Genomic DNA, 53,572 nt, shown 5'->3' on the forward strand with positions numbered 1-53,572 from the left:
GCGGCAAACTCTCCGTTCAAACAGAAGCCCGGAAATCAGTGCACAGTCGCAGCGCTCGATACGCGCTACGCGCTCTCGTAGCACTGCTTCGCCGCCGGGAACAGCCTTCCAGCCGAGGCCCCTTCATGCGGGACGGCACCGCGCACCGCCTGGCGCGACGTGCAACGCTGCCGGGTGGGCCCTCGTGCCCACCCATACGGAAGCCCTGGATCCCCGCCTGCGCGGGGATGACGGGTGAAGTTCAGGCCCGCCGCTTCAGCGCCACCGCCTCCGCCGCCATCCGCGTGATGCGCGGCCAGTCCTGCCGCTCCATCGCATCGGCCGGCGTGAGCCACGAGCCGCCCACGCAGGCCACGTTCGGCAGCGCCAGCAGTTCCGGTGCATTGGCGAGCGTCACGCCGCCGGTGGGGCAGAAGCGCACGTCGTTGAACGGCCCGTGCCAGGCCTTGAGCATGGCCACGCCGCCGGCCTGCATGGCCGGGAAGAATTTCAGCGCCGTGTAGCCGTCTTCCTGCGCCATCATGATCTCGCTGCCCGTCGCAACGCCCGGCAGCAGCGCGATGCCGAGGTCGTGGCAGGCCTTGCCCACCGCAGGCGTGTAGCCCGGGCTGACCGCGAACCGCGCACCGGCCATCGCGGCCGCCTGCGCGTCGGCCGCGCTGCGGACGGTGCCGGCGCCGATCACGGCCTCCGGCACCTCCTTGGCGATCGCCTCGATGCAGGCCAGCGCCACCGGCGTGCGCAGCGTGACTTCCAGCATGCGGATGCCCCCGGCGAGCAGCGCGCGCGCCAGCGGCACGGCATGCGCGGTGTCCTGCAGCACGATCACGGGGATCACCGCCGCGTCCTGCATCACTTCCAGCGCGCCCGGGCGCGCCGCCATCGGTTTCACAGCCATGTGCAGGCCCCCTCCTCCGCCGCCGTCGCATTGCGCCGCATGCCGGCGAACAGCTCGCGGCCCACGCCGAAGCCGTTGTCCTGCGCCTGCCGCGCGTCCATCTTCGCCGGTCCGCGCCGGTCCCATTCCTGCGGGTCGACCCGCGCTTCCAGCGTGCCGGCCACGCCGTCGAGCCGCACGACGTCGCCATCGCGCAGCTTCGCGAGCGGCCCGCCCGCCGCCGCTTCCGGCGACACGTGGATCGCCGCCGGCACCTTGCCCGAGGCCCCGCTCATGCGGCCGTCGGTGACCAGCGCCACGCGGAAGCCCTTGCCCTGCAGCACCGCCAGCGGCGGCGTCAGCTTGTGCAGTTCCGGCATGCCGTTGGCCTGCGGGCCCTGCCAGCGCACGACGCAGACCACGTCGCGGTCCAGTTCGCCCGCCTTGAAGGCCGACTGCAGCGCCTCCTGGCTGTCGAAGATGCGCGCCGGCGCCTCGATCACGTGACGGTCCTCGGGCACGGCCGATACCTTGATCACGCTGCGCCCCAGGTTGCCCTGCAGCAGCCTCAGGCCGCCGGTGGCGCTGAAGGGTTCGCGCGCCGGCCGCACCACGGTGTCGTCCCGCGATGCGCCGACGTCCGTCCACTTCAGCCCCGCCTTGCCCGGGCCTTCGGCCCAGTCGGGCACGCGCGTGTACTCGCGGATGCCGCCCTCGCGCACCGTGAGCACGTCCTCGTGCATCAGGCCCGCATCCAGCAGTTCACGGATCACGTAGCCCGGGCCGCCGGCTTCCTGGAAGGCGTTCACGTCGGCACTGCCGTTCGGGTACACGCGCGACAACAGCGGCACCGCACCGGAGAGCCGGTCGAAGTCGTCCCAGTCGATCACGATGCCGGCCGCGCGCGCGACCGCGACCCAGTGGATCAGGTGGTTGGTCGAGCCGCCGGTGGCCAGCAGCGCCGCCATCGCGTTGGCGATGCAGCGCTCGTCCACGATGCGGCCGATCGGCGCGAATCGCCGCGCCTTGACGATACCCAGCGCCGTGCGCACCGCCTCGCGCGTGAGCTCCTCGCGCAGCTGCTGCTGGGGCTGGATGAAGGCGGTGCCGGGCACGTGCAGGCCCATCGCCTCCATCAGCATCTGGTTGCTGTTGGCCGTGCCGTAGAAGGTGCAGGTGCCCTGCGTGTGGTACGCCTTCGATTCCGCTTCCAGCAGCTCGGCGCGGCCGACCAGGCCCTGCGCCGCCTGCTCGCGCACCTTGGCCTTTTCATTGTTGGACAGGCCGCTGGGCATCGGGCCACCGGGGACGAACACCGTCGGCAGGTGGCCGAAATGCAGGGCGCCGATCAGCAGTCCCGGCACGATCTTGTCGCAGATGCCCAGCATCAGCGCCGCATCGAACACGTCATGGCTCAGCCCCACGGCCGTGGCCATGGCGATCACGTCGCGCGAGAACAGGCTGAGCTCCATGCCGGCCGTGCCCTGCGTCACGCCGTCGCACATCGCCGGCACGCCGGAGGCCACCTGCGCGGTGGCGCCGAGCTTGCGCGCCTCGTCCTTGATGATGTGCGGGAAGCTGCCCAGCGGCGCGTGGGCCGAGAGCATGTCGTTGTACGAATTGACGATGCCGATGTTCGGCGCGCGTTCGGCGACGACGCGGAACTTGTCGTTGTCCGGCAGCGCGGCGAAAGCATGGGCCACGTTGGCGCAGCCCATGCGGTCGGCGCCGCGGTCGCGCGAGGCGGCCGCTTCGATGCGGGCGAGGTAGGCGGAGCGGGTGGGCGCGCTGCGTTCGCGGATGCGCGCGGTCACCGCTTCCAGCACGGGGTGGAGTTTCATGGCGGGCCGGTCACGGGGATGGCTTGATCCTACCCCGTGGGCCGGGTGCGCGGGGGCGCCGCGGTTACGAACGGGTTACCAGCCGGCAGCGTCGCGCGCAGTCCGCTAGAGTTGCACCGTGAGCGATCTGACGAAGCCGGTGCGCGATGCGGGCGCCATGCTGGAACGGGCCATGGCCGAATGGGGCGGGGAAGAGGACCTCTGGGTCTTCGGCTACGGCTCGCTCATCTGGCGGCCCGAGTTCGACTTCGCCGAACGCCGGCCGGCCCGCGTGCATGGCTGGCACCGCGCGCTGAAGATGTGGAGTCGCATCAACCGCGGCACGCCCGAACGGCCGGGCCTGGTGTTCGGCCTGCTCACCGGCGGCTGTTGCCGCGGCGTGGTCTTCCGCATCCCCCGCGAGCACGGCGCCGACACGCTCGCCAGGCTCTGGTCGCGCGAGATGTCCATGGCGGTGTACGACCCGCGCTGGCTCACCGCGCACACGCCCGAAGGCCCGGTGCGCGCCCTCGCCTTCACCCTCTCGCGCAAGAGCCCCAGCCACACCGGGGAACTGACCGAAGAGGAGTACCGCGCGATCTTCGCGTTCGCGAGCGGCATCTACGGCACGACGCTCGACTACGCCCATCGCACGCTGGAAGAGCTGCAACGGCATAACATCCGGGATCGGAACCTGGAACGGCTGCTGCGGCTCATCCAGCGTTCGCATGCCGAACCGCAGTTGGAAACCACCAAGGACAAGCCATGAGACAAGCCCTCTTCCTGTTCGCCGCCACCGCCGTGCTCGCCGGCTGCGCCAGCTTCGCCAGCGGCCCCAGCGCCACCGCCACGCTCGCGCCCACCGCCGGCAGCAGCACCGCGGGCACCGTGCAGTTCGCCCAGCAGGGCGAGCGCGTGAAGGTCTCGGGCGAGATCCGCGGACTGCGGCCGAACGCGGAGCACGGCTTCCACGTGCACGAGAAGGGCGACTGCTCCAGCCCGGACGGCACCAGCGCCGGTGGCCACTACAACCCGTCGTCGCGTCCGCACGGCCGCCATGGCGCGGGCGCGCACCACGTCGGCGACCTGCCGTCGCTGCGCGCGGACGCCGCCGGGGTGGCGCGCTTCAGCTTCGAATCCACCAGCATCAGCGTCGGCGCGGGCGCGGGCGACATCACGGGCCGCGGCCTGATCGTGCACCGCGACCCGGACGACTACACCACGCAACCGACCGGCAACGCCGGCGCGCGCCTGGCCTGCGCGGTGATCGTGCGGCATTGAGCGGCGTTCCTTCCACGCCGGCCGCGGGCGGCTGGTACTTCGGCTGGAACATCGTGGCGGCGGCGGCACTGCTGACGCTGCTGTCGGTCGGCATGCGGCTCGGCATCGGGCCGTTCTTCCTGCCCATCACGTCCGACCTCGGCTTCAGCCGCAGCCTGCTGTCGTCCATCATCGCCGTGGGCATGCTGTGCTACGGCCTCGCCATGCCGCTGGCCGGCTGGCTGGTGGCGCGGCGGGGCACGCGCTTCGTGCTGCTGTCCGGCGCGGCGCTGGTGGTGCTGTCCACGGTGTGGGCGGTGCTCGCACGGGATGCGTTCAGCTTCATGCTGTCGTTCGGCGTGCTGATGTCCGTGGGACTTTCCTTCACCAGCCCGGTGGCGCTCACGCCCGTCATCAGCCACTGGTTCACGCGCCAGCGCGGCATGGCGCTGTTCTTCCTCTCCACCGGCTCCATGGCGGGCATGGCGGTGATGACGCCGGTGCTGGCCTGGGGCATCGAGGGCATGGGCTGGCGCTGGACGCTGCTGGCCTATGCCGGCGCCTTCACCGCGTTCGTGCTGCCTGTGGCCCTGTTCGTCATGCGCGACCAGGCGCCGCAGCACACCGACCTGGCGCCGGAGGAGATCGCCGCGCAGCAGGCCCGTCCCAGCGCGCCGGCGCAGAGCCTGAAAGTGGCCGAGGTGCTGCGCACCTTGCCCTTCTGGCAGGTGTTCCTGGGCCTGTTCGCCTGCGGCTACAGCATGAACCTGCTGGGCACGCACGGCATGCCGATGCTGATGGACCACGGCTTCGATGCGATTTCCAGTTCGTTCGGCATCGGGCTGATCGGCTTCGTGGCGATCTTCGGCACCGTGGTGCTGGGCCGCATGGCCGACCGCCTGCCCCGCCGCAACATCCTGGCCGTGATCTACGGCATCCGCGGGCTGGGCTTCTTCGCGCTGGTGGCGGTCGGCACGCATTTCGAGCTGTACCTGGCCGCCACCATCGGCGGGCTGGTGTGGGCGGGAAGCATCGCGCTGTCGTCGGCCATCCTGGCGGACATCTACGGCGTGCGGCTGGTCGGCGTGCTCTACGGCATCGCCTACGTCGGCCACCAGCTGGGCGGGATGATCAGTTCCTGGCTCGGCGGCTGGGGCTACGAGACCTTCGGCACGCACTGGCTCGCCTTCGGCAGCGCCGGCGTGCTGCTCGTCGCCGCGGCCGCCCTGTCGCTGCGGCTGCCGCCGCGCGGCTTCACGCTGATGGCCCCGCGCGTGCAAACCTGAAGGACGACGACATGAACGGCGCGAGAAGCCTGGTCGAGACGCTGCTGCGCTCGGGCGTGGACACCTGCTTCGCCAACCCCGGCACGAGCGAGATGCACTTCGTCGCCGCGCTCGACCAGGTGCCCGGCATGCATTGCGTGCTGGGCCTGCAGGAGAACGTGGTCACGGGCATGGCCGACGGCTACTGGCGCATCGCGCGCAAGCCGGCCTGCACGCTGCTGCACTGCGGGCCCGGCCTCGGCAACGGCTGGACCAACCTGCACAACGCGCGCCGCGCGCGCAGCGGCATCGTCAACATCGTCGGCGACCAGGCCACCTACCACCGGCCGCACGATCCGCCGCTGACGGCCGACACCGAGGCCCTCGCGCGCGCGGTGTCCGGCTGGGTGCGCACGACCACGCGCGCGCAGGACGTGGGACGCGACGCGGCGGAGGCGGTGCGCGCGGCGCGCAGCCATCCCGGGCAGGTGGCGACGCTGGTCCTGCCTTCGGATGCGTCCTGGGACGAAGGCGGCGTGGTGGCCGATGCGCTGCCGCTCGTGGTGCCGGCCGCCGTGGACGGCCACGCCGTCGAACGCGCGGCCCGCGCGCTGCGCAGCGGCGAACCCACCCTGGTGCTGCTCGGCGGCCACGCGGCGCTGGCGGAGGGACAGGCCCTGGCCTGGCGCGTCGCGCAGGCCACCGGCGCCGGCCTTTTCGCCGAGTTCGGCACGGCGCACCTCGCGCGCGGCCGCGGCCACCTGCAGATCGAACGGGTTCCCTACAAGACGGACCTGGCGATCGAGGCGCTCGCGCGCTACCGCCACATCGTGCTGGTCAACGCCAAGCCGCCGGTGGGCTTCTTCGCCTATCCGGGCAAGCCTTCGACGCAGTACGCGCCCGACGCGCAGCTGCACGTGCTGTCGCGCCCCGAGCAGGAAGCCGTGGCCGCGCTGCGCGCTTTGGCCGAAGCGCTGGTCGCACCGCCAGTGGAGATGCCCGACCCCGGGCCGCGGCCCGAGGCAGCCAGTGGCGCGCCCAGCCCCGACAAGGTGGCGCAGACGGTCGCCGCGCTGATGCCGGACCACGCCATCGTCTCCGACGAAAGCGTGTCCTACGGCCGCGGCTTCTACAAGAACACGCATGCGGCGCCGCCGCACGACTGGCTGCACCTCGCCGGCGGCGCCATCGGCGACGGGCTGCCGGTGGCGACCGGCGCGGCGATCGCGGCCCGGGGCCAGCGGCGCGTGGTCAGCCTGCAGGCCGATGGCTCGGCGATGTATTCGCTGCAATCCCTTTGGACGCAGGCCCGCGAACGCCTGCCCTGCACGACCATCCTGCTGGCCAACGGCCGCTACGACATCCTGGTCGGCGAGTACAAGGGGGTGGGCGCGACGCCCGGGCCCACGGCGATGAACATGCTGGACCTGGGCAACCCCGGCCTGGACTGGGTGCACCTGGCCAACGGCATGGGCGTCGAAGCCGCACGGGCGGCGACGATGGAGGAATGCGCGGACCTCCTGCGCGGAAGCTTCGCGCGCAGCGGCCCTTTCCTGATCGAGCTGCGGATCTAGCGGGTGGCCAGCAGGCGCTCGGCGCGCGCCAGGTCTTCGACCGTGTCGATGTCCGTCACGATGCCGGGGTCGTCGAGCTCCAGCCGCAACGCGAGGCTGCCGCGCACGATGGCCGCGGCGCCGTCGGCACCGGCCAGCGCCTGCAAGGCGTCGCCGTGTTCCCGCGCGAAGGCGACCGGATGGCCGCGGGTGCCCCGGTAGACCGGCACGACCACGGACGCGCGTTCCAGCGCTTCGGCCACCGCCCGCAGGGATTCGGGCCGCACCAGCGGCAGGTCCGCCGGCAGCACGAGCCAGCCGCCGGCGTCCGGTGTCGCCTGCACGGCGGCCGCGATCGAATCGCCCATGCCGGGATGGCCCCCATCCTCGACATGGAACGGCAGGCCGCTGGCCTGCACCGCCGCGAGCGTGTGCTCGATCACCGTGCGGCCCGCGAGCGGCGCGTGCAGCTTGGAGCCCTGCCCGCCGGACGCGCGGAAGCGCTCGCCCCGGCCCGAGGCGAGCACCAGGACCACGGGGATGGACGAGTGCACGGGCGGTACGGTAGCACCGATGCGAGAATCCGCGCATGAGCAGCACCTCCGACCGCATCGCCGCCCTGCGCAAGAGCTACGAGCGCGCCGAACTGAGCGAGGACGCCTCGCACGCCGACCCGCTGCAGCAGTTCGACCAGTGGATCACCGAGGCGATCGCCTCCGAGATCCCGGAACCGAACGCGATGACGCTGGCGACGGTCGGCAGCGACCTGCGCCCCAGCACGCGGCCGGTGCTGGTGAAGGGCTACGACGCCCGCGGCATCGTCTGGTACACCAACTACGACAGCCGCAAGGGCCAGGAGCTCGCCGGCAACCCCTACGCCGCGTTGCAGTTCCACTGGGTGGAGCTGGAGCGGGTGGTGCGCATCGAGGGCCGCGTGGAGAAGGTCGACGCGCAGGAGAGCGACGCCTACTACGCCAGCCGTCCGCTCGATTCGCGCATCGGTGCCTGGGCCAGCCCGCAAAGCCAGGTGATCGCCGGGCGCAGCGTGCTGGTGGCGAACGCCGCGAAGTTCGGTGCGCAGTTCATGCTGTCGCCGCCGCGGCCGCCGCACTGGGGCGGCTACCGCCTGGTGCCGGACGGCTGGCAGTTCTGGCAGGGGCGCAAGAGCCGGCTGCACGACCGCCTGCGCTATCGCCTGGCCGAAGGCGGATGGATCCGCGAGCGGCTCGCGCCCTGAACCTTCAGGCGTGCGTGAGCTTCAGCCCCACGATGCCCGCCAGGATCAGCCCCACGCACACCAGCCGCGCGACGGTCGCCGGCTCCTGGAACAGCACGATGCCGAGGATCACGGTGCCGATGGCGCCGATGCCCGTCCAGACCGCATAGGCCGTGCCCACGGGCAGCGTGCGCATCGCCCAGCCGAGCAGCACGACGCTCACCACCATGGCCGTGATCGTGCCCACCGAGGGCCAGAGGCGAGAGAAACCTTCCGTGTACTTCAGGCCGATCGCCCAACCCACCTCGAAGAGGCCGGCGATCACCAGCACCACCCAAGCCATGCGGGTCCTTCCTAACGGCGGGTGAGTTCCGCGAAGGTCTTGCGGAACTTGGCGACCTTGGGCGCGGCGACGGCCATGCAGTAGCCCTGCGTCGGGTTCTTCTCGAAGAAGTCCTGGTGGTAGGGCTCCGCCGGCCAGTAGTTCGCCATCGCCACCACCTCGGTGACGATCGGACGGCCGAACAGCTTGTCCTGGCCCATCTCGCGGATCATGTCGTCGGCCACCTGCTTCTGCTCCGGCGTCGTGTAGTAGATGCCGCTGCGGTACTGGGTGCCGATGTCGTTGCCCTGGCCGTTCAGCTGGGTGGGGTCGTGCACGACGAAGAACACCTCCAGCAGCTGGCGCAGGCTCACCTGCGCGGGGTCGTACGTGAGCTTGACGACTTCGTTGTGCCCCGTGCGGCCGGTGCACACCTGTTCATAGCTCGGGCGCTCGGTCTCCCCGTTGCTGTAGCCCGACTCCACGTCGGTCACGCCGCGCACTTCCTTGAAGACCGCTTCGGTGCACCAGAAGCAGCCGCCGCCGAGGACGATGGTTTGCAGGTTGCTCATGCCGTTCTCCTGAAGCCGCGACTGTAGTCGCTGCGGGCTGCCGTACCATCGCGGCCCATGCACGACCCCAGCGCCCGCCATGGAACCCGGTGAGCTCAAGCCCATCCTCACCGCACTCGTGCTACCGCCGACGGGGCCGCTGCTGCTCGCGCTGTGCGGCGTCCTGCTGGCCACCCGCCGGCGGCGCCCGGGACTGGTCCTGGCCGCCACCGGCCTCGTGCTCGCCTACTTCCTGAGCACCAACGGCTTCGCGCTGGTGCTGGCCCGGCACCTGTTGCCCCCGCTGGCGGCCGCGCAGCCGCAGGACCTGCAGTCGGCCCAGGCCATCGTGATCCTCGGCGGCGGCGTCCAGCCGCAGGCGCCGGAATACGGTGTCGCCCAACCGGGCGACCACACCCTCCAGCGCCTGCGTTACGGCGCCTGGCTGGCGCGCCGGACCGGCAAGCCGCTGGCTTTCGCCGGGGGCATGGGCTGGGGCGCCGCGGCCGAACAGAAGGACACGGAAGGCGCCGTGGCGCGCCGCGTCCTGCAGGAGGACTACGGCCTGGCGGTCCGCTGGCTCGACGACCAGTCCCGCGACACGGCGGAGAACGCGGCCCGGACCGCCGAACTGCTGCGGCGCGACCGCGTGCAGCGCATCGTTCTCGTCACCGACTTCACGCACATCCCGCGGGCCGCCGCTGCCTTCCGGGCGCAGGGCCTGGACGTGATCCCCGCGCCCACCGGCTTCCCGGTGCCACGGACCCGCCCGCTCCTGGAGTGGATGCCGTCCTCCCACGGCGCCGCCCTGACCCGCAGCATCGTGCGGGAGTGGCTCGCCCGCGGGGTTGCGGCGGCCCGGTAGCCCACTTCACCGCAGCTTTGCGCGATCCATGGATGGGTTGCCTTGACGGCAGGCCGGCCGGCTGGCTACATTACTAACCAGTCAGTCAGTAAGAGCCGGGATCCGCCTGCAGCTTTGCCGCCGGCCCGGCCCTCCGCCCTTCCTACCTCGCTATGTCCCTCAGCAAGCTCGCCGCCGCCCGCGGCGAAGACCCCGCGGCCAAGCGCGAGCGCCGCAAGGAGGCGCGCCCCGGCGAACTGCTGGACGCCGCCCTGGACCTGTTCGTCGAGAAGGGTTTCGCCGCCACCCGCTCCGAGGAAGTCGCGGCGCGCGCCGGCGTGTCCAAGGGCACCCTGTTCCTCTACTTCCCGAGCAAGGAGGAACTGTTCAAGGCCGTGGTGCGCGAGAACATGTCGGGCCGGTTCGCGGAATGGGCCGAGGAGTTCGAGAAGTTCGAAGGCTCGACGGCGGAGATGGTCCGCTACTGCATGAACATCTGGTGGGAGCGCATCGGCGCGACCCGTGCGTCGGGCATCACCAAGCTGATCATCAGCGAGGCCCGCAACTTTCCCGAGCTCGCGGCGTTCTACCAGCAGGAGGTGATCCGGCCGGGGACGGAACTGGTGCGCCGCATGCTGCAGCGCGGCGTCGACAGCGGCGAGTTCCGCGAGCTGGACATCGAATACGCGGTCTTCAACATCACGGCGCCGATGATCTTCCTGATCATGATGAAGCACTCCCTGGGCGCCTGCGTGCCTCAGGACTACCCGCTCGACCCGCAACGCTACCTGCAGGCACAGGTCGACGTGCTGCTCAACGGCCTGTGCAAGCCGCGCGACGCCGCCCAGGAGGCCCGGCCATGAAGAAGTGGAAATGGTTTCTTGCGGCTTTCGTGGTCGCCCTGGTGGTGCTGGGCGCCTGGCGCCTGCAGGCCCGCCGCGCGGTGCAGGTGGCCGAGGCGCAGAAGGTGGCGCAGCCCGCCCAGGCGGCCGTGGAACTGGCGGCCAGCGACGTCGTGCGCGCCGAGCCGCGCGAGCTGCAGCGCGGCCTGCCGGTGTCGGGTTCGCTCAAGGCCGTCAACTCCGCGTTCGTGAAGGCGCGCGTCGCCGGCGAGCTGCAGGGACTGGCGCTGCGCGAAGGCGATGCGGTGCGCGCCGGCCAGGTGGTCGCGCGGGTGGACGCCACCGAAGGACGCGCGCGCCTGAAGCAGGCGCAGGACCAGGCCGAGTCCGCGAAGGCCCAGATCGACATCGCCGAGAGGCAGTACAACAACAACAAGGCGCTGGTCGACCAGGGCTTCATCTCGCGCAGCGCGCTGGACACTTCGGCCAACAACCTGAGCGCGGCGCGCGCCAACCACCAGGCCGCGCTGGCCGCCGTGGACCTGGCGCGCAAGAGCGTGGAGGACACGGTCCTGCGGGCGCCGATCTCCGGCATCGTCGCCCAGCGCCTGGCCCAGCCGGGCGAGCGCATCTCCATCGACGGCCGCGTGGTCGAGATCGTCGACCTGTCGCGGCTGGAGCTGGAGGCCACGCTGGGCGCCGCGGATTCGGTCGACGTGCGCGTCGGCCAGGAAGCGACGCTGCAGGTGGAAGGCAGCCCGCGCGCCATCGCGGCCCGCGTGGCGCGCATCAACCCCAGCGCGCAGGCGGGCAGCCGCAGCGTGCTGGCGTACCTGGTGCTGGCGGACACCAGCGGCCTGCGGCAGGGCCTGTTCGCGCAAGGCACGCTGGCGGTCGGCCGCACGACCGGCCTGGCCGTGCCCCTCTCCGCGGTGCGCACCGACAAGCCGGCCCCCTACGTGCAGGTCGTGGAGAACAACAAGGTCGCCCACAAGGCCGTGCAGCCGGGTGCGCGCGGCGAGGCCGAGCGCGACACCTGGGTGGCCGTGGGCGGGCTGGCGGACGCCGCGGTCGTGATCCGCGGCCACGTCGGGCCGCTGCGCGAGGGCACGCCGGTGAAGTTCACCGGCACCCCTACCCCGGCCCTCCCCCAGCGGGGGAGGGAGCAGAGCCCCTGACATGTGGTTCACCCGCGTCAGCCTGAAGAACCCCGTGTTCGCCACGATGGTGATGCTCGCCATCGTGGTGCTGGGACTCTTCTCCTACCAGCGGCTGAAGGTCGACCAGTTCCCGAACATCGACTTCCCGGTGGTGGTGGTGCAGGCCGACTACCCCGGCGCCTCGCCCGAGATCGTCGAGACCGAGGTCAGCAAGAAGATCGAAGAGGCGGTGAATTCCATCGCCGGCATCAACGCCCTCACTTCGCGCAGCTACGAAGGCTCCGCCGTCGTCATCATCGAGTTCCAGCTGCACATCGACGGCCGCAAGGCGGCGGAGGACGTGCGCGAGAAGATCGCGGCGATCCGCCCGCTGTTCCGCGACGAGGTGAAGGAGCCGCGGGTGCTGCGCTTCGACCCGGCCAGCCGGCCGGTCTGGTCGCTGGCCGTGCTGCCGGACGGCACGCGCGGCGGCCGCGCCATGACGCCGGTGGAGCTGACCAACTGGGCCGACCAGGTGCTGAAGAAGCGGCTGGAGAACGTGCGGGGCGTCGGCTCCGTGGCGCTGGTGGGCGGCACGCGGCGCGAGATCAACATCTACCTGGACCCGCCCGCGATGGAAGCGCTGGGCATCAGCGCCGACCAGGTGGTGGCCGCGGTGCGCAGCGAGAACCAGGACCTGCCGGTCGGCGCGATCCGCTCGCAGGCGCAGGAACGCGTGGTGCAGGTCGACGCCCGCATGCAGCGGCCGGAAGACTTCGGCAACATCATCGTCGCGCGCAAGGGGGGCGGGCCGGTGCGCCTGCACCAGGTGGCGCGCGTCGCCGACGGCGCGCAGGAAGTCGAGAGCCTGGCCCTGTACAACGGCCAGCGCACGCTGCTGCTGCAGGTGCTGAAGTCGCAGGACGAGAACACCATCGCCGTCGTCGACGGCCTGCGCAGGACGGTGCAGGAGATGCAGGCCCAGTTGCCGCCCGGCGTGAAGCTGGAGCCGGTGAGCGACGCCTCCCGGCCCATCCGCGTGTCGGTCGAGAACGTGCGGCAGACGCTGATCGAAGGCGCGCTGCTGACGGTGCTGATCGTCTTCCTGTTCCTGAATTCCTGGCGGTCCACGGTCATCACGGGCCTGACGCTGCCGATCGCGCTGATCGGCACCTTCCTCTTCATGTACGCCTTCGGCTTCACGATCAACATGATCACGCTGATGGCGCTGTCGCTGTGCGTCGGCCTGCTGATCGACGACGCGATCGTGGTGCGCGAGAACATCGTGCGCCACGTGCAGATGGGCAAGACACCCTATCAAGCCGCTTTGGAGGGCACGCAGGAGATCGGCCTCGCCGTCCTGGCCACCACCTTCTCGATCGTCGCCGTGTTCCTGCCGATCGGCTTCATGGGCGGCATCATCGGCAAGTTCTTCCACGAGTTCGGCGTGACCATCGTGGCGGCGGTGCTGATCTCCATGTTCGTCAGCTTCACGCTGGACCCGATGCTGTCGTCGGTCTGGCACGACCCCGAGGTCGAGGCGCACGGCAAGCCCAAGGCGAACCCCACGTTCTACGACCGCACGATCGGCCGCGTCACGGGCTGGTTCGACCGCGCCACGGAATCGCTGGCCGACGGCTACCAGAAGATCCTGCGCTGGGCGCTGGACCACAAGGTGCCCACGGTGCTCGGCTCCATCGCCATCTTCGTCACCAGCCTGTTCATGGTGCCGCTGCTCGGCACCGAGTTCGTGCCCAAGGCGGACTACTCGGAAACGACGCTCAGCTTCCACACGCCGGTGGGCTCCTCGCTGGAACTCACCGAAGCCAAGACGAAGCAGGTCGAAGCGATCATCCGCGAGTTCCCCGAGGTGCGCTACACGGTGGGCACCATCAACACCGGCGCCGCCCAGGGCAAGATCTACGCGTCGGTCTACGTGCGGATGGTGGACCGCAAGGAGCGCACGCGCAGCGTCGACGAGATGGCGGGCATCCTGCGCGACCGCCTGAAGCAGGTGCCGGGCATCACGGTCACGCACGCCGGCCTGGTCGACGCCGTGGGCGGCAACAAGCAGATCGAGTTCTCGCTGCAGGGCCCGGACCTGAAGGAGCTGGAGCGCCTCTCGCGCCTGGTCACCGAGCGCATCCGCCCCATCCCCGGGCTGGTCGACCTGGACTCCAGCGTCAAGCCGGACAAGCCGACGGTGGCGATCCAGGTCAAGCGCGAAGCGGCCTCCGACCTGGGCCTCTCGGTGTCGCAGATCGCCGGCGCACTGCGCACGCTGGTCGCCGGCCAGACGGTCGGCAACTGGCGTGCCCCCGACGACCAGACCTACGACGTCAACGTGCGCCTGGCGCCCGATGCGCGCACGGCGCCCGCGGACCTGGAGCGCCTGCCCTTCACCACCGGCACCCACGCCGACGGCAGCTCGCGCATCGTCCGCCTGAACCAGGTGGCGACCGTGCGCGAATCGACCGGGCCGAACCAGGTGAACCGCCGCGACCTGACGCGCGAGGTGGCCATCAACGGCAACGCCTTCGGCCGCGCCGCAGGCGAAGTGTCGGCGGACATCCGCAAGCAGCTCGAGGCCATCGCCTTCCCGCCCGGCTACCGCTTCCAGTTCGGCGGCTCCACCAAGAACATGCAGGAGAGCTTCGGCTATGCCGTCTCCGCGCTGGCAATGGCCGTGGTCTTCATCTACATGATCCTGGCCAGCCAGTTCAAGAGCTTCCTGCAGCCGCTGGCGCTGATGACGTCGCTGCCCCTGACGCTGATCGGGGTGGTGCTGGCGCTCATGATGTTCGGCTCCACGCTCTCGATCTTCTCGGTCATCGGCATCGTGATGCTGATGGGCCTGGTGACCAAGAACGCGATCCTGCTGGTCGATTTCGCCATCCGCATGCGCGAGCAGGGCATGGAGCGCTCGCAGGCGCTGCTGCACGCCGCGCGCGTGCGGCTGCGGCCGATCCTGATGACGACGCTGGCGATGATCTTCGGCATGGTGCCGCTCGCCTTCGCGCTGTCCGAGGGCTCGGAACAGCGCGCGCCGATGGGCCAGGCGGTGATCGGCGGGGTGATCACCTCCTCGCTGCTGACCCTGGTGGTGGTGCCGGTCGTGTACTGCTACCTCGACGACCTGGCCCGCTGGCTGACGCGCGGACGCCGCACCGCCGCCGGTGGAACGGGCGCCCAGCCCCTGCCGGCTTCTAAAATGGACGGTTTGTCCTGACCGCACGAGAAACCATGACCGCCCCGTACGACATCGAACGCGCCCGCTTCAACATGATCGAGCAGCAGATCCGCCCCTGGGACGTGCTGGACCTGGACGTGCTGGCGCTGCTGTCGCACGTGAAGCGCGAGGACTTCGTGCCGCTCGCCCACAAGGCGATGGCCTTCACCGACGTGATGATCCCGCTGGTCGGGCCCACGGATGAAGCGATGCGCAACGGCTGGTGCATGCTGGAACCCAAGATGGAAGCCCGGCTGCTCCAGGACGTGGCGCCCAGGCCGCACGAGAAGGTGCTGGAGGTGGGCGCCGGCTCCGGCTACATGGCCGCCCTGCTGGGCAGCCGCGCGCAGCGCGTGATCACGCTGGAACTGCACCCCGAACTCGCCCGCCTGGCCCGCGAGAACCTGCAGCGCGCCGGACTGCGCAACGTGGAGGTCCGCGAAGGCGACGGCGCCAAGGGCCTGGCTGCGGAAGGCCCCTTCGACGCGATCGTGCTGTCCGGTTCGGTGCACGAGGTGCCGCAGGCCCTGCTGGCGCAGCTGAAGGTGGGCGGCCGCCTGGCCGCCATCGTCGGCGACGAGCCCGTGATGCGCGCGACCTTCATCACCCGCACCGGCGAAGCCTCGTACGAGACCCGGCAACCCTGGGACACGCTGGCGCCGCGCCTGGCCCGCTTCCCCGAGCCCTCGCGCTTCCACTTCTGATCCGCCCATGATCCCGCAGGTCCGCCCTTCCGAATTCAACGCCTGGCTGCAGCAGCAGCCGGGCCGGCCCATGGTCCTGGACGTGCGCGAGCCCTGGGAGGTGCAGGTGGCGAGCGTGACGCCGGATGCCTTCGATGTGGTGGCGATCCCGATGAACCAGATCCCCGCGCGCCTCGCGGAACTGCCGCAGGACCGGCCCATCGCCTGCCTGTGCCACCACGGCGCGCGCAGCCAGCGCGTGGCCATGTTCCTGGAGCAGCAGGGCTACACGGACGTGGCCAACATCGCCGGCGGCATCGACGCCTGGGCGCGCGAGCGCGATCCGGGCGTGCCTCTCTACTGAGGCGCGGCGGCGGCGGACGAACAGAACGAGCGAGCAAAGAGAAGGACGGAAGAATGAAACGGATGCGGCTTCTCCCCCTGGCGGCGGCGCTCGCCCTTGCGGCGGCCGGCACGGCGCGCGCCGAGGGCCTGCTCGAGCTCTACGAAGCCGCGCGCGCGTACGACGCCGTGTGGCAGTCGGCGCGGGCGCAGTACGACGCCACGCGCTTCCGTTCCGACCAGGCCATCGCCGGCATCCTGCCGCAGGCCGGGCTGGCCGCGGGCGTGACCCGCAGCGCCTTCGAGAACGACGTCCCGGCCGCGGACCGCAACTACACCACGCAGCAGGCCACGATCAGCGCTTCGCAGCCCCTGTACCGCCCGGCCAACCTGGCGACCTATCGCCAGGGCCAGCGGCAGGCGGAACTGGCCGAGTACCAGCTGCAGCAGGCGGGCCAGGACCTCATGATCCGCGTGAGCCAGGCCTACTTCGACGTGCTGGCGGCGCAGGACACCCTGGCCTTCGTGCGCGCGCAGAAGACGGCCGTGGCCGAGCAGCTGGCCTCGGCGCGCCGCAACTTCGAAGTGGGCACCTCCACCATCACGGACACGCGCGAGGCACAGGCACGCTACGACCTCGTGCTGGCGCAGGAGATCGCGGCCGAGAACGACCTGCGCGTGCGCCGGCTGGCGCTCGACACGCTGGTCGGCAAGACCAACACGCAGCCCAACCCGCTGGCCACGCCGCTGGTGGTGCCGCCGCCCCAGCCCGCCGACCCGGAAGCCTGGGTGGCCGTCTCCGAGAGCGCCAGCCCCGCCATCCAGCAGGCCCGCAAGGCGGTCGAGATCGCCGAACTGGAAACCGACAAGGCCAAGGCCGGCCACAAGCCGACGCTGGACCTCACCACCAGCTACGGCGTGACGAAGAACGTGGGCGGCAACGCCGCCTCGCCGCTGGATTCGCGTCCGCGCAGCGGCAACGTGGGCCTGGCCTTCAACCTGCCGCTGTTCGCCGGCTTCGCCACGCAGAACCGCATCCGCGAGACGCTGTCGCTGGAGGAGCGCGCCCGGGCCGACCTCGAGGCCGCGCGCCGCCAGGTCGCACAGGCCGTGCGCACCGCCTACTTCGGCGTGGTGTCGGGTCAGAACCAGGTCCGCGCCCTGGAGTCGGCCGAAGCCTCCAGCCAGAGCGCGCTGGAAGCCAACCGCCTGGGCTACCAGGTCGGCGTGCGCATCAACATCGACGTGCTCAACGCCCAGAGCCAGCTGTTCCAGACCAAGCGCGACCTCGCGCAGGCCCGCTACAACGTGCTGCTGGGGCACCTGCGGCTGCGGCAGGCGAACGGCACGCTGACACCCGAAGACCTGGCGCGGCTGAACACGCTGCTGGCACGGTAGCAGTCGAAGACGACAGTCGCCGCAGGCCTTGCGCGGCGCACTCCGAACACGGAAAGCCCTGGATTCCCGCCTGCGCGGGAATGACGGCATGCGCCTCAGCGATCGAGCATCCGCAGGATGGCGTCGGCCGTGCGTTGCGCCGCGCCGCGGTGCTCCGCCGCGAAGCGCTCGCCCGCCGCCGCGGCCTGCTGCAGGGCGGCACGATCGCGCGCCAGCTCCACCGCGACGCGCACGCCTTCCTCGATGCCGGCCACGCGCCGTGCGGCCCCTGCGGCGAGCGACAGCTCCGCGGCTTCGCCGAAGTTGAAGGTGTGCGGGCCCATCACGACGGGGCAGCCGCACGCCGCGGCCTCGATCAGGTTCTGCCCACCCAGGGGCGCGAAGCTGCCCCCCAGCAGGGCGACGTCCGCCAGCGCGTAGTACATCGCCATCTCGCCGAGCGAGTCGCCGATCCACACGGCCGCCGGCGCCGGCGAGTCGCCCCAGGCACTGCGGCGCGAGACGGTGAAGCCGGCCTGCACGACCTGCGCGGCGACTTCGTCGAAGCGCTGCGGATGGCGCGGCACCAGCAGCCACTGCACGTCCGGGTGCGCCGCGACGGCGCGCAGGAAGCCGGCCTCTTCACCCTCGCGCGAACTGGCGAACATCACCACCGGCCGCGGCGAAGTGCTGCGCCAGTCGCGGCCCTCCGCCAGTTGCGCGGCATCCGGCGTCGCGTCGTACTTCAGGTTGCCGTAGACGCCCTTGACCGTGGCGCCGGCCTCCGCCAGGCGGCGCGCGTCGGGTTCCGTCTGGGCCCACACGGCATCGAGCGCGCCGTAAGCGGGTCGTGACAGGCGCGACAGGCGCCGCGCCTGCGACAGCGACTTGTCGGAGAGCCGGGCGTTCGCCAGTGCCAGGGGAATGCCCCGCGCCTTGCAGTGCGCGGTGAGGTTGGGCCACACCTCGGTTTCCATCAGCACGCCCGCGCTCGGGCGGAAGTGGTCCAGGAAGCCGCGCACGGCGCGCGGCGTGTCCCAGGGCAGCCAGGCCTGGGCATCGCCTTCGCGCAGCAGCCGCTGCCCTTCGGCGCGGCCGGTGGCCGTCCCGTGCGTGAGCAGGATCCGGAGATCGGGCCGGGCGTCCCGCAGGACGCCCAGCAGGATGGCGGCGGCGCGCGTCTCGCCCAGCGACACCGCGTGGATCCACAGGCGACCCGGTTCCGTCGCCGCGGGATAGCGGCCGAAGCGCTCGTCGACGTGTTCGAGGTAGCCGGGTTCGGCCACCCCGCGCCGCCGCAGCTTGCGCCGCAGCAGCGGCTGCGCGCCCATCAGCACCAGCGAATAGAGCGGCCGGATCATCCGGGGACCGTGACGGCCTGCCACGCCTGCCAGACGCTGTCGACGCCGGGTGCCGGGGCGGCGTACACGCTGCGCTGGCGCGGGTGGCCGATGGGGCCGGTGCGCCACGCCGTGTCGAAGTTGTAGACCTGCACGTGGGGCAGGTCGAGCGCGACGGCGATGTGGCTCAGCCCGCTGTCCACGCCGATGGCCCCGTAGCACGTGGCCATGCGCGCGGTGAGCGCGTCCAGCGACAGGCGCGGCCAGGCCTGCGCGCGCGGGCCGAGCGCGGCGGCGATCCGTTCGCTGCGCGCGCGTTCGTCGTCGCTGCCGTGGGGCAGGCCGATGCCGTGTCCCTGCGCGACCAGGCGCCGGCCGAGTTCCACCCAGTGGGCCTCGGGCCAGCACTTGTCGGCGCGCGAGGTCCCATGCACCAGCACGACGGTGTCCTCGCGCGTCGCGGCGGCCCGGCCGAGCCCGTAGCGCAGCGAGGCGGCGGGCACGTAGCCGAAGGCCTGCGCGCACACGTCGCGCGAGCGCTGCACCGCATGGGAGCGCGGTTCGACGGGCACGGCGACGTCCGCCACCCAGCGCGTGGGGGCCTCGTAGCTCGAGCCTTCGGTGCGGTTCGCCATCGCGTACCGCTTGCCGCCCGGTGCCAGCCGCGCCATGCGCGCCACCAACGCGGACTTCATCAGGCCCTGCAGGTCGATCACGGCGTCGTAGTGCTCGCGGTGCAACTCGCTGCGGAACGCCCGCCACTCGGCACGCGTGTCGCGCGCGAGCGGCGCCTTGCGCCACTTGCGCAGCTCGCAGGGGACCACCCGGCGCACCCCTTCGCAGCGCTGCGCCAGCGGCGCGAAGCCGCGCTCCACGACCCAGTCGATGCGCGCCTGCGGCAGGGCCGCGCGCAGGTCCTGCACGGCCGGCATGGCGTGCACGACGTCGCCCAGGGAGGAGAGCTTGACGATGAGGATGTTCAAGGCAGGCGGATTGTGCCCTGCCCGGCCGCGGCCCTAGTGCGCCGCCTCGCCGATCTTCGCGTCCGGCTTCACCGAGCGCAGCAGCCCCAGCATCTCGCCCTCGATGCGGTGCAGGGCCTCCTGGGTCTGGCCCTCGAAGCGCAGCACCAGCACCGGCGTCGTGTTCGACGCGCGCAGCAGGCCGAAGCCGTCCGGCCAGTCGACGCGCACGCCGTCGATGGTGGAGACCTTCGCGTCCGGGAAGTTCGCCTTCTTCACAAGCTCCGCGACCACGCGGTGCGGTTCGCCTTCTTCGCACTTCACGTTCAGTTCGGGCGTCGAGAAGCTGGTGGGCAGGCCGTCCAGCACGGCGCTCGGGTCGGGGTGGCGCGACAGGATCTCGAGCAGGCGGCAGCCGGCATAGGTGCCGTCGTCGAAGCCGTACCAGCGTTCCTTGAAGAAGATGTGCCCGCTCATCTCGCCGCCGAGCGGTGCGTTCACCTCGCGCATCTTGGCCTTGATCAGCGAGTGCCCGGTCTTGAACATCATCGGCTGGCCGCCGGCCGCGGCGATGGCCGGGCCGAGGCGCTGCGTGCACTTCACGTCGAACAGGATGGGCGCGCCGGGCACGCGCGAGAGCACGTCCTGCGCGAACAGCATCATCTGCCGGTCCGGGTAAATGTTGTTGCCGCCCTTCGTGATGATGCCCAGGCGGTCGCCGTCGCCGTCGAAGGCCAGCCCGAGGTCGGCACCGGTCTCCTTCAGCTTGGCGATCAGGTCGCGCAGGTTCTCGGGCTTGCTCGGGTCGGGATGGTGGTTGGGGAAGTTGCCGTCGACCTCGGAGAACAGCTCGATCACCTCGCAGCCGATGGCGCGGAAGATGCCCGGCGCCGAGGCACCGGCGATGCCGTTGCCGCTGTCCACCACGATCTTCAGCGGCCGCGCCAGCTTTATGTCGCCGACGATGCGGTCGCGGTACGGCGCCAGGATGTTGACGTTGCGCACCGTGCCGGGCTGGGCGGCGCGTTCGCCGCCGCCTGCTTCCATGGTCTTGCGCAGGGCCTGGATCTCGTCGCCGTAGATGGCGCGGCCGGCCAGCACCATCTTGAAGCCGTTGTAGTCCTTCGGGTTGTGGCTGCCGGTCACCTGGATGCCGCTGCTGGCGAGCGTGCTGGCGGCGAAGTAGAGCATCGGCGTCGTCACCATGCCGACGTCGATCACGTCGACGCCGCTGGCGACCAGGCCGCGCACGAGCGCCGCGCTGAGCGCAGGGCCGCTGAGGCGGCCGTCGCGGCCGACGGCGACGGTGGTCTCGCCCTCCTTGCGGGCGGCGAGGCCGAAGGCGCGGCCGAGCGCTTCGGCGACTTCCTCGTCGAGGGTGGCGGGCACGATGCCGCGGACATCGTAGGCCTTGAAGATCGTGGGGCTGAGCTGCATGGTCGTGTTCTTTTGATGCCTGGGTGCCCGATCGATTCTAGGGCGCGGTGCGCGAGGAACATGTCCGAAAACGGCTAGTCCTGCATGGGTCGCTGCGTATCATGGCCGCATGAGTCCTGCTGATCCGCCGCTGAGCCCCGACGCGTGCTACCTCGCGCTGAAAGCGCGGGACGCCCGTTTCGACGGCAGCTTCTTCACCGGCGTGACCAGCACCGGCATCTACTGCCGGCCGGTCTGCAAGGTGCGCACGCCGCGGCGCGAGAACTGCCGCTTCTTCGCCCACGCGGCGCAGGCCGAAGGCGCGGGCTTCCGTCCGTGCCTGCGCTGCCGTCCCGAGCTGGCGCCCCAGGCGTTGCGCTGGTCGCTGCAGGACGCCAGCGCGGTGCTGGCCCAGCAGGCGGCCCGCATGCTCGACGAGCCCGAGGCCTGGGGTGACGCGGCGCCTTCCGTGGACCTGCTGGCGCAGCGCCTCGGCGTGAGCGACCGCCACCTGCGCCGCATCTTCGAAGCGCAGCTGGGCGTGTCGCCGCTGCAGTACCTGCAGACGCGCCGGCTCCTGAGCGCCAAGCAACTGCTGGCCGACACGCAGCTGCCGGTGACCGAGATCGCCCTGGCCAGCGGCTTCGGCAGCGTGCGCCGCTTCAACGCGGCCTTCACCGCGCACTACGGCCTGAGCCCCAGTGCCTTGCGCCGCGCGGGGCGCGGTACCGACGGCGGCTGCGAAGTGCGGCTGGGCTGGCGGCCGCCGTATGACGTCGCGGCGATGCTCGGCTTCTTCCGCACCCGCGCGATCGAAGGACTCGAAGCCGTCGGTGACCACCAGCTGGCACGCACCCTGGCGATCGACACCGGCGGCACCCGGCATGCGGGTTGGCTCACGGCCCGCTTCGACGAGGCGCAATGCCAGGTGGTGCTGCACGTCAGCGATTCGCTGCACGGCGTGCTGCCGCTGGTGATCCGGCGCGTGCGCGCCGCCTTCGACCTCGACGCCGATCCGCATGCGATCAACGCACGGCTGCACGGCAGCTTCCCGCTGGGCGACGGCCTGCGCGTGCCGGGCGCGCTGAGCGGCTACGAGCTCGCGGTGCGGGCGGTGCTCGGCCAGCAGATCACCGTGGCCGCGGCCCGCACGCTGGCGCAGCGGCTGGTGCACCGCTTCGGCGAACCCCTGGCGACGCCCGACCCGGCGCTGCGTTTCCTGTTCCCGGCCCCCGAGGTGCTGGCCGCGGCGGAAGGCGATGCGCTGGGCCAGCTGGGCATCGTGCGCCAGCGGCAGGCCGCGATCGTCGCCATCGCCCGCGCCGTGTCCGAAGGCCGCATCGGGCTGCATCCTGGCGCCGACGTCGTCGCCACGACGGACGCGCTCAAGGAACTGCCCGGCATCGGCGACTGGACGGCGCAATACATCGCGATGCGCGCCCTGCGCTGGCCCGATGCCTTTCCCGCCGGCGACGTCGCCCTGCACAAGGCGATGGGCGTGCAGCAAAGCCGGCAGCCCGCGCGCGAAGCCGAGGCGGCCTCGCAGGCCTGGAAACCCTGGCGCTCCTACGCGGTCATCCGCGCATGGAGCGCCCTCTCCCAAGGAGGATGAAATGAACCGCAACGCCGTGCGTGCATGCACGCACTACGAGAGCCCGCTCGGGCGGATGCTGCTGGCCGCGACCGACCGCGGGCTGGCCGGCCTCTGGTTCGTCGGCCAGCGCCATGGGCCCGACGCGAGCGCATGGCCCGAGGACGCCCGCCACCCTCTGCTGCAGCAAGGCATCGCGCAGCTCGAGGAGTACTTCGCCGGCCGGCGCACGCGCTTCGACCTGCCGCTGGACCTGCAGGGCACGCCCTTCCAGCAAAGCGTCTGGACGGCGCTGCTCGCGATCCCGCCGGGCGGGACCACCAGCTATGCCCAACTGGGCCGGCAGCTCGGACGCCCGCAGGCCGCCCGTGCCATCGGCGCGGCGGTCGGCCGCAACCCGGTGAGCATCGTCGTGCCTTGCCACCGCGTGCTGGGCACGGGCGGCGGGCTCACGGGTTACGCCGGCGGGCTGGAGCGCAAGACGGCGCTGCTGCGGCTGGAAGGCGCATTGATGTGAAGCCGGCATCAATCCGGCCCCTAACTTTCATCGGCAGCGAAATGGCGCGCCCGCGTTTCCCTGCACACTAGCCGCGCCATGCCCTTCGCCTCCATCGTCGACTTCATCGCGCTCGCCGCCATCTGGGGCGCGTCCTTCATGTTCATGCGCTTCGCGGTGGGGGACTTCGGCGTGCTCGGCACCGCCGCCGCTCGCGTCGCGGTCGCCTCCGCCTTCCTGCTGCCGCTGATGCTGGTGAAGGGCCACGCGGCCACCTTCCGCCGCGAATGGTGGAAGGTGATGGGGGTCGGCCTGCTGAATTCGGCGCTGCCCTTCCTGCTGTTCGCCTTCGCCGTGGTGTCGATCACGACGGGCCTCGCCTCCATCCTGAACGCGACCGCGCCCCTGTTCGGCGCGCTCGTCGCCTGGATCTGGCTGAAGGACCGCCCGACCGGCTCCCGCGTGCTGGGCCTGTTCGTCGGCTTCGCCGGCGTCGCGATGCTGGCATGGGACAAGGCGACCTTCCGCCCGGACGCCAGCGGCGTCGCACCCGCGTGGGCGATCCTTGCCTGCCTGCTGGCCTGCGTCTGCTACGGGCTCGCCGCCAGCGCGACCAAGCGCTACCTCACCGGCCTGCCCCCGCTGGTGACGGCCAGCGGCAGCCAGGCCGGCGCCACCGTCGGCCTGGGGCTGCTGATGCCGTGGTTCCTGCCGCAGCAGATGCCGGGCACGCAGGCCTGGGCCGCCGCGATCGTGCTGGGCGTGCTGTGCACCGGCGTCGCCTACATCCTGTACTTCCGCTTGATCGAGAACGCCGGCCCCGCGCGGGCGCTGGCCGTCACCTTCGTGATCCCGGTGTTCGCGGTGCTGTACGGGGTGCTGTTCCTCGGCGAACGCGTCACCGCGTGGATGGTGCTGTGCGGCGCGGTGATCGTGCTCGGCACGGCCCTGTCGACGGGCCTGCTGAAGCTGCCGGCGCGCAGGGCGCCGGCATGAACTCGGCGCGCAAGATCAAGCTGCGGGTCACCGCGCCCAAGCCCCGCAATCCGCTCGTGGCGGCCGCCGCGCAGCGCAAGGCGGGCTCGCATCGCAAGTCGCGCGCGTCCGAACGGCAGCAGGAAAAGGCGCTGCTGAAGAAGCAGCTGAAGGAGATCTAGAAGCGCGGCAGGTCGCTCAGGCGCCGGCCGGGCCTTTCCTCGGCGAGGGCGAGCGTCTCGCTGCCTTCCGGCAGCACGTCGACCTGCACCTGCGGCCCCCTCTCCAGGGTGCCGCGTTCGGTCTGGAAGAGCGTGACCACGGTGTCGCCCTCGACCAGGCGGTCCACCACTTCGACCAGGCGCGTGGGCGCCGGCCGCAGGTCCCAGTGCTGCAGGCCCGGATCGACCATGCCCATCATCACCTCGGTGACCTGGTGGCCTTCCATGCGCACGGCGGTGATGCCATAGAGCACGGCCGGCAACGGCGCATGCGCGAGGGCGGCGAGCTGCGCGGACGTGCGCGTGGACTCCATCGATTTCTCAACCATGCGGCACATTGTGTGCACCCACTCATTCCCGGCGATAAGGAGACTGCGTGTCCGGGCGTGGGAGAGTGCCTACCGTCGCGCCGTACACTGGCGCCTTCCCGATGCCAGCCGCCATCCCCACCACCCCATTCGGCCCCCTGCTCACGCGGGCCCACGCCCGGCGCCTGCGCGACATCTACCGGTCCGCCGGCTGGCCCAGCCAGGACCCGCTGGAGATCGACCTGGTCGCCGCCGGCCTGCTGGAGCGGGTGCGGTCGCCCCTCGGGCACGAGACCCTGCGCGTCACCGACCCGGGCGTGCAGTGGCTCGCCACCGTGCTCGCACGCAACCGCGCGGCGCTCTCCGCCCACGAGGCGCTGGTGCAGCGGGTGGCGCAGGAGATGGCGCGCGGCGGGCGGCTGGCGTGGACCGGCCTGAGCCTGCGCGCACAGGTGCCCACGGGCGAATCCGCGAAGCCGCTGCGCTGGTGCATCGCGCGTCCGGACGTCTTCTCGATCCGCCACACCTCGGTGGAAAGCTACGTCGAGCCGATCGTCCACGAGATCAAGGTGCGGCGCGCCGACCTGCTGGCCGACCTGCGGCAGGAAGCCAAGCGCGCCGCCTACCGCGATCTCGGCGAGTGCTGGTACGTGCTGGGGACCGATGCACGGGGACGCGAGATCGCCGCACCGGACGAGGTGCCGGGCGAATGCGGGGTGCTGGTGGCGCAGAAGGAAGGCCGCCTCTCGGTGGCCCGGCCCGCGGTGCGTCCGGCGCGCGCCGGGCTGCCGTTCGGCGTCTGGATGGCTCTCGCCAAGGCGACCCCGGTGCCGAGCGCGGACGACGACGCGCAAGGCCTGCTGGACGCCGCGAACTAGGCGCCCGCGCGCCGCAGGCGTGTGTTCATTGCCGGGGATGCTCCGGCTCGCCCTGCTCCGGATCCTTCACGCGACCCTTTTCGGGGTCGGTCGCCGGCGCGGCCGGTTCCGGATTCGCCGGCTTGGGGTCCGCCGGCGCCGGGCTGGGTGCCGGTGCGGTCCCGCTCATTCGCGCTCGGGGCTGCGGGCCGGCCGCTCTTCGCGCGCTGGGACGCGTTCGTTGTTGCGGGCGTTGCCGCGGGCTTCGGTGGGGATGTCGTCCTCCGGCACGAAGGTCGGCTCCTCCCGTTCGAGGCCGGGCGTGGGCGGCGTGATGCCGCGCGGGGTGCGGATGAAGGGCATGGGGATTCCTGGGATATCGGTCCGGTTCAGATCGCCGGGCGTGGCACGCCGGGATCCTCGGGTTCCGCCTGCGGCAAGGCCTGGCCGAACTCCGGCTCGATCGGCAACTGCGTCGGGTTGGGCGCGGGCGTGTCCGTGCCGGGCGGGAAAGGTTCGGGTTCGACCGGCTGGTGACCCGGCGTGTGGGCGGTGTTCATCTCAGAAGGGGCTCTTGGCGCCCAGGGAGGGTTCGACCGGCCGCGCCCGCGCAGGCTGTGGCTGCACCGGCGCCGTGGCCTGGGCGGGCGGGGAGAAGCCGTCGTCCAGGCTGTCGAGCAGCGGCTCGGATGGACGCAGGCTGGGATCGATGTCGTCTGGGTGCATGGGCGGCCTCCGTAGGCTGGATCGTGCCGCGCCGCACGGCCGCCGGGACCCGGCGGGCAGACCCTGCGGCTGTAGTCGCAGGGCTCGCGCAGGGTCAGTGCTTTTCCTCGGCCTGGCGTTGCAGCTCGCGCCGGGCGACGCTGCTCGGCTCGTGCGTGAAGGGCAGCCGCGGCAGGCCGATCAGCGCCTGCAGGCGCGCATGGGCGCGGTCCATGTCGGCGCCGATCATGGCCAGGCCGACCTCGTTGGAGGGCTCGTTCTGCGCCACGTCCAGGTAGGCATTGCGCAGGCGCTGGTAGTCCGCGTCGGCGCGGGCCACCTCTTCCTGCAGCGCGAGCACCTTGGCGTACTCGGCCCGGCTGTAGCGCGCGCTCGTACCCGCCGTCGCCGGACCGCGGCTGGGCGCTGCGGACTTCTCCATTGCGTTCGCCCGTGCGTGCGGGCCGTTCCTGGTGCTCATGCGGGCCATGCTAGGAATTAGCGCACGGTAAAGCTGTAGGACGGGACGCCACGCGCCCGCAGTCCACGGGACGGCACGTGCGGTTTTCCCGCACTGCCGCCAATGGCGATCAGGCGGGCAGGTCCTTCTTCTCGCCCAGCACTTCGCGCTCGTACGCGTGCAGCGAGGGCAGGCCGCCCGTGTGCAGGAACAGCACGTTCTCGTCGCCGCGGAAGAAGCCGTCGCGCGCCAGGCCGATCAGGCCGGCCATGATCTTGCCGGTGTAGACCGGGTCGAGCGGGATGCCCTCGGTGCGGGCCAGCATCTGCACGGCTTCCACCATGCGCTGGTTCGGCACCGAATACTTGGGCTGCCAGTAGCCGCCCACGCACTCCACGTCCTCCGGCTTCACCCGGACGGCGACGCCCAACAGGTCCAGCACGGCCTGCGCTTCCTTCAGCACCAGCGGCTGCTGGTCCGCCGGGTCGCGGCTCACGCCGATGCCGGTGATGGGGATGCGGATGTTGTTGCCCAGGAAGCCCGCCACCAGGCCGCCGTGCGTGCCGGAGCTGCCGGAGCCGACGACGAGGCGGTCGATGCGCACGCCCTGCTCGAACATCTGCTGCTGCAATTCCTGCGCGCAGGACACGTAGCCGAGGCCGCCGATGGCGTTGGAGCCGCCGCCGGGGATGATGTAGGCCTTGCGGCCCGCGCGGGCGACCTCTTCGGCCACCTTCTGCATCTCGGCGGCCATGTTGCTGCCGCCGGGCACGACCGTGATCGCCTCGACGCCCAGCAGGCGGAACATGAAGTTGTTGCCGCTGGCCTGCTCGTCGTAGCTGTCGGGCACGCGCTCCTCGATGACAAAGCGGCACTTCAGCCCCTCCTTCACCGCGGCGGCCAGCGTGATGCGGCAGTGGTTCGACTGCGGCGCGCCGCAGGTCACCAGCGTGTCGGCGCCCTGGGCCAGCGCGTCGGCCACGAGGAATTCGAGCTTGCGCGTCTTGTTGCCGCCGGGGAACAGGCCCAGCATGTCGTCGCGCTTGATCCAGATGCGCGGTGCCTTGCCAGCCGGGCAGGTGGCGGCCAGTGCCTCGGTGAAGCGGGGCAGGAATTCGAGCGGCGTGTCGAAGCCGGTGTAGCGGCGGCGGGGAAAGCGGGAAAGGTCCATGGGTCGTGTCTCTCTGCGAAGCGGCCATCGTATGCCAAACCGGACTGCGCGCCTTTTTCCTGATCCATCGGCAGGATCCGTCTGCTTTTTAATTAAGGTTCGCGCAGCTAAGCTTGCGCGCGTACCTGGTCCTACCCTCAAGGAGACTCACCCATGAAGAAATCCATCGGCCTCATGGCCCTGGTGCTGGCCATCGGCCTCGGCAGCGCCTTCGACGCCGACGCCGCGCGCCGCCTTGGCGGCGGCAAGTCCGCCGGCATGCAGCGGCAGAACGTCACCACCCCGGCGCAGACGCCGCCGGCCGGCAGCCCGTCGGCGGTGCCCGGCCAGGCCGCACCGGCCGCCGGCGCGGCTACGGCGGGTGCGGCCGCCAAGGCCGCTCCGTCGCGCAGCTGGATGGGCCCGATCGCCGGGCTGGCCGCCGGCATCGGCCTGATGGCCCTGGCTTCGCACCTGGGCTTCGGCGCGGCGATGGCCAACATGATGATGATCGGCCTGCTGGTGATGGTGGTGCTGGCAGTGGTCGCCTTCGTGATGCGCAGGAAGATGGCGGCCGGCGCCCCTGGCCTGGCCTCCGCCGGCGCGCCGATCGCGCGGACCTCCGCGCCGTCTTCGCCCACGCCCTTCGGCGGCGGCAGCGGCTCGCTGATCGGCTCGCGCCTGGGCAGCGCGCCGGACGCGCAGCCCGCGACCATCCCGGCCGGCTTCGACACGGCGGCCTTCGAGCGCAACGCCAAGGCGCAGTTCATGGCGCTGCAGGAAGCCAACGACGCCGCCGACCTGGCGCGCCTGCGCGGCTACCTCACGCCGGAGATGTTCGACATCATCTCCGCGGACCTCGCCGGGCGTGGCAACGCGCCGCAGAAGACCGAGGTGTTCGGCCTCGAAGCCCGCGTGCTGCAGGTCGCGGAAGAGACCACGCAGTACGTCGTGAGCGTGCGCTTCACCGGCAGCGTGCGTGACGAGCCGGGTGCCACGCCCGAAGACCTGGACGAAGTGTGGCACTTGGCCAAGCCGCGCTTCGGCGACGGCGGCTGGGTGATCGCCGGCATCCAGCAGGTGGGCTGAAGCCCCGCCGCCGGCCGCGCACGGGTCAACCCGGCGCGCGGCCGGCCGGCAGCAGTTTCTGCACCAGCGGGTGGTGCACGCGGCGCTCGGCGGAGATCAGGTAGAAGTGCTCGACGATGTCGGGCGTCTCCCCCAGCAGCCGAACCCCCTTGTCCTTCAGCAGTTCCTCGCGCGTCCATTGCGACGCGGGGAAGGCGCCCATGCCGCTGCGGCCGAAGGCGGCCAGCAGCGCGCTGTCCTCGAACTCCCCGGCGATGCGCGGGCGCAGTCCGTGGCGCTCGAACCATTGCTCCAGCCGCGGCCGCACGGCCGCGTGTCCCGTCGGCAGCAGCACGGGCAGGTCGGCCAGGCAGGCCGGGAAGGTGCGCGCGCCCTTGGCGGCCATGGCCGCGGGCGCGAACCAGGCGAGCGGCGCTTCGCCGAGATGGTGGCTGTACAGGCGCAGGTTGGGGTTGGCCGGCGCCGCGCGGTCGGACAGCACGGCGTCGAGGCGGTGCAGCGCCAGGTCGCCCAGCAGCCGGTCGAACTCGTCTTCGTGGCACAGGAGTCGCACGCGCGGGTCCTGCAGCGCCGGCTGCAGCAGGTGGCGCACCACGAGCTTGGGCAGGCCGTCGGAGATGCCCACGGCGAGCCGTTGCCCCTGGCCGGTGGCGGCCTCGCGGACCGAGGCCACGAGCTGTTCGCCGAGCTGGAAGATCTGGTCGGCATGCACCATCGCCGCCTGGCCGGCTTCGGTCAGGGTGATGCCACGGCCGGCTGGCTTGAACAGCGCGTGGCCGAGGGACTGCTCCAGCTCGCGCACCTGGGCGCTCACGGTCTGCACGGCCACGTCCAGGCGCTCGGCAGCGCGCGCCATGCCGCCTTCCTTGGCGACGACCCAGAAGTAGTAGAGGTGCCGGTAGTTGAGCGGGGCCACGGACGCGAGTGTGCCCTGAAGTCAGCCGTGCAATCTGTTGCTCCGGCCGCGCCACACCCGTGACAGCATGTTCCATCCATCCACACACCCCAAGGGAGAACCCAAGACATGCACGCCCCCGACAAGCGCGTCACCCTTCCCGGCATCGCCCTGCTGCTGGCTGGCGGCTACTTCGCCGCCCGCGCCCTGCAGGAGCGGCGGCGCCACCATCCGCTCGACGTCCTGACCGACCCGGTGCTCGAACACGACGTCCACGTGCGCGTGCCGATGGCCGCCGCGGTCGGTGCCGTCGCCGCCCTGGCGGTGGGCGGTTACCTCTTCGCCCACCAGCGCCGCCAGGGCTCCGGCATGGCCAAGCACTTCGTCGAGTTCGTCGAACTCGACGTGCCCGTGAGCACGGCGTACAACCAATGGACGCAGTTCGAGGAGTTCCCGAAGTTCATGGCCACCGTGCAATCGGTGGAGCAGGTGGACGACACCCACCTGCACTGGCGCGCCCTGGTCGGCGGCAAGATCAAGGAATGGGACGCGGAGATCACCGAACAGATCCCCGACCAGCGCATCGCCTGGCGCAGCATCGGCGGCGTCGACAACAGCGGCGTCGTCACCTTTCACAAGATCAACGACAACCGCACGCGCGTCACGCTGCAGATGGACTACAGCCCGCAGACGATCGCGGAAAAGGCCGGCGACGTGGTCGGCGCGGTCAAGCTCACGACCAAGGCGAACCTGCAGAAGTTCAAGAAGCTGGTGGAATCGCGCGGCGCGGAAACGGGCGCGTGGCGGGGGACCGTGACGCATTGAAGCGCATCCCGGAATGCAAAACGCCCACCGATGGTGGGCGTTTTTCGTCTGCGGCGGACCGCGAAGACTTGGCGGAGTGGACGGGACTCGAACCCGCGACCCCCGGCGTGACAGGCCGGTATTCTAACCAACTGAACTACCACTCCACGTGGCTGCAGCTTCCCCCGGCGCGAAGCCTGGGCGAGGACTGCGCCTCGTTGCCTGGTCAACTTGCGTTGATCTGGCGACCCTACGGGGATTCGAACCCCGGTACTCACCGTGAAAGGGTGATGTCCTAGGCCTCTAGACGATAGGGTCGTAACCTGGACGTGGCCCTTGCAGACCGTTCGACATCTGCTTTGGTGGAGGTAAGCGGGATCGAACCGCTGACCTCTTGCATGCCATGCAAGCGCTCTCCCAGCTGAGCTATACCCCCTTGCAGGTGTCGAGCCTCGCATTATATGGTGATTTTCAGGCCCTCCGCAGCCGGTCCAAAACTTTCTGCCGGAGTGACAGCGCCAAGACAGCATCCAGCGACGGCGTCTGCGCCGTTCCCATCACCAGCACGCGCACCGGCATCGCCAGCTGCGGCATCTTCAGGCCGGTGGCGCGCAGGGTCTCCTTGACGGCCTCGGCGATGTCTTCCTTCGTCCACGGGCAGCCTTCCAGCATCTTCGCCAGCATGCCGATGGCCGGGCGCACGCCGTCGGTGACGTGCTTGGCGGCCTCGTCGGCGTTCGGCTCGACGTCCACGTAGAAGCGCTGCGCCCAGTCGGCGAGCACCAGGGTGGTGTCGCACCGGTCCTTGAACAGGCCGCAGATCGCGGGCAGGCGTTCGTCGGGCGCGATACCGCGCTTTTCGAGGAGCGGCCGAACCAGCAGGGCGAGCGCGTCGTCCGCCGTCGCCTTCATGTGCTGCGCGTTCACCCAGCGCAGCTTGGCCTCGTCGAACTGCGCGGCGCTCTTGCCCAGGTGGTCCAGGTCGAACCAGGCCAGGAACTGCTCGCGGCTGAAGATCTCGTCGTCGCCGTGCGACCAGCCCAGGCGGGCCAGGTAGTTCACCACGCCGTCGGCCAGGTAGCCCTCGTCGCGGTACTGCGTGACGGCCTTGGCGCCGTTGCGCTTGGACATCTTCTCGCCCTGCTCGTTCAGCACGGTGGGCAGGTGCGCGTACACCGGCGGTTCCTGGCCGAGCGCGCGGAAGATGTTGATCTGGCGCGGCGTGTTGTTCACGTGGTCGTCACCGCGGATCACGTGCGTGATCCGCATGTCGATGTCGTCGACCACCACGCAGAAGTTGTACGTGGGCGTCCCGTCCGGCCGCGCGATCACCAGGTCGTCGAGTTCGTCGTTGCTGATCTCGATGCGGCCCTTGACCTTGTCCTCCCACACCACCGATCCGCCGACCGGGTTGCGGAAGCGCAGCACCGGCTGCACGCCCTCGGGCGGCACCGGCAGCGTCTTGCCCGGCTCGGGCCGCCAGGTGCCGTCGTAGCGCGGTTTCTCCTTGGCGGCCATCTGGCGCTCGCGCAGCGCGTCGAGCTCCGCCACGCTCATGTAGCAGGGATAGACCAGGCCCTGCTCGCGCATCTGAGCGATCACCTCGCGGTAGCGGTCCATGCGCTGCATCTGGAAGAAGGGCCCCTCGTCCGGGTCGAGGCCCAGCCAGCGCATGCCTTCGAGGATGACGTCGACGGCCGCCTGCGAGGAGCGCTCGAGGTCGGTGTCCTCGATGCGCAGGATGAAGGTGCCGCCCTGCGACCGGGCGAACGCCCAGGGATAGAGCGCCGAGCGGATGTTGCCCAGGTGGATGAAGCCGGTGGGCGAGGGTGCGAAGCGGGTTCTGACTTTCACAATTTGGAGAGGCCGCGCTGGAGGTCGGCCTTGATGTCTTCTACGTGTTCCAGGCCGACGGCCAGGCGGACGAGGCCCTGGCCGATGCCGGCGGCCTGGCGCTGTTCCTCGCTCAGGCGGCCGTGCGAGGTCGTGGCCGAGTGGCTGATGATGCTCTTGGTGTCGCCCAGGTTGGTGGCGATGCTGAGGACTTCGCAGCTGTCGATCACCTTGAAGGCATTGCGGCGCAGCGTGTCCGGGTCGCTGCCCTTCACGTCGAACGACACGATGGGGCCGCCCAGGCCGGACTGCTGGCGCAGCGCCAGCGCGTGCTGCGGGTGCGATTCCAGGCCGGGGTAGTACACGCGCGTCACGGCCGGTTGCGCGGCGAGGAACCGCGCGACGGCCAGCGCGTTGGCGCAATGCGCCTGCATGCGGATGCCCAGCGTCTCCAGCCCCTTGATCACGACCCAGGCGTTGAACGGGGCGAGCGTCATGCCCGCCGTGCGCACGATGGGGGCGAACACGTCGTTCACCAGCTTCTCCGGCCCGCAGATCGCGCCCGCCATCACGCGGCCCTGGCCGTCGAGGTACTTGGTGCCGGAATGGATCACGAGGTCGGCGCCGAGCTCGGTGGGCCGCTGCAGCGCGGGCGTGCAGAAGCAGTTGTCCACCGTCAGCAGCGCGCCGGCTCCGTGGGCGATGTCGGCGAGCGCCTGGATGTCGCACACGTCCGTCAGCGGATTGGTCGGCGTCTCGGCGAACAGCAGCTTCGTGTTCGGGCGCACCGCCGCCTTCCATTCGTGCAGGTCGGTCTGCGAGACGAAGGTCGACTGCACGCCGAACTTGCCGAACTCCTTGGCGAACAGGTTCAGCGTGGAGCCGAACACGGACCGCGAGCAGATCACGTGGTCGCCCGTCTTCAGCAACCCCATCCCCAGCAACAGGATCGCGGCCATGCCGGTGGAGGTGCCGATGGCGGCCTCCGTCCCTTCCATCGCCGCCAGCCTCTGCTCGAAGCCGGTCACCGTGGGGTTCGAGGTGCGGCCGTAGGTGTAGCCCTCCTGCGGGTTCGCGAAGCGGTGCGCGGAGGTCTCGGCGTCGGGCTGCAGGAAGCCGCTGGTGAGGTACAGCGCCTCCGAGTTCTCGCCGTACTGGCTCGGTGCTATGCCGGCGCGGATGGCCAGCGTGTCCCGGTGCAGGCCCGGGGGAAGCTTCTTGCCCTTCATGGTCAGGCTTCCTGCGCGTTCGGGATGGCGAGGCGGCTGGAGCTTTCCTCCAGCACGTCTTCCTGGCCGATGCGCGCTTCGTTGATGCGCGCGATGTCGTCCGGGTTGATGTCGCCGGTGACGTACACGCCGTCGAAGCAGGAGGCGTCGAAGCCGTCCAGCTTGGGGTTCAGCTTGCCGATGGCGTTCTTCATGCCCTCGACGTCCTGGTAGATCAATGCGTCGCAGCCAATGAGCTGGCGCACTTCCTCCACCGTGCGGCCGTGGGCGACCAGCTCGGTGGCCGTGGGCATGTCGATGCCATAGACGTTGGGGAAGCGCACGGGCGGCGCCGCGCTGGCCATGTAGACCTTGCGCGCGCCGGCGTCGCGCGCCATCTGCACGATCTCGCGGCTGGTGGTGCCGCGCACGATGGAGTCGTCGACCAGCAGCACGTTGCGGCCCTTGAACTCGCTGGTGATCACGTTGAGCTTCTGGCGCACCGACTTCTTGCGCACGGCCTGGCCCGGCATGATGAAGGTGCGGCCGACGTAGCGGTTCTTGACGAAGCCTTCGCGGTAGGGGATGCCGAGCAGCTGCGCCAGCTGCATCGCGCTCGGGCGGCTGGACTCGGGAATCGGGATCACGACGTCGATCTCGTTCGGCGGCACCGTGGAGATCACGCGCTTGGCCAGCGTCTCGCCCAGGTTCAGGCGCGCCTGGTAGACGGAGATGCCGTCCATCTCGGAATCCGGGCGCGCGAGGTACACGAACTCGAAGATGCAGGGCGACAGCTTCGTTTCCTGCGCGCACTGCTGCGTGTGCACCTGGCCCTGCACGTCGATGAAGACCGCTTCTCCGGGCGCGACGTTGCGCTCGAAGGTGTGGCCCGTGCCTTCCAGCGTGACCGATTCGCTGGCCACCATCACCGTGCCGTCGGCGCTGCGGCCGAAGGCCAGCGGCCGGATGCCGTACGGGTCGCGGAAGGCCACCAGGCCGTGTCCGGCGATCAGCGCCACCACCGCATACGAGCCGCGCACGCGCTTGTGCACGTTGGCCACCGCGGCGAACACGTCCTGCGGCGTCAGGGCGACGCCGCGCGTCGTGCGCTCCAGCTCGTGCGCGAACACGTTCACCAGCACCTCGGTGTCGCTCTCGGTGTTGATGTGGCGGTGGTCGGTGGAGAACAGCTCCGCCTTGAGCGCCTGCGCATTGGTGAGGTTGCCGTTGTGCGCCAGCGTGATGCCGAAGGGCGCGTTCACGTAGAAAGGCTGCGCCTCCTCTTCGCTCGCGGCATTGCCGGCGGTGGGATAGCGCACCTGGCCCAGGCCCGCGTTGCCGGGCAGCGCGCGCATGTTGCGGGTGCGGAAGACGTCGCGCACCATGCCCTTGGCCTTGTGCATGTAGACCTTGCGGCCCTGCAGGGTGACGATGCCGGCCGCATCCTGGCCGCGGTGCTGCAGCAGCAGCAGCGCGTCGTAGATCAGCTGGTTGACCGGGCCGGGCCCGACGACCCCGACGATTCCGCACATAGAACTTCTTTCCTTACGCCGGGAGGTACGCACCGAACGATTCGGGCACCACCGGCTTCAATCCACGCAAGGCCGCCGTCGCCACGCCGGCCGTCACCGATTCCGTCCACCACGCGCCGTCCTTCAGCCCCGTGAGGTGCACCACCACGGCCAGCGCCAGCACGGCCACCGTGCCCCGCACCAGGCCGAACATGCCGCCGAGCGCCCGGTCGACCGGCCGCAGGCCCACGGCTTCGATCAGCTTCTTCGTCAGCCAGGCGAGCAGCCCGCCCGCGAACAGCGCCGCGATGAACACCAGCACGAACCCGCCCGCGTACTGCGCCGATTCGCCGAAGCGCGCCAGCGGCAGCCACTCCGCCGCCCGCGGCGCCAGCCACTGGGCCAGCACGAAGGCCGCGATCCAGTTCAGCACCGACAGCACCTCGTAGACCAGCCCGCGCCACAGGCCCAGCAGCACGGACGCCGCGAGCAGGGCCAGGATGATCCAGTCCAGCGTGGACACTACAACGTGAGGACGGCGGCGGGCAAATCCAGCCCCTTGATCTTCTCGGCGGCCTTGTCGGCTTCGGCGCGCGAGGCGAACGGGCCGGCCCGCACGCGGATGCGCTTGCCGTCCTTGGTCTCGGCCACGTTGGTGTAGTTCTTCAGCCCCGCGCGCTCCAGCTTCTGCTGGGCCACCCTGGCCTTGTCTCGTTCGGAGAAGGCGCCGACCTGCACCACGTAGCGCGAGCCGGCGGCCTCCACGTCGACCGAGCGGCCTTCCAGCAGCGCGCGCGCCTTGGCGGTTTCGGCGGCCGAGGCGACCTTGGCGTCCGGCCGCGATTCCGCCTTCGGCTCAGGCTTCTTCTCAGGCGCCGGTTCGGCCTTCGCGACCTTTTCCGTGGGCTCGGCCTTCTCCGTGATGACCGGGGTTTCGACCCGGGCCGGCGCCGCCGGCGTGGGGCTCGGCGCGGCCGCGACCGGCGCCGCAGGTGCCGGCGGCGGCGTCACCTTGCCGGCCGCCACCGGCGCGGCGGGCGGGGGCGCCAGGGGCTTGACCTTGTTGCGGTCCGGGATCTCGATCGGGATGTCCACGGCCACGGGCCGCGGTTGCGTATCGAACAGCACGGGAAAGCCGATCACGCCGGCGAGCACCAGCACCACCGCGCCGATCAGCCGGTGGCGCGCACGGCGGCGCACGGCTTCGATGCTTTCGGTGGGGGAGGCCGCGGCCTTGGGCTCGTCGACCTTTTTGCGCAGCTTGAACAAGGCCATGGCGGGGCGTTTCAGCCTAGGTGTTGGGCGGACAGGCGGGGCACACCGTGCATGAGGACGCCGCCCACCGTGTAGAACGATCCGAACACGAGAATTCTATCAGCCGGCTCTGCAGCGGCCACCGCGGCACGCAGCGCCTCCGCGGGGGAGGAATGGGTGCTGGCGGGCACCTCGCGTCGCCCGGGCACCGCCTGCCACTGCTGCAGCAAGGACTGCGCGCTCGCGGCGCGCGGTGTCGGCAAGTCGGTGAAGTACCAGCGATCCGCCAGCGGCCCGATCTTCGCGAGCATGGTCGGCAGATCCTTGTCGCCCATGGCGCCGAACACGGCGTGCGTGGTCGGATAGAAGCCCATCGCGTCGAGGTTGGCGGCCAGGGCGGCCACCGCATGCGGGTTGTGCGCGACGTCCAGCACCAGCGCCGGCTGGCCGGGCACGATCTGGAAGCGCCCCGGCAGTTCGACCATGGCCAGCCCGTTGCGGATCGCCTGCGCATTAACCGGCAGGCGTTGCCGCAGCGCCTCGAACGCGGCCAGCGCACCGGACGCATTGAGTAACTGGTTGGCACCGCGCAACGCCGGGTACGCCAGGCCGGGATGGCGGCGGCCGCGGCCGGCCCAGGCCCACTGCTGCTTGTCGCCGGAGAAGTTGAAGTCGCGCCCCAGCAGCCAGAGGTCGGCGCCGATGGCCTGCGCGTACTGCAGCACGCTGTGCGGCGGCAGCGGGTCGCTGACGATCGCAGGCTTCCCCTCGCGCAGGATGCCGGCCTTCTCGCGGCCGATGCTGTCGCGGTCCGGACCGAGGTAGTCCATGTGGTCCAGGTCGATCGTGGTGAGGATCGCGCAGTCGGTGTCGATCACGTTCACCGCGTCGAGCCGGCCGCCCAGCCCCACTTCGAGGATCGCCGCGTCGAGGTTCGCCGCCGCCATCAGGCTCAGGATCGCCAGCGTGGTGAACTCGAAGTAGGTCAGCGTCACGCCCTCGCGCGCGGCCTCGACGCGTTCGAAGTGCGGCACCAGGTCCTGCGGGCGCACGATCTCGCCGGCGATGCGGCAGCGTTCCTCGAAGTGCACCAGGTGCGGCGACGTGTACACGCCGGTGCGCCAGCCGGCCTGCAGGGCGATCGCTTCCAGCAGCGCGCAGGTCGAACCCTTGCCGTTGGTGCCGGCCACGGTGATGACGGGACAGTCGAAGCGCAGCCCCATCCGGTCGCGCACCTGCTGCACCCGTTCCAGGCCCATGTCGATGGTCTTGGGGTGCAGGCGCTCGCAATGCGCGAGCCAGTCGCTCAGGTCTTTCATCCCCGCATTGTCCCGCGAGCCGCGCACTATCATCCGGCGCATGGCCACCACCCTCTACGGCATCCCGAATTGCGACACCGTGAAGAAGGCGCGCGCCTGGCTCGCCGGCGAGGGCGTGGAGCACGCCTTCCACGACTTCAAGAAGGCGGGGGTCCCGCCGGACCACCTGGACCGGTGGATGCAGTCCGCCGGTTGGGAAAAGCTGCTGAACCGGCAGGGCACGACCTGGCGCAAGCTGGACCCGGCGGTGCAGGCCGGCGCCCGGGACGCGGCCGGGGCGCGGTCGCTGATGCTGGCCCAGCCGAGCGTCATCAAGCGCCCGGTCGTGGAGTGGCCGGACGGCGCCGTCACGGTCGGCTTCGACCCGGCGGGCTGGGCGTTGCGCGCCCGCCGCTGAAAGGCGTACGTTTACCGGTGCTTTACGGTAAATCCCGCGAAGCCCAGCCGCGCGGTGTCTAGACTTTCAGGACCAAGCAGTCCAAGAGCACTCCCATGAAACAGACCCTTCTTTTCACCGCGCTGGGGCTCGCCGCCCTCGGCGCCTCCGCGCAGGAAGTGGGACGGGTGATCTCCAGCACGCCCGTGATCCAGCAGGTGGCCGTGCCGCGCACCTACTGCAACCAGGGCGCGCCCGTGCTGGTGCAACCCCAGACCTCCGGCGGCGGCGGCCTGCTGGGCGCCATCGCCGGCGCCGCGATCGGCAGCACCATCGGCGGCGGCAGCGGCACGGCCGCGGCCATGCTGATCGGCTCGGTCGGCGGCGCCATCGTCGGCAACAACATCGAGGCCAACGGCCAGCGCCCGTACTACGCCGGCACCCAGCCGCAGTGCTCCACCGAGACCAGCTACGAGAACCGCGCGGTCGCCTACAACGTCACCTACGAATACGCCGGCCGCGAGTACACGGTGCAGATGCCGCACGACCCGGGCGCGACCATCCCGCTGCAGGTGTCACCGGTGGGTTCTTCGGGCGGCAGCTACTACCCGCCGGTGCAGGCGGGTGCGCCGGTGATCGCGCCGCCGGTGACGACCGTCACGCAGGTGGCGCCGGTGATCGTGCAGCCGTATGCCGCCTATCCGGCCTATCCGGCTTACCCCGTGTACGCGCCCTACCCGGCGTACCGCCCGGCTTTCCCAATCGGCATCTCCTTCGGCTACCACTACCACGGTGGCCACCGGCACCACCGCCGGCACCGGCACTGAACCACCCCGTCATTCCCGCGCAGGCGGGAATCCAGGGCATCAGGAAAAGGAAAGCCCCGCGTCCGCGGGGCTTCTTCATTCGGGAGCCCTGGGTCCCCGCCTTCGCGGGGACGAGGGCCACTACAGCGGCGTCTGCAGCACCGCCCCCTTCCAGAGGATCGGCCCCTGCGCCGGCGTGCCCTCCGGGACGCCGCCCTTGGCCTCGAGCGTGATCGCGAACAGCGGCGACTGCGCCACCACCTGCGGCTGTGCGGGCAGGCGCAGCACGTCCTGCTCCGCCAGGACGCCGAGCGAACGCGGGGCCCCGCCGGTGGCAGGCACCGCCCACAACTGCAGCGATTTCTCGGGGCCCTCGGCGAAGTTGACCATGCGCTTGAGCGTCAGCGTGCCGTGCTTCGGATCGAACAGCGCCAGCATCGTCGGCGTGGCCTTGTCGTCGTGCAGCACGGAGACGTAGCGCACCTCGGGTTGCGCCTGCAGCTGCGCGACGAGTTCGCGGTTCTGGCTGGCCAGCTGCACGCCTTGCTGGCGCAGCTGGGCCAGCTGCGTCCGGCTGACGTCCAGTTCGTTGCGCAGGTTGAGCGTGACCGCGACCACGGCCAGGCTCGCCGCCACCGCGGCCAGGGCGCCGGCACGCCACCAGTTGCGCGCGCGCCGCAGCAGCTCGGACCCGGCAGGCTCCGGGGCCGGTTGCATCGCGGTGCGCGGTTCGGCGGCGACTTCGTTCGCGATGCGCTTCCAGACGTTGGGGCTGGGCGCCTCCGCCGGCTGCAGCTCCGTCATCGACATGAAGCGTTCCTGCCAGACCAGCGCGCGGGCGCGCAGGCCCGGATTGCGGCGGGCGAGCGCCTCGAAGCGGCGGCGCGCGCCGCCGCGCAAGGTGCCGAGGGCATAGGAGGCCGCCAGGCGGTCCATCAGTTCGGGGCTGTCGAAGATGTTCATCGCGGCCCCTTCAAGCGTAACGGGCCATGCAGCCCCGCAGCTGGTCCAGCCCGCGCCGGATCCAGGTCTTGACCGTGCCCAGCGGCAGCTTGAGCTGCTCGGCGAGCTCGCTGTGGCTCAGGTCGCGCAGGTAGGCCAGGCTCACCACCTCGCGCTGCCGCGCCTCCAGCCGGCTGAGGCAGTCGTACAGGGCCGTGGCCTGCTGGCTGGCCTGCGTCGTGTCCACCGGGTCGGGGCTGTCGCCGGCCACCGTCTCGCTGACCATCTCGTCCAGCTCGTGGTGCGCGTCGGCCCGTTCGCTGGTGCGGCGGCGCAGGAAATCCAGCGCGCGGCTGCGCACGATCATCCCCATCCAGGCCAGCGGCGGGCTGAGCGTCGCGCGGTAGTCGCCCGCCGAACGCCACACGTGCACGAAGGCTTCCTGCAGCACGTCCTCCGCCCACTCCCGGTTGCCCACGACCTTGACGGCCAGCCCGTAGAGGCGGCTGGAGGTCTGGTCGTAGAGGGCTCGCAGCGCCTGTTCGCTCTGGCGCTGGCGGCCCGGGTCGGCGATGCGCGCCGCCACGCCGTCGATCAGCGCGATCAGCACGTCATCGGATAAGTTCGATGTCATAGAAAGGTATTCTCCACGACAGGATACGCAGCGCGCGCGCCTTCGGATTCACCGCCGGGGGGCCCGCCAGCGCGCTCGCCTAAAATCGCGGGTTTCCCCTGAAGCTTTCCCCATGACCACCGACAAACTCGAGGTCGCCTCCGTCGCGACCAAGGCCAACGTGTACTTCGACGGCAAGTGCGTGAGCCACGGCATCCAGCTGGCCGACGGCACGAAGAAGTCGGTGGGCGTGATCCTGCCTGCCACCCTGACGTTCAACACGGGCGCGGCGGAAATCATGGAATGCGTGGCCGGCGCCTGCGAATACAAGCTGGCCGGCAGCAGCGAGTGGAAGAAGTCCGCGGCCGGCGAGAAGTTCTCGGTGCCCGCCCACTCCAGCTTCGAGATCCGCGTGGCCGAGGCCTACCACTACATCTGCCACTTCGGCTGATCCGACCATGAGCACCATCCTCGAGAACCTGCCCCTCGGCCAGAAGGTCGGCATCGCCTTTTCCGGCGGCCTGGACACCAGCGCCGCCCTGCACTGGATGAAGAAGAAGGGCGCCCTGCCCTACGCGTACACCGCCAACCTCGGCCAGCCCGACGAGCCGGACTACGAGGAGATCCCGCGCAAGGCGATGGAGTACGGCGCCGAGAAGGCGCGCCTGGTCGACTGCCGCAAGCAGCTGGCGCACGAGGGCATCGCCGCCCTGCAGTGCGGCGCCTTCCACATCTCCACCGCGGGCGTGACCTACTTCAACACCACGCCGCTGGGCCGCGCCGTGACCGGCACGATGCTGGTGGCCGCGATGAAGGAGGACGACGTCCATATCTGGGGCGACGGCAGCACCTTCAAGGGCAACGACATCGAGCGCTTCTACCGCTACGGGCTGCTGACCAACCCGTCGCTGCGCATCTACAAGCCGTGGCTGGACCAGCAGTTCATCGACGAACTCGGTGGCCGCGCGGAGATGTCCGCGTTCATGACGGCGGCCGGCTTCGGCTACAAGATGTCGGCCGAAAAGGCCTACTCCACCGACAGCAACATGCTCGGCGCGACGCACGAGGCGAAGGACCTGGAGCACCTGAACTCCGGCATCAAGATCGTCAACCCGATCATGGGCGTGGCCTTCTGGAAGGACGAAGTGCAGGTCAAGGCCGAAGAGGTGCGCGTGCGCTTCGAGGAAGGCCAGCCGGTCGCCCTGAACGGCAAGGCCTTCGACGACCCGGTCGAACTGATCCTGGAGGCCAACCGCATCGGCGGCCGGCACGGCCTGGGCATGAGCGACCAGATCGAGAACCGCATCATCGAGGCCAAGAGCCGCGGCATCTACGAGGCCCCCGGCCTGGCGCTGCTGTTCATCGCCTACGAGCGCCTGGTCACCGGCATCCACAACGAGGACACGATCGAGCAGTACCGCGACAACGGCCGCCGCCTCGGCCGCCTGCTGTACCAGGGCCGCTGGTTCGACCCGCAGGCGATCATGCTGCGCGAGACGGCGCAGCGCTGGGTGGCGCGCGCCGTCACCGGCGAGGTGACGCTGGAACTGCGCCGCGGCAACGACTACTCGCTGCTGGACACCGCGTCGCCCAACCTCACCTACCACCCCGAACGCCTGACGATGGAGAAGGGCCAGAGCGCCTTCTCGCCGAAGGACCGCATCGGCCAGCTGACCATGCGCAACCTGGACATCACGGACACGCGCGACAAGCTGGGCATCTACTCGCGCGCCGGACTGCTGGTGACGGGCGGCGACGCGCCGCTGCCCTCGCTCGGGAAGGACTGACCATCCGCCCCGACCGCCGCCGCCTGCTGCTGGCCTGCGGGTCCCTCGCGGCGGCGGGGGCCCACGCCATGGGACGCGACCCCGCGTCCCTGCTGCGGGACCACGTCGACGCCGCCGTGCGCGCCGCCATGGAGCGCAACGACATCCCGGGCATGGCGGTCGGCGTCACGGTGGCCGGCCGCCGGTTCTTCGCATACCAAGGTGTCGCGGCCCGGGACAGCGGCCGGCGCGTGGACGAGGACACGCTCTTCGAGATCGGTTCCGTCAGCAAGACCTTCACCGCGGCGCTGGCCTCCTACGCCCGCGAACTCGGCGCGCTGTCGCTCTACGACACCGCCGCCGTGCACTGGTCCGCGCTGGCCGGCAGCCCCATCGCGGACGCCCGCCTGCTGGACCTCGCCACCTACACGGCGGGCGGCCTGCCCCTGCAGTTCCCCGATGCCGTGACGGACGAAGCCGAGATGCTGGCGTACTTCCGCGAATGGCAACCCGCCTTCCCGCCGGGAACGCAGCGGGTGTATTCCAACCCGAGCATCGGCCTGTTCGGCCATCTGGCCGCCCGAAGCATGGGAAAACCGTTCCGCGAGCTGATGGAAGCGCGGCTGTTCCCCCTCCTGCGCCTGTCCCGCACCTACCTGCAGGTCCCGGCGAATCGCATGGACGACTACGCGTGGGGCCATGCGAGGGACGGCCGGCAGGTGCGCGTCTCGCCGGGCGCGCTCGACGACGAAGCGTACGGCGTGAAGACGACGGCCGCGGACCTGCTGCGTTTCGTGGAAGCGCAGATGGGCGTGCGGCCGCTGGACGACCGGCCGCAACGCGCGCTGGCGGCAACGCACACCGGCTACTACGAGGCCGGCGTGATGACCCAGGCCCTCGGCTGGGAGACGTACCCTCATCCCGCGCCGCTCGAACGCCTGCTCGAAGGCAACGGAAGCGACATGGCGCTCAAGCCGCAGCCCGCCACGAAACTGGTGCCGCCCCGGCCCGCAGCGGCCGACGTCCTGGTCAACAAGACGGGCTCCACCAACGGCTTCGGCGCCTATGCCGCCTTCGTGCCCAGCCTGCGGGCCGGCGTGGTGCTGCTGGCCAACCGCAACTATCCCAACGCGGAGCGCGTGCGGCTCGCGCACGGCATCCTGCAAAGGGCGGGCCGCTAGGCGGGCGCCGCGGCTCAGCCATACCGCGGAAGCTCCGCAGGGTGTAACCTTTTGCGCTCCACCCATCCGGGAGCGTTCCATGGAGACGGCGCAGGACACGGCCGATGCGTACCGCGAGCTGATCGAGATCGGCATCGCCTTGTCGTCCGAGCGCGACCCGGCCCGCCTGCGCGAGCGCATCCTCATGGAGGCCAAGGCGTTCACCAACGCCGATGCCGGCACGCTGTACCTGAAGCACAAGGGGCAGGAGCTGATCTTCCAGATCGTGCGCAACGACACCCTGGGCATCGCCATGGGCGGCACCAGCGGCGTGCCGATCGACCTGCCCCCGGTGCCGCTCACCACGCCCGACGGCCAGCCGAACCTGCGCAACGTCGCCTCGTACTGCGCGGTCACGGGCGAGATCGTCAACGTCGCCGACGCCTACTGCGAGACCGATAACCTGGACTTCTCCGGCACCCAGGAGTTCGACCGCCGCTTCGGCTACCGCTCGCGCTCCTTCCTCTCGGTGCCGCTCAAGAACCACAACGGCTACGTCATCGGCGTGCTCCAGCTGATCAACGCGAAGGACGCGCTGGGCAAGGTCGTGCCGTTCCGCGAGGAGATCGTGCCGATGGTGAGCGCGCTGGCCTCGCAGGCGGCGGTGTCGATCGACAACCGCATCCTGATCGAGGAGCTGAAGCAGCTGCTCGACGCCTTCATCGCCGTGATCGCTGCAGCCATCGACACCAAGTCGCCCTACACCGGCGGCCACTGCCAGCGCGTGCCGGTGCTCACCGAGATGCTGGTGCGGGCGGCCTGCGAATCGAAGGACGCGCCCTTCGCCGGCTTCGACCTGAGCGAGGAGGAGTGGTACGAGCTGCGCGTCGCCTGCTGGCTGCACGACTGCGGCAAGGTGGTGACGCCCGAGCACATCGTCGACAAGGCGACCAAGCTCGAGGCGATCTACGACCGCATCCACGAGATCCGCATGCGCTTCGAGGTGCTCAAGCGCGACGCAGAGATCGCCATGCTCAAGGGACTGCTGGCCGGCGGCAACGGCGACAAGCTGCGCGCCGACTACGAGGCGACGTGCGCCACGCTGGACGAGGAGTTCGCCTTCATCGGCGAGTGCAACGTCGGCGGCGAGTACATGGCGCCGGACAAGGTCGAGCGGCTGAAGAAGATCGCCGAACGCACCTGGACGCGCACGCTGTCCAACCGCATCGGCATCTCGTACGCCGAGAAGAAGCGGCGCGATGCGATCCTGGAACGGCCACTGCCCGTCGAGGAGAAGCTGCTGGAGGACCGCTACGACCACATCAGCCCGCGCGAGGGGCTGCGGCTGTCGGCGGAAGGCAATCCGTGGGGCTTCACCCTCAAGGCGCCCGAACGCGAGGCCAACCTCGGCGAGATCTACAACCTGTCGATCAGCCGCGGCACGCTGACCGAGGAAGACCGCTACCGCATCAACGAGCACATGGCGCAGACCATCGTCATGCTGGAGTCGCTGCCCTGGCCGCGGCACCTGCGGCGGGTGCCGGAGTACGCCGGCGGCCACCACGAGAAGATGGACGGCAGCGGCTACCCGCGCGGGCTGAAACGCGAGCAGATGTCGCTGCCGGCGCGCGTGATGGCCATTGCCGACATCTTCGAGGCGCTCACCGCCGCCGACCGTCCCTACAAGCCGCCGAAGACGCTGTCGCAGTCGATCCGGATCATGAAGTCGATGGTGCGCGACGGGCACATCGACCCGGACCTGTTCCAGCTGTTCCTGGCGTCCGGCGTGTACAAGGAGTACGCGAAGCAGTTCCTGAAGCCCGAGCAGATCGACGCCGTCGACCTCGAAGGCGTGCTGGCCGCCGCCTGAGGCGGCCTCCCCCATCCGGCCCCTTGCCGCGCGGGGCGTCCTGGCGTCCAATGCGCCACCCCCCCGGGGCGAGGAACGTACCATGCCGGCACCCGACAGCGACCGCAAGTTCGCGGGCTCCATCCCGCAGTTGTACGAGCAGTACCTGGTGCCGCTCATCTTCCAGCCCTATGCGGTGGACCTCGCGGCGCGCGTCGCCCGGCAGCAGCCCCTGCGCGTGCTCGAGATCGCCGCCGGCACCGGCGTGGTCACCCGCCAGCTCGCACAGGTGCTGCCGCGCGACAGCACGATCGTGGCGACCGACCTCAACCAGCCGATGCTCGACGAGGCCGCCGCGCGCGGCACGGCACGCGCGGTCGAATGGAAGGCGGCCGATGCGATGCAGCTGCCGTTCGCGGACCAGTCCTTCGACGCCGTCGTCTGCCAGTTCGGCGTGATGTTCTTCCCCGAAAAGGCGAAGGCCTTCGCCGAGGCCCGGCGCGTGCTGCGCGACGGTGGCAGCCTCTTCTTCAACGCCTGGGACCGCATCGAGGTCAACGAGGTGTCGGACACCGTCACGCAGTCGCTCGCGCTGGTGTTCCCTTCCGACCCGCCGCGCTTCCTGGCGCGCGTGCCGCACGGCTACCACGACGTCGACCGGATCGCGCGCGACCTGGCCGAGGGCGGGTTCACTCAGGTCCCCGAAATCGCCACGGTCGCCGAACGCAGCCGCGCCGACGGCGCCTATCCCGCCGCCTTCGCGAAGTGCCAGGGCACGCCGCTGCGCAACGAGATCGAGGCGCGGGATCCGAACGGACTGGAGCGCGCCACGCAGGCGGCGGCCGCCGCGCTCACGCGCCGGTTCGGGACGGGGCCGATCGACGGGAGGATCCAGGCGCACGTGGTGGAGGCACGGCGCTAGCCCTGCGGCCGGCCCATCCGCGCCACGCGGCGCGGACCGCGTGATAGGCTCGCCGCGACTACCGTCCGCCGCTTGCCGACCCCTCCCGCTCCTCCCGCCGCTTCCTGTGTCGTCGCCGCGCGCGACCTCGTCTTCTCCTATCCGGCGCAGGCGGAAGCCGCGCTGCGCGGCGTCGACCTCTGCCTGGAGCGCGGGCAGGCGGTCGGCCTGCTGGGACCGAACGGCTCCGGCAAGTCCACGCTGATCAGCCTGCTGGCCGGCCTGCGCAAGCCGCACCGCGGCCACATCGAGATCGCCGTGGAAGACCGCCGCCAGGTCGCCTGGGTGCCGCAGGACTACGCCTTCTATCCCGACCTGGACTGCCTGGACAACCTGCGCTTCTTCGCCGCCATGCTGGGCGTCGGTGCCGCCGAAGCACGCCGGCGCATCGACGAGGCGATCGCCACGTGCATGCTCGGCGAGTTCGCGGATCGCCGCGCCAGCCATTGCTCGGGTGGCGTGCGCCGCCGGCTCAACCTGGCCATCGCGCTGCTGCAGCGCCCGCAGGTCCTGCTGCTGGACGAGCCCACCGTCGGCGTGGACCCGCAGTCGCGCGCCTTCCTCCTCGACCGGGTGCGCGAGCTCGTCGCGGGCGGCATGGCGGTGCTCTATGCCACCCACTACATGGAAGAGGTCAGTGCGCTGTGCTCGGACATCGTGCTGATGGACCATGGCCGCGTGCTCACGGAAGGCGACCTCGCCGCCTTGCTGCGCGGCCCGCCCGGCACGCCGCCGCACGCCAACCTGGAGGCGGCCTTCCTGCACCACACGGGGCACTCGCTGCGCGACTGAACATGCGCATGTGGCCGTCCCCCGTCCAGGCCCTCGCCATCGCCGCCAAGGAGTGGCGCGTGCTGCTGCGCAACCCGCATGGCCTGGTCACGCTGTTCCTGATGCCGGCCATCTTCCTGCTGGTGATGTCCTTCGCTCTCAAGGGCACCGTGGCGGGGAAGGCGCCCTTGCCGGTGACCGGCTGGGTGCAGGAAGACGACAGCGGGTTCGCGACGCAGTGGGCGCAAGGGTGGCTGGCCAAGCATCCGGCCCACCGCTATGCGACGCGCGACGAGCTGCGGCAGGCCCTCAAGGACATGCGGGTGGCCGCCGGCGTGGTGGTGCGCGCGCCGCTGCTCGACGCCGCCACGGGCCGACCGGACCCCGGCCGCATCGAGCTGTGGCTCGGCCACCGCCTGCAGCCGGCGGCCGCGGGACGCCTGCAGGCCGAGCTCTCGCTGTCGCTGCTGCAGGCGCGGGCGGCGGAATCCGCGCCGGCCACGGAAGCGAATGGCATCGCGATGCGCTATCTCTACGAAGTCGAATCGGGCCGGCGCCTGACGGCGGTGCAGCAAAGCGTGCCCGCCTGGCTGATCTTCGGCATGTTCTTCGTGGTCATCCCGGTGGCCGGCGTGCTGGTGCAGGAGCGCAACGAAGGCACGCTGGCGCGCCTGGCGACCCTCGGCGTGCCGCCCGCGTCGCTCCTGGCCGGCAAGCTGGGGGCCTTCATGGCCGTCAACGCGGTGCAGCTGGTGTTCATGCTGCTGGTGGGCCGCTGGCTGGTGCCGCTGCTGGGGGGCGACGCCCTGCGGCTGGACATCCACGGCGGCTGGTTCCTGGCGATGGTGGCCGCCACCAGCGCGGCCGCCGTCGGGCTGGCGCTGCTGATCGCCAGCGCCACGCGCAACTTCGAGCATGCCGCGGCGCTGGGGGGCGGCGTGAACGTCCTGCTGGCCGCCGTGGCGGGAGTGATGGTGCCGCGGGCCCTGATGCCACCCGGGCTGCAGGAGGTTTCCGCCGCCTCGCCCATGGGCTGGGCACTCGACGGGATGCAGGCGGTGTTCCTCGGCGCCCCGCAGGCGTCGGACGTCCTGCCGCGCGCGGGGCTGCTGCTCGCCTTCGCGGCCCTGTGCCTGGGTGCCAGCGCCTGGCTGCTGCGGCGGCCGACGGCCGACTGAAGGACGCTTTTAGACCACCACCGGCTCCGGCTCCAGCCGGATGCCGAAGCGCTCGTAGACGCTCGTCTGGATGGCGCGGGCCAGCGTCACGACCTCGCCGCCGGTCGCCCCGCCCCGGTTCACCAGCACCAGCGCCTGCTTCTCGTAAACGCCCGCCTGGCCCACCGACTTGCCCTTCCAGCCGCAGGCGTCGATCAGCCAGCCGGCGGCGAGCTTCACGCTGCCGTCGGGCATGGGGTAGTGCACGATGTTCGGCTCGCGGCCGATGATGTCCTGGCACTGCTCCGGCGTGACGGTGGGGTTCTTGAAGAAGCTGCCCGCGTTGCCGATCACCCGCGGGTCCGGCAGCTTGGCGCTGCGGATGGCGCACACCCAGTCGTAGATCTGCCTGGCCGTCGGCGCCTGCACCCCGGTTTCGGCCATCTTGCGCTGCAGGTCGATGTAGCCCAGCACCGGCTTCCAGGGCTTGGGCAGGCGCATCCGCACCCGCAGGATCAGCGCGCGCCCGGCCAGGCCGAAATCGCTGCCGCGCGCCGGCGAATGCTTGAACACGGAATCGCGGTAGCCGAAGGCGCACTGGGTGGCGTCCAGCGTGAATTCGCGCCCGGTCACCAGGTCGATCGCGTCCAGCGACTCGAAGCGGTCCTGCAGCTCGATGCCGTAGGCGCCGATGTTCTGCACCGGGGAAGCCCCCACCGTCCCGGGGATCAGGGCCAGGTTCTCCAGCCCGCCCAGGCCCTGTTCCATCGTCCAGGTGACCGCCTCGTGCCAGTTCTCGCCGGCCCCGAACTCCACGATTGTCGCCTTGGGGCCGTCCTCCAGCACCCGGCGGCCGGCGACTTCGACCTTCAGCACCACGGCCTTCACGTCCCCCGTCAGCACGATGTTGCTGCCACCGCCCAGGACGAACTTGGGTTCGGCGCCCAGTTCCGGGTGCGCCAGCAGGGCGTGGACGTCCTCGGCCCCCCGCACGCGCACCATGTTCCGCGCCCGGGCGACGATGCCGAAGGTGTTGTGCGGCTGCAGCGGGGCGTTGGTCTCGACGATCATGGGAGAATTGTGGCCCAAGCCGCTACCCCGGCCGTGCAGGAGGAATTCGCAAATGCCGTCGTTCGATACCGTGTGTGAGCCCAACATGGTGGAGGTGAAGAACGCCGTGGAGAACGCCGCCAAGGAGATCGCCACGCGGTTCGACTTCAAGGGCACCTCCGCCGGCATCGAGATCAAGGAGAAGGAGATCACCCTGACCGGGGATGCCGATTTCCAGCTCCAGCAGGTCCTGGACGTGCTGCTGGCCAAGCTGGCCAAGCGCAACGTCGACGTGCGGTTCCTGGACAAGGGCGACGTCCAGAAGGCGGGCGGCGACAAGGTGAAGCAGGTCGTCAAGGTCCGCAGCGGCATCGAGCCGGAACACGCCAAGAAGATCCAGAAGCTGATCAAGGACAGCAAGGTGAAGGTGCAGGCCGCCATCCAGGGCGACGCGGTGCGCGTCACCGGCGCCAAGCGCGACGACCTCCAGGCGACGATGGCCCTGGTGCGCAAGGAAATGGCCGAGCTGCCCTTGTCGTTTACCAATTTCCGGGACTGACCATGAAGCGGCTGTTCGCCCTCGCCCTCGCCTTCTGCGCGGCCGGCGTCTTCGCCCAGTCCGTCGCCCTCCAGGGCATGCTCGGCAGCAAGGCGCTGCTGATCGTCGACGGCGCACCCCCCAAGGGTGTCGCGGTCGGGGAAACGCACAAGGGGGTGAAGGTGCTGGCCACCGGCGGCGACGAGGCCACGGTCGAAGTCGGCGGCAAGCGCCAGACCCTGCGCGTCGGCGATGCGCCGGCCAGCGTGGGCGGCAGTGGCGGCGGCGGGCGCGGCAACAAGATCGTGCTCACCGCCGGCAGCGGCGGCCACTTCCTCACCCAGGGGGCCATCAACGGGCGCGCGACGCAGTTCATGGTGGACACCGGGGCCACCTCCGTGGCCATGGGAGCCGCCGAGGCCGAGCGCCTCGGCATCGACTACCGCAAGGGCCAGATCGGCCGCGGCAGCACGGCCAACGGCGTCGTCACGGCGTACTACCTGAAGCTCGCTTCGGTGCGCATCGGCGACGTCGAGGTGTACGACGTCGACGCCGCGGTCCTGCCCGGGAGCATGGGCCACGTCCTCCTGGGCAACAGCTTCCTCACCCGCTTCCAGATGACGCGCCACAACGACCAGATGGTGCTGGAGCGGCGCTACTAGGCCACGCTTGCCCGACCCGACCCTGCCCGGCTCCCCTCCCCGCCCGCCCGAGAGCGCCTTCGGCCCCTTGCAGGGCCCGGTGTTCCGCATGCTGTGGTTCACCTGGCTCGCGGCCAACACCACGATGTGGATGAACGACGTGGCGTCGGCCTGGCTGATGACGTCGATCGCCCCTTCGCCGCTGTGGGTGGCGCTGGTGCAGAGTGCGTCCACCCTTCCGGTCTTCCTCCTCGGCTTGCCCAGCGGCGCGCTGGCCGACACCGTGGACCGGCGGCGCTACTTCATGTTCACGCAGTTCTGGGTGGCCGCGATAGCGACGCTGCTGTGCGTGGTCATCCTGCTGGACCGCCTGACCGCGCCGCTGTTGCTCGTGCTCACTTTCGCCAACGGCATCGGCCTGGCGATGCGCTGGCCGGTGTTCGCGGCCATCGTGCCGGAGGTGGTCAGCCGGCCGCAGCTGCCGCAGGCGCTGGCCCTCAACGGCATCGCGATGAACGCCTCGCGCATCGCCGGTCCGCTGATCGCCGGCGCGCTGATCGCCAGCGTCGGCAGCGCCTATGTCTTCGTGCTGAACGCGGCGCTTTCCATCCTGGCCGGCATCACCATCATGCGCTGGAAGCGCGTGCACCAGGAGAGCCCCCTGGGCCGCGAGCCGCTGGCGAGCGCCATGCGCGTGGGCGTGCAGTTCGTCCGGCAGTCCGGCCGCATGAAGGCCGTGATGGTGCGCATCGCCATCTTCTTCCTGCACTCGACGGCGCTGATGGCCATGCTGCCGCTGGTCGCCAGGGGACTGCCGGGCGGAACGGCCGGCACGTTCACGGTGCTGCTCGCGTCCATGGGCGTCGGCGCCGTGACCGCGGCGGTCCTCATGCCGCGCATCCGCAACTGGCTGCCGCTGCAACCACGCGTGCTGGCGGGGACGGCGGTGCAGGCCGTCGCCGCCGTGATCGTCGCCTTCGCGCCCAACATCTCCGTGGCCGTGCCGGCGATGGTGTTCGGCGGCGCCGCATGGATCACGGTGGCGAATTCGCTGACCGTCGCGGCGCAGATGGCGCTGCCGGACTGGGTGCGCGCGCGCGGCATGTCGATCTACCAGATGGCGCTGATGGGGTCCACGGCGGCGGGTGCCGCCCTGTGGGGCCAGGTGGCGACCTGGACCAGCGTGCACACGTCGATAGCGATCTCCTCGGTCACCAGCGTGGTGGCCATGGTGCTCGCCCAGCGGATGACGATGGACCGCGGCACCGAGGAGGACCTCACGCCCTCGCACGTGCTGAAGGTGCCCGAGATGCAGGAGCCGCCGCGCGCCGGGCGCGTGCAGGTGCGGGTGGAGTACCTGATCGACCCGCAGCGCGCCCCGGAATTCCTGGCGCTGATGCAGGAAAGCCGGCGCAGCCGCCTGCGCCAGGGCGCGCTCGACTGGCAGCTGCTGCACGACCTCTACGAGCCGGGCCGCTACGTGGAGCAGATCATCGACGCGTCCTGGACGGAGCACCTGCGCCGCTTCGACCGCATCAGCGCCGCCGACGTGCAGCTGCGCGACAAGCGCCTGGCCTTCCACGTCGGCGAGGAGCCGCCGAAGGTGAGCCGCTACCTGATCGAGCAGGAGTAGCCGGCGCGGCTCAATGCGCCGCGCCGGCTTCCTTCTTCTTCGCGCCCAGCCGCGATTCGGTGCCCTTGAGCAGCCGGTCGATGTTGGCGCGGTGCCGCCAGGCCAGCAGCAGCGCCATCGCGAACAGCGCCATCGTGACCGGCCGCTCGGCGTACCACTTCAGCCGGTCGCCGAACAGGTAGTACAGCGGCGCGAAAGCGGCCGCCACCAGCGAAGCCAGCGAGGAATAGCGGAAGAAGACCGCGATGATGATCCACGTCAGGCCCGTGGCGACGCCCAGCAGCCAATGCACCCCGAACACCACGCCGATGAAGGTGGCGACGCCCTTGCCGCCCTGGAAACGGAAGAACACCGGGTAGAGGTGGCCCAGGAAGGCGGCGAGGCCGACCATGGCCATCGTGCCCTCTTCCATGCCGTAGCGCGCGCCGTACAGGCGCACCAGCAGGACGGGCACGAAGCCCTTCATCGCATCGAGCAGCAGCGTGACGATGGCCGCGGCCTTGCTGCCGGAGCGCAGCACGTTGGTCGCGCCCGGGTTCTTGCTGCCGAAGGTGCGCGGGTCCGACAGGCCCATGACCTTGCTGACGATGACGGCGAAGGCCAGCGAGCCCACCAGGTAGGCCGCGACCACGGCGGCCGCGGAATACACCATGTCCATGCGGTCTCCCTCGTTGTTGTGTGCGCGGCTATTCTGCCAGCGCGCACTGCACCGGCTTCGCGCCGAGCAGGCGCACGCAGACCTGCGGTTCGATGCCGACCAGGTAGCCGCGCCGGCCGCCGTTGAGCACGATGCGCGGCAGCGCCAGGATCGTCTCCTCGATGTACACCGGCATCGCCTTGCGCGTGCCGAACGGCGAGGTGCCGCCCACCAGGTAGCCGCTGTGGCGGTTGGCGACTTCCGGCTTGCAGGGCTCGACCGACTTGGCGCCGATCTGGCGCGCCAGGTTCTTGGTCGACACCTTGCGGTTGCCATGCATCAGCACGACGAGCGGACGCGCCTTCTCGTCCTCCATGACGAGCGTCTTCACCACGGTGAAAGGATCGAACCCGAGCACTTCGGCGCTGTGCTGCGCGCCGCCGTGCTCCAGGTATTCGTAAGGATGCTCGGTGAAGCCGACGCCGTTCGCCTTGAGGAAGGCGGTCGCCGGCGTCTCGCTGACGTGCTCCTTCTTCGCCATGTCACGCCGCCGGGTCGCGCATCTCCCAGCGGATGCGGTCGATGGCCGCCAGCAGCTCGGGCGGCAAGGTCGTGCCGAAGGCGTCGATGTCCTCGTCCAGCTGCGCCAGCGTGGACACGCCGATGATGGTGCTGGCGACGCGCCAGTTGGTATAGCACCAGGCCAGGGCCATGCGCGTGGGCGTCAGGCCGTGCTCGCGCGCCAGCGCGTTGTAGCGGCGCGCGGCTTCCAGCGCCTCCGGACGCCCCCAGCGCTGGGTGCGGGCCCGCTCGGAAAGCAGCAGGCGCGCGTTGCGGGGCGTCTCCGGGTGGTCCAGGCCGCGGTCGTACTTGCCGGTCAAGGCACCGAAGGCCAGCGGCGAGTACGCCAGCAGCGAAACGCCCAGCCGGTGCATCGTCTCGTCGAGGCCGTTGTCGA

At 70.7% G+C, this 53,572-nt stretch carries 58 protein-coding genes and 3 tRNA genes (1 of these 61 cut by a window edge); 31 read left to right on the forward strand and 30 right to left on the reverse strand.

Annotated features, from left to right (window positions below; all coding sequences use genetic code 11):
• Positions 1-241: 241 nt before the first annotated feature.
• On the reverse strand, positions 242-898 hold the full coding sequence (eda, locus tag IM787_RS00005; RefSeq protein WP_290427327.1) for a bifunctional 4-hydroxy-2-oxoglutarate aldolase/2-dehydro-3-deoxy-phosphogluconate aldolase: 657 nt from the start codon (positions 896-898) through the stop codon (positions 242-244).
• Positions 889-2,718 (reverse strand): phosphogluconate dehydratase, encoded by a 1,830-nt coding sequence (gene edd / locus IM787_RS00010; protein ID WP_193674589.1) that lies wholly within the window; start codon positions 2,716-2,718, stop codon positions 889-891. The genes eda and edd overlap by 10 nt, the downstream gene beginning before the upstream one ends.
• 118 nt (positions 2,719-2,836) lie before the next feature.
• Between edd and IM787_RS00015 the strand changes: the two genes are divergently transcribed.
• Genes IM787_RS00015 through IM787_RS00030 form a run of 4 tightly spaced genes read left to right on the forward strand, consistent with a single transcriptional unit; the run spans position 2,837 to position 6,796 of the window.
• A complete protein-coding gene (locus IM787_RS00015; protein WP_354004331.1) occupies positions 2,837-3,466 on the forward strand; it encodes a gamma-glutamylcyclotransferase in 630 nt (209 codons plus the stop codon).
• Positions 3,463-3,978, forward strand: coding sequence for a superoxide dismutase family protein (locus tag IM787_RS00020; protein ID WP_193674590.1), 516 nt, complete (start codon positions 3,463-3,465; stop codon positions 3,976-3,978). Before IM787_RS00015 ends, IM787_RS00020 begins: the two co-directional genes overlap by 4 nt.
• Positions 3,975-5,243 carry an MFS transporter gene (locus tag IM787_RS00025; protein WP_227494021.1) on the forward strand — a complete coding sequence of 423 codons (1,269 nt, stop codon included), beginning with the start codon at positions 3,975-3,977 and terminating at the stop codon, positions 5,241-5,243. Before IM787_RS00020 ends, IM787_RS00025 begins: the two co-directional genes overlap by 4 nt.
• A gap of 11 nt (positions 5,244-5,254) precedes the next feature.
• On the forward strand, positions 5,255-6,796 hold the full coding sequence (locus tag IM787_RS00030) for an acetolactate synthase large subunit (protein WP_193674591.1): 1,542 nt from the start codon (positions 5,255-5,257) through the stop codon (positions 6,794-6,796).
• Here IM787_RS00030 and IM787_RS00035 read toward each other — a convergent pair.
• On the reverse strand, positions 6,793-7,329 hold the full coding sequence (locus IM787_RS00035; RefSeq protein ID WP_193674592.1) for a nucleotidyltransferase family protein: 537 nt from the start codon (positions 7,327-7,329) through the stop codon (positions 6,793-6,795). The genes IM787_RS00030 and IM787_RS00035 overlap by 4 nt on opposite strands.
• A gap of 35 nt (positions 7,330-7,364) precedes the next feature.
• Here IM787_RS00035 and pdxH point away from each other — a divergent pair, with 35 nt between their 5' ends.
• The gene (gene pdxH, locus IM787_RS00040) at positions 7,365-8,012 is read left to right on the forward strand and encodes a pyridoxamine 5'-phosphate oxidase (protein WP_193674593.1); all 648 of its coding nucleotides are present in this window, start codon (positions 7,365-7,367) and stop codon (positions 8,010-8,012) included.
• Between the two features lie 4 nt (positions 8,013-8,016).
• Here pdxH and sugE read toward each other — a convergent pair whose 3' ends face one another.
• Together sugE and msrA are read right to left on the reverse strand one after the other, a co-directional pair.
• Positions 8,017-8,334: a quaternary ammonium compound efflux SMR transporter SugE gene (gene sugE / locus IM787_RS00045; RefSeq protein WP_193674594.1), complete on the reverse strand. Its 318-nt coding sequence runs from the start codon at positions 8,332-8,334 to the stop codon at positions 8,017-8,019.
• Between the two features lie 11 nt (positions 8,335-8,345).
• Complete coding sequence (msrA, locus tag IM787_RS00050) at positions 8,346-8,885, reverse strand: peptide-methionine (S)-S-oxide reductase MsrA (protein ID WP_193674595.1); 540 nt, start codon at positions 8,883-8,885, stop codon at positions 8,346-8,348.
• 79 nt (positions 8,886-8,964) lie between these two features.
• On the opposite strand from msrA, the gene IM787_RS00055 reads away from it, so the two are divergent.
• From IM787_RS00055 to IM787_RS00085, 7 genes are all read left to right on the forward strand, one after another.
• Entirely contained in the window at positions 8,965-9,729 is a 765-nt protein-coding gene (locus tag IM787_RS00055) for a YdcF family protein (protein WP_193674596.1), read from the forward strand.
• Between the two features lie 152 nt (positions 9,730-9,881).
• On the forward strand, positions 9,882-10,571 hold the full coding sequence (locus IM787_RS00060; protein WP_193674597.1) for a TetR/AcrR family transcriptional regulator: 690 nt from the start codon (positions 9,882-9,884) through the stop codon (positions 10,569-10,571).
• The gene (locus IM787_RS00065; RefSeq protein WP_193674598.1) at positions 10,568-11,728 is read left to right on the forward strand and encodes an efflux RND transporter periplasmic adaptor subunit; all 1,161 of its coding nucleotides are present in this window, start codon (positions 10,568-10,570) and stop codon (positions 11,726-11,728) included. Before IM787_RS00060 ends, IM787_RS00065 begins: the two co-directional genes overlap by 4 nt.
• A 1-nt stretch (position 11,729) precedes the next feature.
• Complete coding sequence (locus IM787_RS00070; RefSeq protein WP_193674599.1) at positions 11,730-14,918, forward strand: efflux RND transporter permease subunit; 3,189 nt, start codon at positions 11,730-11,732, stop codon at positions 14,916-14,918.
• A 14-nt stretch (positions 14,919-14,932) separates the two neighbouring features.
• Positions 14,933-15,622: a protein-L-isoaspartate O-methyltransferase family protein gene (locus tag IM787_RS00075; protein ID WP_193674600.1), complete on the forward strand. Its 690-nt coding sequence runs from the start codon at positions 14,933-14,935 to the stop codon at positions 15,620-15,622.
• 7 nt (positions 15,623-15,629) lie between these two features.
• Positions 15,630-15,965 carry a rhodanese-like domain-containing protein gene (locus tag IM787_RS00080; protein ID WP_193674601.1) on the forward strand — a complete coding sequence of 112 codons (336 nt, stop codon included), beginning with the start codon at positions 15,630-15,632 and terminating at the stop codon, positions 15,963-15,965.
• A 53-nt stretch (positions 15,966-16,018) separates the two neighbouring features.
• The gene (locus IM787_RS00085) at positions 16,019-17,341 is read left to right on the forward strand and encodes a TolC family outer membrane protein (RefSeq protein ID WP_193674602.1); all 1,323 of its coding nucleotides are present in this window, start codon (positions 16,019-16,021) and stop codon (positions 17,339-17,341) included.
• A gap of 95 nt (positions 17,342-17,436) precedes the next feature.
• Here the strand turns inward: IM787_RS00085 and IM787_RS00090 are convergent, their stop codons facing one another.
• The 3 genes from IM787_RS00090 to IM787_RS00100 are packed head-to-tail and all read right to left on the reverse strand — an operon-like array spanning position 17,437 to position 21,059.
• Positions 17,437-18,681 (reverse strand): 3-deoxy-D-manno-octulosonic acid transferase, encoded by a 1,245-nt coding sequence (locus IM787_RS00090; RefSeq protein WP_193674603.1) that lies wholly within the window; start codon positions 18,679-18,681, stop codon positions 17,437-17,439.
• A complete protein-coding gene (gene waaC, locus IM787_RS00095) occupies positions 18,678-19,643 on the reverse strand; it encodes a lipopolysaccharide heptosyltransferase I (RefSeq protein WP_193674604.1) in 966 nt (321 codons plus the stop codon). Before waaC ends, IM787_RS00090 begins: the two co-directional genes overlap by 4 nt.
• Positions 19,644-19,676: 33 nt before the next feature.
• On the reverse strand, positions 19,677-21,059 hold the full coding sequence (locus tag IM787_RS00100) for a phosphomannomutase/phosphoglucomutase (RefSeq protein ID WP_193674605.1): 1,383 nt from the start codon (positions 21,057-21,059) through the stop codon (positions 19,677-19,679).
• A 109-nt stretch (positions 21,060-21,168) separates the two neighbouring features.
• On the opposite strand from IM787_RS00100, the gene IM787_RS00105 reads away from it, so the two are divergent.
• From IM787_RS00105 to IM787_RS00120, 4 genes are all read left to right on the forward strand, one after another.
• Positions 21,169-22,650 carry a DNA-3-methyladenine glycosylase 2 family protein gene (locus IM787_RS00105; protein WP_193674606.1) on the forward strand — a complete coding sequence of 494 codons (1,482 nt, stop codon included), beginning with the start codon at positions 21,169-21,171 and terminating at the stop codon, positions 22,648-22,650.
• A 1-nt stretch (position 22,651) separates the two neighbouring features.
• Positions 22,652-23,146, forward strand: coding sequence for a methylated-DNA--[protein]-cysteine S-methyltransferase (locus tag IM787_RS00110; RefSeq protein ID WP_193674607.1), 495 nt, complete (start codon positions 22,652-22,654; stop codon positions 23,144-23,146).
• A 78-nt stretch (positions 23,147-23,224) separates the two neighbouring features.
• Entirely contained in the window at positions 23,225-24,121 is an 897-nt protein-coding gene (locus IM787_RS00115; RefSeq protein ID WP_193674608.1) for a DMT family transporter, read from the forward strand.
• Positions 24,118-24,282, forward strand: a complete 165-nt coding sequence (locus tag IM787_RS00120; protein ID WP_193674609.1) for a hypothetical protein — start codon at positions 24,118-24,120, stop codon at positions 24,280-24,282. Before IM787_RS00115 ends, IM787_RS00120 begins: the two co-directional genes overlap by 4 nt.
• On the opposite strand, the gene IM787_RS00125 is transcribed toward IM787_RS00120, so the two are convergent.
• Positions 24,279-24,650, reverse strand: a complete 372-nt coding sequence (locus tag IM787_RS00125; RefSeq protein WP_193674610.1) for a hypothetical protein — start codon at positions 24,648-24,650, stop codon at positions 24,279-24,281. The genes IM787_RS00120 and IM787_RS00125 overlap by 4 nt on opposite strands.
• A 101-nt stretch (positions 24,651-24,751) precedes the next feature.
• Here IM787_RS00125 and IM787_RS00130 point away from each other — a divergent pair, with 101 nt between their 5' ends.
• The gene (locus tag IM787_RS00130) at positions 24,752-25,507 is read left to right on the forward strand and encodes a hypothetical protein (RefSeq protein ID WP_193674611.1); all 756 of its coding nucleotides are present in this window, start codon (positions 24,752-24,754) and stop codon (positions 25,505-25,507) included.
• A gap of 165 nt (positions 25,508-25,672) precedes the next feature.
• Here the strand turns inward: IM787_RS00130 and IM787_RS00135 are convergent, their stop codons facing one another.
• From IM787_RS00135 to cuyA, 5 genes are all read right to left on the reverse strand, one after another.
• Positions 25,673-25,849 carry a hypothetical protein gene (locus tag IM787_RS00135; RefSeq protein WP_193674612.1) on the reverse strand — a complete coding sequence of 59 codons (177 nt, stop codon included), beginning with the start codon at positions 25,847-25,849 and terminating at the stop codon, positions 25,673-25,675.
• Between the two features lie 26 nt (positions 25,850-25,875).
• Positions 25,876-26,046, reverse strand: a complete 171-nt coding sequence (locus IM787_RS00140) for a hypothetical protein (protein ID WP_193674613.1) — start codon at positions 26,044-26,046, stop codon at positions 25,876-25,878.
• A gap of 1 nt (position 26,047) precedes the next feature.
• The gene (locus tag IM787_RS00145; RefSeq protein ID WP_193674614.1) at positions 26,048-26,212 is read right to left on the reverse strand and encodes a hypothetical protein; all 165 of its coding nucleotides are present in this window, start codon (positions 26,210-26,212) and stop codon (positions 26,048-26,050) included.
• 94 nt (positions 26,213-26,306) lie between these two features.
• Entirely contained in the window at positions 26,307-26,672 is a 366-nt protein-coding gene (locus IM787_RS00150; RefSeq protein WP_193674615.1) for a hypothetical protein, read from the reverse strand.
• A gap of 109 nt (positions 26,673-26,781) precedes the next feature.
• Complete coding sequence (gene cuyA, locus IM787_RS00155) at positions 26,782-27,822, reverse strand: D-cysteate sulfo-lyase (RefSeq protein WP_193674616.1); 1,041 nt, start codon at positions 27,820-27,822, stop codon at positions 26,782-26,784.
• 153 nt (positions 27,823-27,975) lie between these two features.
• On the opposite strand from cuyA, the gene IM787_RS00160 reads away from it, so the two are divergent.
• Entirely contained in the window at positions 27,976-28,890 is a 915-nt protein-coding gene (locus IM787_RS00160; protein ID WP_193674617.1) for a Tim44 domain-containing protein, read from the forward strand.
• Between the two features lie 25 nt (positions 28,891-28,915).
• On the opposite strand, the gene IM787_RS00165 is transcribed toward IM787_RS00160, so the two are convergent.
• A complete protein-coding gene (locus tag IM787_RS00165; RefSeq protein ID WP_193674618.1) occupies positions 28,916-29,806 on the reverse strand; it encodes a LysR family transcriptional regulator in 891 nt (296 codons plus the stop codon).
• A 108-nt stretch (positions 29,807-29,914) separates the two neighbouring features.
• On the opposite strand from IM787_RS00165, the gene IM787_RS00170 reads away from it, so the two are divergent.
• Positions 29,915-30,610, forward strand: coding sequence for an SRPBCC family protein (locus tag IM787_RS00170; RefSeq protein ID WP_227494022.1), 696 nt, complete (start codon positions 29,915-29,917; stop codon positions 30,608-30,610).
• A 69-nt stretch (positions 30,611-30,679) separates the two neighbouring features.
• Here the strand turns inward: IM787_RS00170 and IM787_RS00175 are convergent.
• The 9 genes from IM787_RS00175 to folC form a co-directional block, all read right to left on the reverse strand.
• Positions 30,680-30,756, reverse strand: a tRNA-Asp gene (locus IM787_RS00175).
• A gap of 75 nt (positions 30,757-30,831) precedes the next feature.
• Positions 30,832-30,907: transfer RNA gene (locus IM787_RS00180), tRNA-Glu, on the reverse strand.
• 42 nt (positions 30,908-30,949) lie between these two features.
• A tRNA-Ala gene (locus IM787_RS00185) sits at positions 30,950-31,025 on the reverse strand.
• A 35-nt stretch (positions 31,026-31,060) separates the two neighbouring features.
• Positions 31,061-32,443 carry a glutamate--tRNA ligase gene (gltX, locus tag IM787_RS00190; RefSeq protein ID WP_193674619.1) on the reverse strand — a complete coding sequence of 461 codons (1,383 nt, stop codon included), beginning with the start codon at positions 32,441-32,443 and terminating at the stop codon, positions 31,061-31,063.
• Complete coding sequence (locus tag IM787_RS00195) at positions 32,440-33,651, reverse strand: O-succinylhomoserine sulfhydrylase (protein ID WP_193674620.1); 1,212 nt, start codon at positions 33,649-33,651, stop codon at positions 32,440-32,442. The genes gltX and IM787_RS00195 overlap by 4 nt, the downstream gene beginning before the upstream one ends.
• 2 nt (positions 33,652-33,653) lie before the next feature.
• Complete coding sequence (purF, locus tag IM787_RS00200; protein ID WP_193674621.1) at positions 33,654-35,162, reverse strand: amidophosphoribosyltransferase; 1,509 nt, start codon at positions 35,160-35,162, stop codon at positions 33,654-33,656.
• A 13-nt stretch (positions 35,163-35,175) separates the two neighbouring features.
• Positions 35,176-35,664, reverse strand: coding sequence for a CvpA family protein (locus tag IM787_RS00205; protein WP_193674622.1), 489 nt, complete (start codon positions 35,662-35,664; stop codon positions 35,176-35,178).
• Positions 35,664-36,416, reverse strand: coding sequence for an SPOR domain-containing protein (locus tag IM787_RS00210; protein ID WP_193674623.1), 753 nt, complete (start codon positions 36,414-36,416; stop codon positions 35,664-35,666). The genes IM787_RS00205 and IM787_RS00210 overlap by 1 nt, the downstream gene beginning before the upstream one ends.
• Before the next feature lie 11 nt (positions 36,417-36,427).
• Positions 36,428-37,714, reverse strand: coding sequence for a bifunctional tetrahydrofolate synthase/dihydrofolate synthase (folC, locus tag IM787_RS00215; RefSeq protein WP_193674624.1), 1,287 nt, complete (start codon positions 37,712-37,714; stop codon positions 36,428-36,430).
• 40 nt (positions 37,715-37,754) lie between these two features.
• Between folC and IM787_RS00220 the strand changes: the two genes are divergently transcribed.
• The gene (locus IM787_RS00220; RefSeq protein WP_193674625.1) at positions 37,755-38,111 is read left to right on the forward strand and encodes an ArsC family reductase; all 357 of its coding nucleotides are present in this window, start codon (positions 37,755-37,757) and stop codon (positions 38,109-38,111) included.
• A 95-nt stretch (positions 38,112-38,206) separates the two neighbouring features.
• Positions 38,207-38,917 (forward strand): glycine zipper 2TM domain-containing protein, encoded by a 711-nt coding sequence (locus tag IM787_RS00225; RefSeq protein WP_193674626.1) that lies wholly within the window; start codon positions 38,207-38,209, stop codon positions 38,915-38,917.
• A gap of 120 nt (positions 38,918-39,037) precedes the next feature.
• Here IM787_RS00225 and IM787_RS00230 read toward each other — a convergent pair whose 3' ends face one another.
• Both IM787_RS00230 and IM787_RS00235 read right to left on the reverse strand, forming a co-directional pair.
• The gene (locus IM787_RS00230; protein ID WP_193674627.1) at positions 39,038-39,859 is read right to left on the reverse strand and encodes an anti-sigma factor; all 822 of its coding nucleotides are present in this window, start codon (positions 39,857-39,859) and stop codon (positions 39,038-39,040) included.
• A gap of 10 nt (positions 39,860-39,869) precedes the next feature.
• Entirely contained in the window at positions 39,870-40,472 is a 603-nt protein-coding gene (locus tag IM787_RS00235) for an RNA polymerase sigma factor (RefSeq protein ID WP_193674628.1), read from the reverse strand.
• Between the two features lie 112 nt (positions 40,473-40,584).
• On the opposite strand from IM787_RS00235, the gene ppnP reads away from it, so the two are divergent.
• From ppnP to IM787_RS00270, 7 genes are all read left to right on the forward strand, one after another.
• On the forward strand, positions 40,585-40,902 hold the full coding sequence (ppnP, locus tag IM787_RS00240; protein ID WP_193674629.1) for a pyrimidine/purine nucleoside phosphorylase: 318 nt from the start codon (positions 40,585-40,587) through the stop codon (positions 40,900-40,902).
• Positions 40,903-40,909: 7 nt separating this feature from the next.
• A complete protein-coding gene (gene argG, locus IM787_RS00245; protein WP_193674630.1) occupies positions 40,910-42,238 on the forward strand; it encodes an argininosuccinate synthase in 1,329 nt (442 codons plus the stop codon).
• Between the two features lie 2 nt (positions 42,239-42,240).
• The gene (gene ampC, locus IM787_RS00250; RefSeq protein WP_435531140.1) at positions 42,241-43,398 is read left to right on the forward strand and encodes a class C beta-lactamase; all 1,158 of its coding nucleotides are present in this window, start codon (positions 42,241-42,243) and stop codon (positions 43,396-43,398) included.
• A 79-nt stretch (positions 43,399-43,477) separates the two neighbouring features.
• A complete protein-coding gene (locus IM787_RS00255) occupies positions 43,478-45,247 on the forward strand; it encodes an HD family phosphohydrolase (RefSeq protein WP_193674632.1) in 1,770 nt (589 codons plus the stop codon).
• A gap of 82 nt (positions 45,248-45,329) precedes the next feature.
• Entirely contained in the window at positions 45,330-46,148 is an 819-nt protein-coding gene (locus IM787_RS00260; RefSeq protein ID WP_193674633.1) for a class I SAM-dependent methyltransferase, read from the forward strand.
• Between the two features lie 72 nt (positions 46,149-46,220).
• A complete protein-coding gene (locus IM787_RS00265) occupies positions 46,221-46,979 on the forward strand; it encodes an ABC transporter ATP-binding protein (RefSeq protein WP_193674634.1) in 759 nt (252 codons plus the stop codon).
• Between the two features lie 8 nt (positions 46,980-46,987).
• On the forward strand, positions 46,988-48,136 hold the full coding sequence (locus IM787_RS00270) for an ABC transporter permease (RefSeq protein WP_193674635.1): 1,149 nt from the start codon (positions 46,988-46,990) through the stop codon (positions 48,134-48,136).
• 9 nt (positions 48,137-48,145) lie between these two features.
• On the opposite strand, the gene murB is transcribed toward IM787_RS00270, so the two are convergent.
• Positions 48,146-49,186, reverse strand: coding sequence for a UDP-N-acetylmuramate dehydrogenase (gene murB / locus IM787_RS00275; RefSeq protein WP_193674636.1), 1,041 nt, complete (start codon positions 49,184-49,186; stop codon positions 48,146-48,148).
• A gap of 52 nt (positions 49,187-49,238) precedes the next feature.
• On the opposite strand from murB, the gene IM787_RS00280 reads away from it, so the two are divergent.
• The 3 genes from IM787_RS00280 (at position 49,239) to IM787_RS00290 (ending at position 51,977) form a co-directional block, all read left to right on the forward strand.
• The gene (locus IM787_RS00280) at positions 49,239-49,724 is read left to right on the forward strand and encodes a YajQ family cyclic di-GMP-binding protein (RefSeq protein WP_193674637.1); all 486 of its coding nucleotides are present in this window, start codon (positions 49,239-49,241) and stop codon (positions 49,722-49,724) included.
• Positions 49,725-49,726: 2 nt separating this feature from the next.
• Positions 49,727-50,365 (forward strand): retropepsin-like aspartic protease family protein, encoded by a 639-nt coding sequence (locus IM787_RS00285; protein ID WP_193674638.1) that lies wholly within the window; start codon positions 49,727-49,729, stop codon positions 50,363-50,365.
• 88 nt (positions 50,366-50,453) lie between these two features.
• Entirely contained in the window at positions 50,454-51,977 is a 1,524-nt protein-coding gene (locus tag IM787_RS00290; protein ID WP_435531141.1) for an MFS transporter, read from the forward strand.
• A gap of 10 nt (positions 51,978-51,987) precedes the next feature.
• On the opposite strand, the gene plsY is transcribed toward IM787_RS00290, so the two are convergent.
• The 3 genes in view from plsY to IM787_RS00305 are tightly spaced (at most 28 nt apart) and all read right to left on the reverse strand, a layout consistent with a single transcriptional unit that may run on beyond the window.
• Positions 51,988-52,635, reverse strand: coding sequence for a glycerol-3-phosphate 1-O-acyltransferase PlsY (gene plsY / locus IM787_RS00295; RefSeq protein WP_193674639.1), 648 nt, complete (start codon positions 52,633-52,635; stop codon positions 51,988-51,990).
• 28 nt (positions 52,636-52,663) lie between these two features.
• The gene (locus IM787_RS00300; RefSeq protein WP_193674640.1) at positions 52,664-53,155 is read right to left on the reverse strand and encodes an aminoacyl-tRNA deacylase; all 492 of its coding nucleotides are present in this window, start codon (positions 53,153-53,155) and stop codon (positions 52,664-52,666) included.
• 1 nt (position 53,156) lies between these two features.
• On the reverse strand, positions 53,157-53,572 hold the final stretch of the coding sequence (locus IM787_RS00305) for an aldo/keto reductase (protein ID WP_193674641.1). Its footprint extends 643 nt past the window's final position; only the last 416 of its 1,059 coding nucleotides appear in the window; its start codon lies beyond the right edge, outside the window — the gene reads right to left on this strand; its stop codon occupies positions 53,157-53,159.

The sequence above is a fragment of the Ramlibacter pallidus genome (assembly GCF_015070875.1).
Classification (GTDB): Bacteria; Pseudomonadota; Gammaproteobacteria; order Burkholderiales; family Burkholderiaceae_C; genus Ramlibacter; species Ramlibacter pallidus.

Excerpts from the sequence above, each read along its gene's own strand:
- eda (WP_290427327.1), bottom strand. The coding sequence starts at position 898 with ATGGCTGTGAAACCGATGGCGGCGCGCCCGGGCGCGCTGGAAGTGATG.
- edd (WP_193674589.1), bottom strand. The coding sequence starts at position 2,718 with ATGAAACTCCACCCCGTGCTGGAAGCGGTGACCGCGCGCATCCGCGAA.
- IM787_RS00020 (WP_193674590.1), top strand. The coding sequence starts at position 3,463 with ATGAGACAAGCCCTCTTCCTGTTCGCCGCCACCGCCGTGCTCGCCGGC.
- IM787_RS00030 (WP_193674591.1), top strand. The coding sequence starts at position 5,255 with ATGAACGGCGCGAGAAGCCTGGTCGAGACGCTGCTGCGCTCGGGCGTG.
- pdxH (WP_193674593.1), top strand. The coding sequence starts at position 7,365 with ATGAGCAGCACCTCCGACCGCATCGCCGCCCTGCGCAAGAGCTACGAG.
- sugE (WP_193674594.1), bottom strand. The coding sequence starts at position 8,334 with ATGGCTTGGGTGGTGCTGGTGATCGCCGGCCTCTTCGAGGTGGGTTGG.
- msrA (WP_193674595.1), bottom strand. The coding sequence starts at position 8,885 with ATGAGCAACCTGCAAACCATCGTCCTCGGCGGCGGCTGCTTCTGGTGC.
- IM787_RS00055 (WP_193674596.1), top strand. The coding sequence starts at position 8,965 with ATGGAACCCGGTGAGCTCAAGCCCATCCTCACCGCACTCGTGCTACCG.
- IM787_RS00060 (WP_193674597.1), top strand. The coding sequence starts at position 9,882 with ATGTCCCTCAGCAAGCTCGCCGCCGCCCGCGGCGAAGACCCCGCGGCC.
- IM787_RS00065 (WP_193674598.1), top strand. The coding sequence starts at position 10,568 with ATGAAGAAGTGGAAATGGTTTCTTGCGGCTTTCGTGGTCGCCCTGGTG.
- IM787_RS00070 (WP_193674599.1), top strand. The coding sequence starts at position 11,730 with ATGTGGTTCACCCGCGTCAGCCTGAAGAACCCCGTGTTCGCCACGATG.
- IM787_RS00075 (WP_193674600.1), top strand. The coding sequence starts at position 14,933 with ATGACCGCCCCGTACGACATCGAACGCGCCCGCTTCAACATGATCGAG.
- IM787_RS00080 (WP_193674601.1), top strand. The coding sequence starts at position 15,630 with ATGATCCCGCAGGTCCGCCCTTCCGAATTCAACGCCTGGCTGCAGCAG.
- IM787_RS00085 (WP_193674602.1), top strand. The coding sequence starts at position 16,019 with ATGAAACGGATGCGGCTTCTCCCCCTGGCGGCGGCGCTCGCCCTTGCG.
- IM787_RS00090 (WP_193674603.1), bottom strand. The coding sequence starts at position 18,681 with ATGATCCGGCCGCTCTATTCGCTGGTGCTGATGGGCGCGCAGCCGCTG.
- IM787_RS00100 (WP_193674605.1), bottom strand. The coding sequence starts at position 21,059 with ATGCAGCTCAGCCCCACGATCTTCAAGGCCTACGATGTCCGCGGCATC.
- IM787_RS00105 (WP_193674606.1), top strand. The coding sequence starts at position 21,169 with ATGAGTCCTGCTGATCCGCCGCTGAGCCCCGACGCGTGCTACCTCGCG.
- IM787_RS00110 (WP_193674607.1), top strand. The coding sequence starts at position 22,652 with ATGAACCGCAACGCCGTGCGTGCATGCACGCACTACGAGAGCCCGCTC.
- IM787_RS00115 (WP_193674608.1), top strand. The coding sequence starts at position 23,225 with ATGCCCTTCGCCTCCATCGTCGACTTCATCGCGCTCGCCGCCATCTGG.
- IM787_RS00120 (WP_193674609.1), top strand. The coding sequence starts at position 24,118 with ATGAACTCGGCGCGCAAGATCAAGCTGCGGGTCACCGCGCCCAAGCCC.
- IM787_RS00125 (WP_193674610.1), bottom strand. The coding sequence starts at position 24,650 with ATGGTTGAGAAATCGATGGAGTCCACGCGCACGTCCGCGCAGCTCGCC.
- IM787_RS00130 (WP_193674611.1), top strand. The coding sequence starts at position 24,752 with ATGCCAGCCGCCATCCCCACCACCCCATTCGGCCCCCTGCTCACGCGG.
- IM787_RS00135 (WP_193674612.1), bottom strand. The coding sequence starts at position 25,849 with ATGCCCTTCATCCGCACCCCGCGCGGCATCACGCCGCCCACGCCCGGC.
- IM787_RS00140 (WP_193674613.1), bottom strand. The coding sequence starts at position 26,046 with ATGAACACCGCCCACACGCCGGGTCACCAGCCGGTCGAACCCGAACCT.
- IM787_RS00145 (WP_193674614.1), bottom strand. The coding sequence starts at position 26,212 with ATGCACCCAGACGACATCGATCCCAGCCTGCGTCCATCCGAGCCGCTG.
- IM787_RS00150 (WP_193674615.1), bottom strand. The coding sequence starts at position 26,672 with ATGAGCACCAGGAACGGCCCGCACGCACGGGCGAACGCAATGGAGAAG.
- cuyA (WP_193674616.1), bottom strand. The coding sequence starts at position 27,822 with ATGGACCTTTCCCGCTTTCCCCGCCGCCGCTACACCGGCTTCGACACG.
- IM787_RS00160 (WP_193674617.1), top strand. The coding sequence starts at position 27,976 with ATGAAGAAATCCATCGGCCTCATGGCCCTGGTGCTGGCCATCGGCCTC.
- IM787_RS00170 (WP_227494022.1), top strand. The coding sequence starts at position 29,915 with ATGCACGCCCCCGACAAGCGCGTCACCCTTCCCGGCATCGCCCTGCTG.
- IM787_RS00195 (WP_193674620.1), bottom strand. The coding sequence starts at position 33,651 with ATGAAGGGCAAGAAGCTTCCCCCGGGCCTGCACCGGGACACGCTGGCC.
- purF (WP_193674621.1), bottom strand. The coding sequence starts at position 35,162 with ATGTGCGGAATCGTCGGGGTCGTCGGGCCCGGCCCGGTCAACCAGCTG.
- IM787_RS00210 (WP_193674623.1), bottom strand. The coding sequence starts at position 36,416 with ATGGCCTTGTTCAAGCTGCGCAAAAAGGTCGACGAGCCCAAGGCCGCG.
- folC (WP_193674624.1), bottom strand. The coding sequence starts at position 37,714 with ATGAAAGACCTGAGCGACTGGCTCGCGCATTGCGAGCGCCTGCACCCC.
- IM787_RS00220 (WP_193674625.1), top strand. The coding sequence starts at position 37,755 with ATGGCCACCACCCTCTACGGCATCCCGAATTGCGACACCGTGAAGAAG.
- IM787_RS00225 (WP_193674626.1), top strand. The coding sequence starts at position 38,207 with ATGAAACAGACCCTTCTTTTCACCGCGCTGGGGCTCGCCGCCCTCGGC.
- IM787_RS00230 (WP_193674627.1), bottom strand. The coding sequence starts at position 39,859 with ATGAACATCTTCGACAGCCCCGAACTGATGGACCGCCTGGCGGCCTCC.
- IM787_RS00235 (WP_193674628.1), bottom strand. The coding sequence starts at position 40,472 with ATGACATCGAACTTATCCGATGACGTGCTGATCGCGCTGATCGACGGC.
- ppnP (WP_193674629.1), top strand. The coding sequence starts at position 40,585 with ATGACCACCGACAAACTCGAGGTCGCCTCCGTCGCGACCAAGGCCAAC.
- argG (WP_193674630.1), top strand. The coding sequence starts at position 40,910 with ATGAGCACCATCCTCGAGAACCTGCCCCTCGGCCAGAAGGTCGGCATC.
- IM787_RS00255 (WP_193674632.1), top strand. The coding sequence starts at position 43,478 with ATGGAGACGGCGCAGGACACGGCCGATGCGTACCGCGAGCTGATCGAG.
- IM787_RS00260 (WP_193674633.1), top strand. The coding sequence starts at position 45,330 with ATGCCGGCACCCGACAGCGACCGCAAGTTCGCGGGCTCCATCCCGCAG.
- IM787_RS00270 (WP_193674635.1), top strand. The coding sequence starts at position 46,988 with ATGTGGCCGTCCCCCGTCCAGGCCCTCGCCATCGCCGCCAAGGAGTGG.
- murB (WP_193674636.1), bottom strand. The coding sequence starts at position 49,186 with ATGATCGTCGAGACCAACGCCCCGCTGCAGCCGCACAACACCTTCGGC.
- IM787_RS00280 (WP_193674637.1), top strand. The coding sequence starts at position 49,239 with ATGCCGTCGTTCGATACCGTGTGTGAGCCCAACATGGTGGAGGTGAAG.
- IM787_RS00285 (WP_193674638.1), top strand. The coding sequence starts at position 49,727 with ATGAAGCGGCTGTTCGCCCTCGCCCTCGCCTTCTGCGCGGCCGGCGTC.
- IM787_RS00290 (WP_435531141.1), top strand. The coding sequence starts at position 50,454 with ATGCTGTGGTTCACCTGGCTCGCGGCCAACACCACGATGTGGATGAAC.
- plsY (WP_193674639.1), bottom strand. The coding sequence starts at position 52,635 with ATGGACATGGTGTATTCCGCGGCCGCCGTGGTCGCGGCCTACCTGGTG.
- IM787_RS00300 (WP_193674640.1), bottom strand. The coding sequence starts at position 53,155 with ATGGCGAAGAAGGAGCACGTCAGCGAGACGCCGGCGACCGCCTTCCTC.